The organism is Saccharopolyspora tripterygii, assembly GCF_054778355.1.
In genome coordinates this window covers 282,312-339,982 of the sequence record NZ_BAAGZP010000027.1, presented here as the reverse complement: position 1 = coordinate 339,982, position 57,671 = coordinate 282,312, and the positions used below count along the sequence as shown (strand labels likewise).

53 protein-coding genes (2 of these 53 cut by a window edge) are annotated in these 57,671 nt (G+C 66.7%); 41 read left to right on the top strand and 12 right to left on the bottom strand.

From position 1 onward, the window contains the following. The 5 genes from ACYVF3_RS21285 to ACYVF3_RS21265 all read left to right on the top strand — a co-directional run. On the top strand, positions 1-105 hold the 3' end of the coding sequence (locus tag ACYVF3_RS21285; protein WP_461155980.1) for a hydroxymethylglutaryl-CoA lyase. Its footprint begins 822 nt before the window's first position; the window shows 105 of its 927 coding nt (coding positions 823-927); the start codon falls outside the window, past its left edge; its stop codon occupies positions 103-105. 36 nt (positions 106-141) lie between these two features. Next, positions 142-900, top strand: a complete 759-nt coding sequence (locus tag ACYVF3_RS21280) for an SDR family NAD(P)-dependent oxidoreductase (RefSeq protein WP_461155979.1) — start codon at positions 142-144, stop codon at positions 898-900. Positions 901-1,027: 127 nt separating this feature from the next. Next, positions 1,028-2,212 (top strand): acetyl-CoA C-acyltransferase, encoded by a 1,185-nt coding sequence (locus ACYVF3_RS21275; protein WP_461155978.1) that lies wholly within the window; start codon positions 1,028-1,030, stop codon positions 2,210-2,212. A gap of 50 nt (positions 2,213-2,262) precedes the next feature. After that, positions 2,263-2,715 (top strand): FAS1-like dehydratase domain-containing protein, encoded by a 453-nt coding sequence (locus ACYVF3_RS21270; RefSeq protein WP_461155977.1) that lies wholly within the window; start codon positions 2,263-2,265, stop codon positions 2,713-2,715. Continuing rightward, entirely contained in the window at positions 2,712-3,143 is a 432-nt protein-coding gene (locus ACYVF3_RS21265; protein WP_461155976.1) for a MaoC family dehydratase, read from the top strand. Before ACYVF3_RS21270 ends, ACYVF3_RS21265 begins: the two co-directional genes overlap by 4 nt. On the opposite strand, the gene ACYVF3_RS21260 is transcribed toward ACYVF3_RS21265, so the two are convergent. Further along, a complete protein-coding gene (locus ACYVF3_RS21260) occupies positions 3,135-3,689 on the bottom strand; it encodes a TetR/AcrR family transcriptional regulator (protein ID WP_461155975.1) in 555 nt (184 codons plus the stop codon). The two genes, ACYVF3_RS21265 and ACYVF3_RS21260, sit on opposite strands and share 9 nt — an antisense overlap. A gap of 169 nt (positions 3,690-3,858) precedes the next feature. Between ACYVF3_RS21260 and menB the strand changes: the two genes are divergently transcribed. The 3 genes from menB to ACYVF3_RS21245 all read left to right on the top strand — a co-directional run bounded on the left by menB (position 3,859) and on the right by ACYVF3_RS21245 (position 6,674). Next, complete coding sequence (menB, locus tag ACYVF3_RS21255) at positions 3,859-4,716, top strand: 1,4-dihydroxy-2-naphthoyl-CoA synthase (protein WP_461155974.1); 858 nt, start codon at positions 3,859-3,861, stop codon at positions 4,714-4,716. A 40-nt stretch (positions 4,717-4,756) separates the two neighbouring features. Further along, positions 4,757-5,542, top strand: a complete 786-nt coding sequence (locus ACYVF3_RS21250; RefSeq protein ID WP_461155973.1) for an enoyl-CoA hydratase/isomerase family protein — start codon at positions 4,757-4,759, stop codon at positions 5,540-5,542. An 85-nt stretch (positions 5,543-5,627) separates the two neighbouring features. After that, positions 5,628-6,674, top strand: coding sequence for an LLM class flavin-dependent oxidoreductase (locus tag ACYVF3_RS21245; RefSeq protein ID WP_461155972.1), 1,047 nt, complete (start codon positions 5,628-5,630; stop codon positions 6,672-6,674). 125 nt (positions 6,675-6,799) lie between these two features. Here ACYVF3_RS21245 and ACYVF3_RS21240 read toward each other — a convergent pair whose 3' ends face one another. Together ACYVF3_RS21240 and ACYVF3_RS21235 are read right to left on the bottom strand one after the other, a co-directional pair. Continuing rightward, the gene (locus tag ACYVF3_RS21240; RefSeq protein ID WP_461155971.1) at positions 6,800-7,594 is read right to left on the bottom strand and encodes an enoyl-CoA hydratase-related protein; all 795 of its coding nucleotides are present in this window, start codon (positions 7,592-7,594) and stop codon (positions 6,800-6,802) included. 281 nt (positions 7,595-7,875) lie between these two features. Continuing rightward, positions 7,876-8,379, bottom strand: a complete 504-nt coding sequence (locus ACYVF3_RS21235) for a thioesterase family protein (RefSeq protein ID WP_461155970.1) — start codon at positions 8,377-8,379, stop codon at positions 7,876-7,878. A 186-nt stretch (positions 8,380-8,565) separates the two neighbouring features. Between ACYVF3_RS21235 and ACYVF3_RS21230 the strand changes: the two genes are divergently transcribed. The 3 genes from ACYVF3_RS21230 (at position 8,566) to ACYVF3_RS21220 (ending at position 12,614) form a co-directional block, all read left to right on the top strand. Beyond that, the gene (locus ACYVF3_RS21230; RefSeq protein WP_461155969.1) at positions 8,566-9,777 is read left to right on the top strand and encodes an NAD(P)/FAD-dependent oxidoreductase; all 1,212 of its coding nucleotides are present in this window, start codon (positions 8,566-8,568) and stop codon (positions 9,775-9,777) included. A 246-nt stretch (positions 9,778-10,023) separates the two neighbouring features. After that, the gene (locus tag ACYVF3_RS21225; protein WP_461155968.1) at positions 10,024-11,466 is read left to right on the top strand and encodes an aldehyde dehydrogenase; all 1,443 of its coding nucleotides are present in this window, start codon (positions 10,024-10,026) and stop codon (positions 11,464-11,466) included. Positions 11,467-11,510: 44 nt separating this feature from the next. Then, entirely contained in the window at positions 11,511-12,614 is a 1,104-nt protein-coding gene (locus ACYVF3_RS21220; protein ID WP_461155967.1) for an NAD(P)-dependent alcohol dehydrogenase, read from the top strand. A gap of 75 nt (positions 12,615-12,689) precedes the next feature. Here ACYVF3_RS21220 and ACYVF3_RS21215 read toward each other — a convergent pair whose 3' ends face one another. Continuing rightward, a complete protein-coding gene (locus ACYVF3_RS21215) occupies positions 12,690-13,478 on the bottom strand; it encodes a PaaX family transcriptional regulator (RefSeq protein ID WP_461155966.1) in 789 nt (262 codons plus the stop codon). A gap of 772 nt (positions 13,479-14,250) precedes the next feature. Here ACYVF3_RS21215 and ACYVF3_RS21210 point away from each other — a divergent pair. From ACYVF3_RS21210 to fdxA, 21 genes are all read left to right on the top strand, one after another. Then, a complete protein-coding gene (locus ACYVF3_RS21210; RefSeq protein ID WP_461155965.1) occupies positions 14,251-15,522 on the top strand; it encodes a cytochrome P450 in 1,272 nt (423 codons plus the stop codon). Continuing rightward, positions 15,522-15,716 (top strand): ferredoxin, encoded by a 195-nt coding sequence (locus ACYVF3_RS21205; protein WP_461155964.1) that lies wholly within the window; start codon positions 15,522-15,524, stop codon positions 15,714-15,716. The genes ACYVF3_RS21210 and ACYVF3_RS21205 overlap by 1 nt, the downstream gene beginning before the upstream one ends. A 57-nt stretch (positions 15,717-15,773) precedes the next feature. After that, a complete protein-coding gene (locus ACYVF3_RS21200) occupies positions 15,774-16,202 on the top strand; it encodes an SCP2 sterol-binding domain-containing protein (RefSeq protein ID WP_461155963.1) in 429 nt (142 codons plus the stop codon). A 116-nt stretch (positions 16,203-16,318) separates the two neighbouring features. After that, on the top strand, positions 16,319-17,170 hold the full coding sequence (locus ACYVF3_RS21195; protein ID WP_461155962.1) for an MlaE family ABC transporter permease: 852 nt from the start codon (positions 16,319-16,321) through the stop codon (positions 17,168-17,170). Positions 17,171-17,180: 10 nt separating this feature from the next. After that, a complete protein-coding gene (locus ACYVF3_RS21190) occupies positions 17,181-18,035 on the top strand; it encodes an ABC transporter permease (RefSeq protein WP_461155961.1) in 855 nt (284 codons plus the stop codon). 53 nt (positions 18,036-18,088) lie between these two features. Next, positions 18,089-18,880: an ABC transporter ATP-binding protein gene (locus ACYVF3_RS21185; RefSeq protein WP_461156024.1), complete on the top strand. Its 792-nt coding sequence runs from the start codon at positions 18,089-18,091 to the stop codon at positions 18,878-18,880. A gap of 13 nt (positions 18,881-18,893) precedes the next feature. After that, entirely contained in the window at positions 18,894-20,117 is a 1,224-nt protein-coding gene (locus ACYVF3_RS21180) for an MlaD family protein (RefSeq protein WP_461155960.1), read from the top strand. Further along, complete coding sequence (locus ACYVF3_RS21175) at positions 20,114-21,481, top strand: MlaD family protein (RefSeq protein WP_461155959.1); 1,368 nt, start codon at positions 20,114-20,116, stop codon at positions 21,479-21,481. The genes ACYVF3_RS21180 and ACYVF3_RS21175 overlap by 4 nt, the downstream gene beginning before the upstream one ends. Further along, positions 21,481-22,767 (top strand): MlaD family protein, encoded by a 1,287-nt coding sequence (locus ACYVF3_RS21170; RefSeq protein WP_461155958.1) that lies wholly within the window; start codon positions 21,481-21,483, stop codon positions 22,765-22,767. Before ACYVF3_RS21175 ends, ACYVF3_RS21170 begins: the two co-directional genes overlap by 1 nt. After that, positions 22,767-24,206, top strand: coding sequence for an MlaD family protein (locus ACYVF3_RS21165; protein WP_461155957.1), 1,440 nt, complete (start codon positions 22,767-22,769; stop codon positions 24,204-24,206). Before ACYVF3_RS21170 ends, ACYVF3_RS21165 begins: the two co-directional genes overlap by 1 nt. 9 nt (positions 24,207-24,215) lie before the next feature. Beyond that, entirely contained in the window at positions 24,216-25,523 is a 1,308-nt protein-coding gene (locus ACYVF3_RS21160) for an MlaD family protein (protein ID WP_461155956.1), read from the top strand. Then, positions 25,520-26,809 carry an MlaD family protein gene (locus tag ACYVF3_RS21155; protein WP_461155955.1) on the top strand — a complete coding sequence of 430 codons (1,290 nt, stop codon included), beginning with the start codon at positions 25,520-25,522 and terminating at the stop codon, positions 26,807-26,809. Before ACYVF3_RS21160 ends, ACYVF3_RS21155 begins: the two co-directional genes overlap by 4 nt. A gap of 445 nt (positions 26,810-27,254) precedes the next feature. Continuing rightward, positions 27,255-29,525, top strand: coding sequence for an MMPL family transporter (locus ACYVF3_RS21150; RefSeq protein WP_461155954.1), 2,271 nt, complete (start codon positions 27,255-27,257; stop codon positions 29,523-29,525). Positions 29,526-29,533: 8 nt separating this feature from the next. After that, complete coding sequence (locus ACYVF3_RS21145; RefSeq protein ID WP_461155953.1) at positions 29,534-30,613, top strand: peptidyl-prolyl cis-trans isomerase; 1,080 nt, start codon at positions 29,534-29,536, stop codon at positions 30,611-30,613. A 39-nt stretch (positions 30,614-30,652) separates the two neighbouring features. Further along, complete coding sequence (locus ACYVF3_RS21140) at positions 30,653-31,165, top strand: hypothetical protein (RefSeq protein WP_461155952.1); 513 nt, start codon at positions 30,653-30,655, stop codon at positions 31,163-31,165. A gap of 388 nt (positions 31,166-31,553) precedes the next feature. Next, positions 31,554-32,687 carry an NAD(P)-dependent alcohol dehydrogenase gene (locus ACYVF3_RS21135; RefSeq protein ID WP_461155951.1) on the top strand — a complete coding sequence of 378 codons (1,134 nt, stop codon included), beginning with the start codon at positions 31,554-31,556 and terminating at the stop codon, positions 32,685-32,687. Between the two features lie 174 nt (positions 32,688-32,861). Next, positions 32,862-35,132 carry an ATP-binding protein gene (locus tag ACYVF3_RS21130; RefSeq protein ID WP_461155950.1) on the top strand — a complete coding sequence of 757 codons (2,271 nt, stop codon included), beginning with the start codon at positions 32,862-32,864 and terminating at the stop codon, positions 35,130-35,132. Between the two features lie 486 nt (positions 35,133-35,618). Further along, positions 35,619-37,475 (top strand): 2-oxoacid:acceptor oxidoreductase subunit alpha, encoded by a 1,857-nt coding sequence (locus tag ACYVF3_RS21125; RefSeq protein ID WP_461155949.1) that lies wholly within the window; start codon positions 35,619-35,621, stop codon positions 37,473-37,475. After that, positions 37,472-38,554 carry a 2-oxoacid:ferredoxin oxidoreductase subunit beta gene (locus ACYVF3_RS21120; protein WP_461155948.1) on the top strand — a complete coding sequence of 361 codons (1,083 nt, stop codon included), beginning with the start codon at positions 37,472-37,474 and terminating at the stop codon, positions 38,552-38,554. Before ACYVF3_RS21125 ends, ACYVF3_RS21120 begins: the two co-directional genes overlap by 4 nt. Positions 38,555-38,989: 435 nt before the next feature. Then, a complete protein-coding gene (locus ACYVF3_RS21115; RefSeq protein ID WP_461155947.1) occupies positions 38,990-39,856 on the top strand; it encodes a lytic transglycosylase domain-containing protein in 867 nt (288 codons plus the stop codon). Between the two features lie 117 nt (positions 39,857-39,973). Beyond that, a complete protein-coding gene (gene fdxA / locus ACYVF3_RS21110; RefSeq protein ID WP_461155946.1) occupies positions 39,974-40,300 on the top strand; it encodes a ferredoxin in 327 nt (108 codons plus the stop codon). Positions 40,301-40,371: 71 nt separating this feature from the next. On the opposite strand, the gene ACYVF3_RS21105 is transcribed toward fdxA, so the two are convergent. Then, the gene (locus ACYVF3_RS21105) at positions 40,372-41,391 is read right to left on the bottom strand and encodes an NAD(P)H-dependent flavin oxidoreductase (RefSeq protein WP_461155945.1); all 1,020 of its coding nucleotides are present in this window, start codon (positions 41,389-41,391) and stop codon (positions 40,372-40,374) included. Positions 41,392-41,684: 293 nt separating this feature from the next. On the opposite strand from ACYVF3_RS21105, the gene ACYVF3_RS21100 reads away from it, so the two are divergent. From ACYVF3_RS21100 to ACYVF3_RS21070, 7 genes are all read left to right on the top strand, one after another. Then, positions 41,685-42,848, top strand: a complete 1,164-nt coding sequence (locus ACYVF3_RS21100; protein WP_461155944.1) for a 2-hydroxyacyl-CoA dehydratase subunit D — start codon at positions 41,685-41,687, stop codon at positions 42,846-42,848. Positions 42,849-42,885: 37 nt separating this feature from the next. Beyond that, entirely contained in the window at positions 42,886-44,220 is a 1,335-nt protein-coding gene (locus ACYVF3_RS21095) for a 2-hydroxyacyl-CoA dehydratase subunit D (protein ID WP_461155943.1), read from the top strand. A 31-nt stretch (positions 44,221-44,251) separates the two neighbouring features. After that, positions 44,252-45,175, top strand: a complete 924-nt coding sequence (locus ACYVF3_RS21090; protein WP_461155942.1) for an acyl-CoA dehydratase activase — start codon at positions 44,252-44,254, stop codon at positions 45,173-45,175. 100 nt (positions 45,176-45,275) lie between these two features. After that, positions 45,276-46,088, top strand: coding sequence for an SDR family NAD(P)-dependent oxidoreductase (locus ACYVF3_RS21085; RefSeq protein WP_461155941.1), 813 nt, complete (start codon positions 45,276-45,278; stop codon positions 46,086-46,088). Positions 46,089-46,180: 92 nt separating this feature from the next. Further along, positions 46,181-47,335 carry a phosphotransferase family protein gene (locus ACYVF3_RS21080; protein ID WP_461155940.1) on the top strand — a complete coding sequence of 385 codons (1,155 nt, stop codon included), beginning with the start codon at positions 46,181-46,183 and terminating at the stop codon, positions 47,333-47,335. Positions 47,336-47,337: 2 nt separating this feature from the next. After that, positions 47,338-47,871: a hypothetical protein gene (locus tag ACYVF3_RS21075; protein ID WP_461155939.1), complete on the top strand. Its 534-nt coding sequence runs from the start codon at positions 47,338-47,340 to the stop codon at positions 47,869-47,871. 22 nt (positions 47,872-47,893) lie between these two features. Beyond that, positions 47,894-49,027 carry an epoxide hydrolase family protein gene (locus ACYVF3_RS21070; RefSeq protein ID WP_461155938.1) on the top strand — a complete coding sequence of 378 codons (1,134 nt, stop codon included), beginning with the start codon at positions 47,894-47,896 and terminating at the stop codon, positions 49,025-49,027. A 45-nt stretch (positions 49,028-49,072) separates the two neighbouring features. Here the strand turns inward: ACYVF3_RS21070 and ACYVF3_RS21065 are convergent, their stop codons facing one another. Further along, positions 49,073-49,480, bottom strand: coding sequence for an acyl-CoA thioesterase (locus tag ACYVF3_RS21065; RefSeq protein ID WP_461155937.1), 408 nt, complete (start codon positions 49,478-49,480; stop codon positions 49,073-49,075). A gap of 150 nt (positions 49,481-49,630) precedes the next feature. Between ACYVF3_RS21065 and ACYVF3_RS21060 the strand changes: the two genes are divergently transcribed. Continuing rightward, positions 49,631-51,289 carry an AMP-binding protein gene (locus ACYVF3_RS21060; RefSeq protein ID WP_461155936.1) on the top strand — a complete coding sequence of 553 codons (1,659 nt, stop codon included), beginning with the start codon at positions 49,631-49,633 and terminating at the stop codon, positions 51,287-51,289. A 13-nt stretch (positions 51,290-51,302) separates the two neighbouring features. Next, positions 51,303-52,379: a phosphotransferase family protein gene (locus ACYVF3_RS21055; RefSeq protein WP_461155935.1), complete on the top strand. Its 1,077-nt coding sequence runs from the start codon at positions 51,303-51,305 to the stop codon at positions 52,377-52,379. Positions 52,380-52,462: 83 nt separating this feature from the next. Here the strand turns inward: ACYVF3_RS21055 and ACYVF3_RS21050 are convergent, their stop codons facing one another. The 6 genes from ACYVF3_RS21050 to ACYVF3_RS21025 form a co-directional block, all read right to left on the bottom strand. Further along, entirely contained in the window at positions 52,463-53,362 is a 900-nt protein-coding gene (locus ACYVF3_RS21050; RefSeq protein ID WP_461155934.1) for an SDR family oxidoreductase, read from the bottom strand. Positions 53,363-53,382: 20 nt separating this feature from the next. Continuing rightward, on the bottom strand, positions 53,383-54,519 hold the full coding sequence (locus ACYVF3_RS21045; protein WP_461155933.1) for an acyl-CoA dehydrogenase family protein: 1,137 nt from the start codon (positions 54,517-54,519) through the stop codon (positions 53,383-53,385). A 149-nt stretch (positions 54,520-54,668) separates the two neighbouring features. After that, positions 54,669-56,123, bottom strand: a complete 1,455-nt coding sequence (locus ACYVF3_RS21040; RefSeq protein ID WP_461155932.1) for an aldehyde dehydrogenase — start codon at positions 56,121-56,123, stop codon at positions 54,669-54,671. Then, on the bottom strand, positions 56,120-57,151 hold the full coding sequence (locus ACYVF3_RS21035; RefSeq protein WP_461155931.1) for an NAD(P)-dependent alcohol dehydrogenase: 1,032 nt from the start codon (positions 57,149-57,151) through the stop codon (positions 56,120-56,122). Before ACYVF3_RS21035 ends, ACYVF3_RS21040 begins: the two co-directional genes overlap by 4 nt. A gap of 121 nt (positions 57,152-57,272) precedes the next feature. Next, positions 57,273-57,590 (bottom strand): 2Fe-2S iron-sulfur cluster-binding protein, encoded by a 318-nt coding sequence (locus tag ACYVF3_RS21030; protein WP_461155930.1) that lies wholly within the window; start codon positions 57,588-57,590, stop codon positions 57,273-57,275. Between the two features lie 12 nt (positions 57,591-57,602). After that, positions 57,603-57,671, bottom strand: the final stretch of a protein-coding gene (locus ACYVF3_RS21025; RefSeq protein ID WP_461155929.1) for an NAD(P)/FAD-dependent oxidoreductase. It continues 1,173 nt past the right edge of the window; 69 of the gene's 1,242 nt are visible here — the last part of the coding sequence; the start codon falls outside the window, past its right edge; the stop codon is at positions 57,603-57,605.

The following is a 57,671-nucleotide window of genomic DNA, read 5'->3' as shown; positions in this document are numbered from 1 at the left end:
GGCGTCATCGACGCGGCGCGCTCGGCGCAGTCGGTGCTCGGCCGCAAGCTCACCAGCCACTCCATCGTTGCGGGCCCCGTTGAGTGGGCTCACGCGAAGAACTGACTTCCCTCGACACGACGAGAAACATCGGAGAAGCACATGAGCAATCGAGTTGCCTTCGTGACCGGCGGTGCGCAGGGCATCGGCCGCGGGATTTCCGTGGCGCTGGGTGACCAGGGTTTCCGGACTGCCGTTGCCGACATCAACCTGGAGCGGGCTCGGGAGACCGCAGGCGTCATCAACGAGGGCGGTGGAAAGGCCCTCGCCGTCGAGGTCGACGTCACCGACACCGCGTCGGTGCAGGCAGGCGTGAAGACCGTGTCGGACGAGCTGGGTCCGATCGACGTCGTGGTGAACAACGCCGGCTGGGACGACTTCATGAAGTTCGTCGACACCGACGAGCAGTTCTGGAACCGCATCCTGGACCTGAACTTCAACGGCCAGCTGCGGGTCATCCAGAGCGTGCTCCCGGGCATGATCGAGCGCGGCCACGGCCGCGTGGTCAACATCGGTTCGGACGCGGGCCGGGTCGGCTCCTCGCTGGAAGCGGTCTACTCCGGTGCCAAGGGCGGCATCATCGCCTTCACCAAGACCCTGGCCCGTGAGGTCGCGACGAAGGGCATCACGGCGAACTCGGTGTGCCCCGGTCCCACGGACACGCCTGCGCTGCGCAAGTTCGCCGACAACTCCGGGCAGGACGCCGACAAGGTGCTGGGCGGCATGACCAAGGCCGTGCCCATGAAGAGGCTCGCGACGCCGGAGGACGTCGCCGCGGCAGTGGCGTTCTTCGCCTCCGACGCTGCCGGCTACATCACCGGCCAGACTCTGTCGGTCAGCGGCGGTCTCACGATGGCTTGATTTGCGCGAAGCACTGATTGCCCCTGCCCTTTCGCCGTGGTGCGCGCACCTGCGCGCCGGGCGCGGGCGGGGTCTCGGCTCGCGCCTCCGTTGGCGCCAGTACAGAACAAGCCTCTAAGGAGTTTCGATGCAGGACGCGGTGCTGGTCGCCGGATCCCGAACGCCGATCGGGCGGTTCTTGGGAGGGTTGGCCGGGTTCACGGCCGCTGATCTCGGCGCGGTCGCCATCCGCGAGGCCCTCGCGCGTGCGGGCCTGAGCGGTGGAGATGTTGACGCCGTCATCATGGGCAACGTCGTGCAGGCCGGAGCCGGGCCCAACCCGGCCCGGATCGCTGCCGTGGCCGCGGGGGTGCCGATGTCGGCCCCCGCGACGACGGTGAACAAGCTCTGCTTGTCCGGGTTGGCGACCGTGGCGCAAGCCGCGCAGCTCATCGCTCTCGGTCAGCACGAGGTCGTGGTGGCGGGTGGCATGGAATCGATGTCGAACGCGCCGCACCTCCTGCGCCGGGTGCGCAAGGGGCTGAAGTTCGGCGCAGGTCAGGTGCTCGACGCGCTCGAAGAAGACGCGTTGACTTGCGCGTTCGACGGGATGCCGATGGGCGCCGCCACGGATCGGTACCAGATCGAGTGCGCGGTGACTCGCTCCGAGCAGGACGAGTTCGCCGCGGAGTCGCACGTCCGCGCGGCTCGCGCGACCGAGGACGGTCGGCTGGCCGAGGAGATCGTGCCGGTCACCGCGCGGGAAGGCGCGTCGCCGATCGAGAAGGACGAGGGCATCCGCGGGAGCACGACGGCTAAGCGGCTGGCCACGCTGAAGCCGGCGTTCTCCAGCGACGGCACGATCACCGCGGGTTCGTCCTCTCAGCTCTCCGACGGGGCGTGCGCGCTGGTCGTGATGAGCAAGCGGCTCGCTGAGGAGATGGGGATCGGCTGGCTGGCTGAGATCGGCGCCTACGGGAGCGTCGCAGGGCCCGACCCCTCGTTGCTCAAGCAACCCGCTGAGGCGATCAAGGATGCGGCTCGCCGCGATCGTGGCCTGGAGATCGGCGAGCTCGACCTGGTGGAGATCAACGAGGCGTTCGCCGGCGTGCCGATCGTTTCCACGCGCGAGCTCAAGGTGGATCCCGAGCGGGTCAACGTCAACGGCGGTGCGATCGCGCTGGGGCACCCCGTCGGGATGAGCGGCGCGCGCGTGCTGCTCTCGCTGACTCACGAGCTCCGTCGGCGCGGCGGCGGGACGGGTGCTGCTGCGCTCTGCGGCGGTGGAGGCCAGGGTGATGCGCTGGTGCTGCGCGTTCCGAAGGCCGCGTGACGAACTGACGGACCGGCGCGTTTCGCCGGTGGACGAGGAAGAGGTGCGCGGTGAGCGAATCGCTCGTCGGGCTGGTCGTGGACGAAGTTGAGTTCGAGGTCGAGCGTGGCAAGGTCGGCGAATTCGCGAAAGCCACGTTCGTGCGGGATTTGGTGCACACAGACCCGAACGTCACGCGAGAGTCGGGGTTCGGCAGCATGCTGGCGACACCAACCCACGTGGTTGTCGCCGGGCACCAGCGCGACCAGCGCTCGTTGGTCGAGCGGCTCGGTGTGGCGCTGGAGCGGATCGTGGTCGGCTCCGTGAAGTGGCGCTACCACCGGCCGCTGCAGGTCGGTGACGAGCTGCGCGGGAAGCGGCGCGTGGTCGGCGACGAACGGCGCGAGGGCAAGCGCGGTGGCTCGATGCGTCTGATCACGCTGGAAACCGAGTACGTAGATGTCCTCGACGCGACTGTCGTGACACAGCGGGAAACGCTGATCGAGAAGGGGGTGCCGTCATGAGACAGCCCGTGCACGCGGAGGTCGGTGATCATATTCCGGTGCGCAAGATCGGCCCCGTGACGCAGACCGACATCGTGCGCTTCGCGGGTGCGGGAGGGGATTTCAACCCACTGCACCACGATCCGGAGTTCGCGCGCAAAGCCGGTTTCACCACTCCCATCGCGATGGGGCAGATGCAGGCCGGAATCCTCGCCGGTTGGTTGACCGACTGGTGCGGAGTCGAACACCTGCGAGAGTGCGAAGTGCGCTTCCGGGCCGCCGTTCTCCCGGGGGATGTTCTCGAACTCAGCGGCGAGGTTGTGGCGATCACCGACGCCGGGGTCTACTCGGAGGCACAACTAGTCCTCGAAGCTTCGCGCGACTCCGCACCTGTCGTCACGGCCACGGCGACGATCGCAGTACGACGTGCTGGAGTCCGGTCAGCCTAGATCCATCGCAGCGATGCCCTTGCTGGCGAAGTCGACGATCAGATCGTCCAGCGAGGGCGTCGCGGCCGTCTGGGGAGGCCAGTAGGCGATGGAGAAGATCATGCCCAGGCAGGACTGGGTGAGCGCGGCGACGTGCTGGGCGCCGACGCCGGGAACGCAGCGACCGAGGACAGCCTCCCAACGCGCCACGTACTGCTTGCGGCGATGGGTGAAGTGCCGCTTCCACGGCTCGGCGAGCGAACGGTCCTCGCGCTGGTAGACGTTCACCAGCTGCCGCTTGCGCACGGCGTAGTCGACGTGGTGGCGGATCAGCCGGTCGAGGTCCTTGAACGGATCGTCGTGGACCATCGCCGTGGCGCTGACCAGCTCGTCCATGGCCTCGTTGAACAGCGCGGCGAGGATCTCGTCCTTGCTGGAGAAGTGCCGGTACAGCGTCGGGCCGCTCAGCCCCGCCCTCTTGCCGAGCTCGTCGACGCCGACGCCGTGAAAGCCCTTCTCATGGAAGGCCACGGCTGCGGCGTCCAAGATCATGCGGTCCCTGTCCACTCGGAAAAACTACCACACCGCTGTGAACGATCGTTCCACGAATCGTGGACTGTTTGGTCTGTCCGTTGTTACAGTAAGTCCAAACAGCCGATCTGTCCGGCGCCGGTTCGTCGGCGGAGTGCGATCGCAGGGTGCGATCCCGGCGCGAATGTGGAACGGAGCGCTGGCGTTGAGCAACGGTGAAGGGCTGCGGAGGGACGTCCGCTGGGAACAGGTTCGTGAGTACGAGGACATCGCCTACGAGCACGACGGCGAGGGCATCGCGAAGATCACGATCTGCCGACCGGAGGTTCGCAACGCCTTCCGCCCCGAGACGTTGGTCGAGATCTCCGATGCTCTGGTGCACGCCAGGGAAGACCCATCGGTCGGCGTGATCGTGCTGACCGGGCAAGGTGAGGATGCCTTTTGCGCCGGCGGTGACCAACGGGTTCGCGGTGACACCGGGTACCTGAGTGACTCCGGCGCGAAAGCCGCAGTCGGCCGCTTCCACGTCACGGACCTGCAGGTGCAGATCCGGAGGCTGCCCAAGCCGGTGGTGGCGATGGTCGCGGGCTACGCCGTCGGTGGTGGCCAGGTGCTGCACCTGATCTGCGATCTGACCATCGCGGCGGACAACGCCCGTTTCGGCCAGACCGGGCCGAAGGTGGGTTCGTTCGACGGGGGCTTCGGCGCCGGCCTGCTGGCGCAGCTCGTCGGTTTCAAGAAGGCCAAGGAAGTCTGGTTCCTCTGTCGCCAGTACGACGCTCAGCAAGCACTTGGCATGGGGTTGGTCAACACCGTTGTTCCGGTATCGGAACTGGAAGCGGAGACCGTCGCATGGTGCCGGGAGATGCTGGAGCTGTCGCCGTTCGCGTTGAGACTGCTCAAGGCCAGCTTTCACGCCGCTGAGGACGGGCTGTCCGGGATCCAGCAGCTGGCCCACGACACGAATCTTCTCTTCTACGCCACTGATGAGGCAAAAGAGGGTCGCGAAGCGTACCGGGAGAAGCGTTCTCCTGACTTCGCGCAGTTCCCGCGACGCCCGTGACATCCGTGGCGTCCCCAGCGAATCTGAAAGGTCTGCGCACATGTCGGAAACCGATGCGAATTCCGTGGTTTCGGAACGGGTGGGAGAAAACGTCCTGCGGGTGACCCTGCAGCGACCTCCCGCCAACGCTCTCGGCACGCCGATCATCGACGGGCTGAACGAGGTCATGGACGAAGCCGAGGCGGACGACGCGATCAAGGTCGTCGTCATTGGTTCCAGCGTCGCCGGATTCTTCGCGGCCGGCGCGGACATCAAGCACATGTCCAAGGCGGACGCCGCGGCCTTCATCGCCTACGGGGACTCGCTTCGCGGCGCCTTGGACCGACTCGCCGCAGCGAACAAGATCGCCATCGCCGCTGTCGAGGGCGTCGCGCTGGGCGGCGGCCTCGAACTGGCCATGGCCTGCTCCTTGCGGGTGGGAGGCGCCGACGCCAAGTTCGGTCTCCCCGAGGTCAAGCTCGGGCTGATCCCGGGCGCGGGAGGAACCCAGCGGTTGCCGCGGTTGGTCGGGCGCGGGCGCGCGCTGGACATCATGCTCACCGGTCGGCAGGTGGACGCTGATGAGGCGCACGCCATCGGCCTGCTCGACCGGCGCGTGGAGGCCGGACAGGCGGAGGAGGCGGCACTGCGACTGGCCGAGGATCTCTGTCGGATGTCCTTGCCTGCCCAGCAGGCCGTGATCCGAACGGTCGACGCGGCGTTCGACATGCCGCTAGGCGATGGTTTCGCCTTCGAGGTCGCGCAAGAGCAGGGTCTCTTCGAGCACGGAGAGGCACAAGAAGGCATCAGCGCCTTCCTGGCGAAGCGTCGGCCGAACTTCGCCTGAGCAAAATGTGCCTTGATAAGTTCCGGAACGATCGTTCTCGCGTGGAGTGGTCCGATGGCCACGGCCGAGGACCAGGAGGTACCCCATGTACGGATTGACGATCTTCAACGGCGGTTACGGGCCCGAGCGGTTCCGCCGTGCCACCGACATCGCCGTCGCCGCCGAGCACGCGGGCTTCGAAGCCGTGTGGAGCGGAGAGCTCTACAGCAGGTCTGCGACTGTGCCGATGGCAGCGATCGCCACGGCCACAGATCAGATTGCCATCGGGTCGAACATCGCTTACGGAGTCGGCCGCACGCCGCTGATGTGGGCGGCGGAAGCCCGTGATCTGGAGGAGTTGTCCGGCGGCAGGATCATTCTCGGCCTGGGCAACGGCACGCCGAAGATGATGGAGAACTGGCACGGCGTGGACGGCACGGCCCCGGCAGTGCGGATGGAAGAGCTGATCGAGGTGTTGCGCAAGCTCTGGCGGCTGCACGAGGGGCCGGTGCACCACGATGGCAGGTTCTACACGGTGCACGTGGTGCCGACCGCCGACGTGCCGCCTCCGTACCGCGAGCGACTGCCGATCTGGACCGCCGGGGTCAACCCGCGCATGGTGCGCGCCGCAGGCAAGGTGGCTGACGGCTTGGTGGGGCATCCGATGTTCAGCGCGAAGTACATCGATGAGCTGGTCCGCCCGGAGCTCGCGGCGGGCGTCGCCGCGGCTGAGCGCTCTCTCACGGACGTGAAGCTGATGGGCATGGTGATGTGCTCGGTGGACGAGGACGAACAACTCGCCTGCCGTCGGCTGGCCTTCGCGATCGGCCAATACGCGGCATCGCGCGTCTACGATCGGCTCTTCGCGATGCACGGCTGGTCCGACGCGCAGGAGAAGATCCGCGACGCCGCGAGGCAAGGCGACGATGAGGCGCTCATCGCCGCCGTCCCGGATGCCGCAATCGACCAGCTCGGCGTCGCCTGCACTCCGGATGACGTCCCGTCGCGGATCGCCAAGCACGCCGAGAGCTACGACCACCTGAACATCACGGTGCCGCCCTGGGGCCTTGGGCCGGACGAGGCCGAAGACGCGACCCGAGGGATCATCAGCGCCATGAGGGAAAGCCTGGCAGGCACGACCAGGCAGGCGTGATTCTCTGGGGCTGTGCGGTGAGCGCGTCTGGACTCGCCGCACAGCCCCAGTTCTCTTCTTCTGCGATACGGGTCAAGAAAGTGGCGGTGGGGACCAGGTTCCCCACCGCCACTTTCTTGAGTTCCTCAGGCGCTCCGGTACTTCCCGAAGTCGGGGGAGCGCTTCTCGTTGAAGGCGGCAATGCCTTCCTTGGCCTCGTCGGACTCGCCGAACAGGCGCAAGCTGGAGTAAGCCATCTGGCCGATGCCGACGAAGTGCTCGGTGTCGGAGTTCATCGACTGCTTGAGCACCTTCAGCGCGGTGGGGGACAGGCGCAGGATCTCATCGGCCCAGGAACGGACCTCGCTCTTCAACTCGGCCGCAGGAACGACCTTGTTGACCAGGCCCCACGCCTCCGCCTGCTCCGGGCTGTACTGCCGGCACAGGAACCAGACCTCGCGGGCGCGCTTCTCGCCGATCGCCCTGGCGAGGAATCCGGAGCCGAGGCCCGCGTCGAAGGACCCGACGCGCGGCCCGTTCTGGCCGAACTTCGCGTTGTCGGCGGCGATCGTCAGGTCGCACAGCAGGTGCAGCACGTGGCCGCCGCCGATGGCGAAACCGTTGACACCGGCGATGACTGGCTTCGGGACGTCGCGGATCACCCGGTGCAGCGCCTCGACCTCGAAGAGACCGCTCTCGGAGGGGCCGTAGTCCCCGGTCTCCATGCGCTGCTTCTGGTCACCACCGGTGCAGAAGGCCTTCTCGCCGGCTCCGGTGAGGCAGATGACTCCGACCTCGTTGTCCGCCCAGGCGTACTTGAACGCCTTGACCAGTTCATCGACGGTCTGAGCGCGGAACGAGTTGTAGCGGTCGGGCCGGTTGATGGTGATCCATGCGAGGCCGTTGTCGACTTCGTAGGAGATGTCCGTGAACGCGTTCATGAGCCTTCGACGTCCCTTCTGCTCAGGAGGGTTCTCCGGTAGGTGAGTGGGAGGCCAGGTCGGACGGGCGACCCCGGCCGAACGGCGATGCTCAGGAAGCTACTCCTGTGAACGATCGTTTTCAACGGCTTGAGTGTTCCAGGTGTTCGCCGGGGGAGTGCGTGGCGTGTCTGCATGCGTCGGGGCAACGGGTTTCTCGCACGTGGGAACGCCTCGCCGAACCGTGCGCCGCTACACCTGGAACGTGTGTTCACAACCGGCGTCGAGCCTGCACCCGGGGTTCACCGCCGCACGCCCATGGCTCCGCAGAGCGGCGCGGGCCAGTCCACCCAGGCGTAGGCGGAGACTCCCCGATCCAGGTCGGCGGCGACGTCCTCGGGAAACGGTGCTGCTCGCCGCGAGTCCAGGTCGACGTGCACCAGGACGGTCTCGAGGGTGCAGGAGAGCCTGCCGTTGGTGCGGTCCAGGAGCAGGGCGACCAGGTGCAGGGCCTTGTCGCTGCGCTCGACGGGACGCAGGTGCACCGAGAACTTCTCCCCTTCGCGGAGCTCGCGGTGGTAGCTCAGGTGGTGTTCCGCGGCGAAGACCCCCAGCCGCCGCACTTGACGGTATTCGAGGTCGATCCCCGCATCGCTGCAGATCGTGTCCGCGCCCCAGGCCAGGTAATCCAGGTAGTGCTGGATGTTCATGTGCCCGTTGAGGTCGATGTAGTCCGGCGTGACGATCCCGTCCGACACCGCGGGTAGGGCCACCACCTGGTCGAAGCCCGGTGTTGTGTCCGTCATGGGGTCCTCCTGTGGGAGTGGGGCGCCGGGGTGAACGGGAAAGCACTACGCGAATGGTGAGGTGGTGAGCGAGCGTGTAGGTGAATCGCGGTTCGACGCTGGTCGAGGGCGGACATCTCTGCTTAAACTATACAACATGTGGGACTTAGGTAACGTCTATGTATTGCATCTGCCTGGGAGGTTCTCGTGACCGCTGGGCATCTCGTCGTGGTCGGAGCCTCGTTGGCCGGACTCCGGGCCGTGGAGTCCGCCCGGAAGTCGGGGTATCAGGGACGCGTCACGCTCATCGGCGATGAGCCGCACCTTCCCTACGATCGGCCGCCGCTCTCCAAGGAGTTTTTGTCCCCCGAGGGCGTCCCGGAATCGTCGGCCTATTGGACCGAGAGTCAGTTCGCGGACGCCGGCGTGGATCTGCGCCTCGGAAGGCGGGTGTCCGCATTGGACACCGACCGACGTCGAGTGGTGGTGGGCGAGGACTCGGTCGAGTTCGACGCCCTGGTCATCGCGACCGGTGCGGCGGCGCGTTCGCTGCCCGGAGGTGAAGGGCTCCGAGGCGTGCACGTGTTGCGTACCTTGGACGATGCCCGTGCGATTCGGGCTGCATTGGATGGCGGGGCCAGGACTCTGATCGTGGGCGGTGGATTCATCGGCTCGGAGGTCGCCGCTGCTGCTCGCCTCCGCGGGCTGCCCGTCACGATGGTGGAATCCCTGCCCACGCCACTGGTGCGGGCCGTCGGTGCCGAAGTCGGTTCCACCGTTGCCAGGCTGCACGAGGACAACGGCGTGGACGTCCGGTGCGGCATCACCGTGACCGGCGTGACCGGCTCCGAGCGCGTGGAGCAGGTGGATCTCTCCGACGGCACCGTGCTCGACGTCGATCTGGTGGTGGTGGGCATCGGCGCGGTTCCCGGAACGGACTGGCTGCAGTCGTCGGGGCTCGACGTCGAGAACGGGATTTCCTGTGATGAGACGCTGAACGTCGGCGTGCCCGGCATCTACGCTGCAGGGGATGTCGCCAGGTGGCGGAGCGATCTGTTCGGCCGGTCGCTGCGAGTGGAGCACTGGACGAGCGCGGCTGAGCAAGGCGAACTGGCCGCTCGGAACGCTCTCGATCCCGCTTCGGCGTCGAGCTACGACGAGGTGCCCTACTTCTGGTCCGACTGCTACGACCGCAAGATGCAGTTCGCGGGCGTGGCCGACGGCGTCGATGAGGTCCACGTTGCCGCGGGAGACCTCGAGTCCGCCCGGTTCACGGCGTTGTACCGGAAGGAAGAGCGCATCATCGGCGCGTTCACGATGAACAACCCAGGGCACAGCGCGAAGTGCCAGCGACTGATCGGGAAGCGAGCGAGCTGGGGCGAAGCCCTCGATGTGCTGGCCCGGCGCAGGACTCGTTGATCACCTCGTTCTCGCACTTCTGACATCCACGCGTAGCGCGACAACGGCCCGTTGGTGGACTCGAACCACCAGGTCCGCACGCTAAGTACTACAGAATGAGCGACTGACGGCAGAGTGATGTTGACTAATGAGCTGGCTCTCGCTTACGTTGTCGGTGAGCGGGGTCACCGCCCGATCTGGTGCGAGCGATCCGCCTTCTGGCGCCAATTCGCGCCTGTTTCAACGGTCACGGCAAAGGAGCTGACCATGGCAGTGGTCCATGACAGTCTTTTCATCGACGGAAGTTGGGTTTCACCCGCTACCGATCGCCGAATTCAGGTGGTCAACGCGACGACCGAGGAGTCGTTGGGAAGCGTGCCGGAGGCCGCGAACGCGGACGTGGATCGCGCTGTCGATGCCGCTAGGCGCGCGTTCGACGAGTCGAGTTGGGCGAAGACGTCCCCGGCTGAGCGGGCCGACGTCCTCAACAAGTTCGCGGATGCGTTGGAGAAGCGTTCCGAGCAGGTGACCCGGACGGTCAGCCAGCAGAACGGGATGCCGCTGAGCCTGAGCGAGCAGTTCGAAGGCGGTTACGCCGTCGCCCTGCTGCGGTACTATGCGGGCCTGGCCGCCTCGACGGAGTTCGACGAGCGTCGCCCGTCGCCGCTCGGATTCGACACGATGGTGAAGCGCTCCCCGGTTGGCGTGGTGGCGGGCATCGTGCCCTGGAACTACCCGGTGGTCCTCGCCGTCACCAAGATCGCCCCGGCTCTGGCCGCGGGCTGCACGCTGGTGATCAAGCCCTCCCCGGGAACCGTGCTGGACTGCTTCGTGCTCGCGGAGGCCGCCGAGGAAGCCGGCGTTCCGGCTGGTGTCATCAACTGGGTTCCGGGCGGACGTGATCTGGGTGCCTACCTGGTGAGCCACCCCGGCGTGGACAAGGTGGCCTTCACCGGCTCGACCGCGGCCGGCCGGACGATCGGGGAGAACTGCGGTCGTCTGCTGCGCCCGGTCAGCCTGGAACTCGGTGGCAAGTCGGCCGCGGTCATCCTCGACGACGCCGACCTGGACAAGGTCACCGAAGGGCTGTACTTCGCCTCGTTGGCCAACAACGGCCAGACCTGCATGGCCTGCACCCGGATCTTGGCGCCGGCGAGCCGGTACGACGAGGTCGTCGATGCGCTGACCGGCTGGATGTCCGGGCTGAAGGTCGGCGATCCGCTGGACGCGAGCACGCAGGTCGGCCCGCTGGCCTCGTCCGAGCACCGCGAGCGCGTCGAGGGCTACATCGCCAAGGGTCGGGCGGAAGGAGCGCGCGTGGCGCTCGGTGGCGGACGTCCGTCCGGCATCGACCGAGGCTGGTTCGTCGAGCCGACGGTCTTCGCCGACGTCGACAACTCGTCGACCATCGCCCAGCAGGAGATCTTCGGCCCGGTCCTGTCGGTCATCAAGTACGACGGGGACGACGACGCGGTGAAGATCGCGAACGATTCCGACTACGGCCTCGGCGGCAGCGTCTGGTCCGCCGACCCGGAGCGCGCCATGCGACTGGCCACCGAGGTCCAGACCGGAACGATCGGTGTGAACGGCTACGTCATCGATCTCAACGCGCCCTTCGGCGGCGTGAAGGCCAGTGGTATCGGTCGGGAGTTCGGCCCGGAGGCGCTCGCCGGGTACCAGCAGCTGAAGTCCATCTACCTCCCGGGCTGAGGCGAAAGCGCCGTCGCCCACCCTTCACCTTTGAGGAGACTCTCATGCAGGTCACCGCTGCGGTCGTCCGCGAGGCCGAGAAGCCCTTCCAGATCGAGGAACTCGAGCTCGACGCTCCTCGCGATGACGAGATCCTGGTCAAGATCCACTCCGTCGGCATCTGCCACACCGACATCGGCGTGCGTAACCAGTGGCTGCCGGTGCCGCTCCCGCTCGTGCTCGGGCACGAGGGCGCCGGCGTCGTCGAAGCCGTCGGTCAGAACGTCACCAAGGTCGAGCCGGGTGACAAGGTCGTTCTCAGCTTCGGCGCCTGCCGGAACTGCACCATGTGCAGGCGCGGCGAGCCCAGCTACTGCGAGCAGTTCGTGCTGCACAACGTGGCTGGGAGCAGGCCGGACGGAACCACCGCGCTGCACGGTGCTTCCGGTGATGTGAACGGCTTCTTCTTCAGCCAGTCCTCGTTCTCCACGCACGCGATCGCGATCGAGAGCAACACCGTCAAGCTGGATCCGTCCACCGATCTGTCGACCGTCGGTCCGCTGGGCTGCGGTATCCAGACGGGTGCGGGCACGGTGCTCAACCGGTTGAAGCCACAGGCCGGCAGCAGCCTCGTGGTCTTCGGAGTCGGTGCGGTCGGCCTGGCCGCCCTGATGGCGGCCAAGGTCGCCGGATGCACCAAGATCATCGCGGTCGACCTGGTCCAGGACCGGCTCGCGCTGGCCGAGGAGCTGGGAGCCACGCACACGATCAACCCCACAGCCGTGGAGGACGTGGTGGCTGAGATCCAGGGCATCACCGGGCGGGGAGTGGACTTCTCGGTGGACACCACCGCGGTGACCTCGGTCGTTCGCCAGGCCGTCGACTGCCTGGCGCTCAAGGGAACGTGCGCGACGCTGGGCTTCGGCACCGCGGGCACAGAGGTGCAGGTCGACATGCTCCAGCTGCTGATGGCCGGACGCACCATCACCGGTGTCACCGAGGGCGATGCCCGGCCGGACGAGTTCATCCCGCAGATGATCGAGCTGAACAAGCAGGGGCGGTTCCCGTACGAGAAGCTGATCTCGACCTACGACTTCAAGGACATCAACAAGGCGTGCGAGGACGCCGAGTCGGGCAAGGCCGTCAAGCCGGTGCTCAAACTGGTCTGACCCGAAGCGGGTCCGGGAGGGTTTGGGCGGTGGTGGCTGCACAAGTCACCACCGCCTGGACGTTCCTGCGGGTGATCAGCCCGGTGAGGTCTCCTTGACCACTTCGCGCCACCGCTGCTGCGCGTCCTCGTACCAGGCCTCGCGGAGTTGGTGGAACAACACCGCAGCACGCCGCCCGATCCAGTTCGGAAGCAGCTCGGCCGGCAACTGCGGGTCCATGAAGGGGAAGCGCTGCCATTCGTTGGTCAGCTTGACGTGCGTGAACAGCAACGGATCGCCCGGCGCCGGCTGCAGTCCGCTGTAGCGGATCAGCAGTTCTTCGTACTGCGCGGTGACCTCATCCAGCTCCCACGACAGATCGACGATCTCCTGCTCGGTTTGACCTATCGCGCTGGCCTTTCCGACGAAGGCGAGGGTCGAAGGCTTCAGCTCGAGGTCGTCGATCACCTTCTGGGCGCGGGGCTGGCGGTCGACGTGAGGCGAAACCCAGACACCGGGTGTCGGGTTGCCGAAGCCCTCCCAGTCGAGGGCGGTGTAGAGAGACTTGCGGACGGAGCGCTGTGCCTCCGGGATCGTGACCAGCAGGACCAGCCAGTTGCCGTCCCAGGGCTCGGCATCGGCGTGCAGCGAGTAGACGCGCTTGGCCCCGTCGTCCATGAGGTGCTTGCCGCTCTCGGTCAGCTCCCAGCGGACTTCACGGCCTTGGCGTTCCCCGGTGATCCAGCCCGATGCCGCCGCGCGGGAGATCGCCTGTCGCGCGGTGCGCTGTTCGATCCCCATTCCGACGAGCATGTACAGCAGCGACGAGGTCCACACCGGCTGATCGTTCGGGTGCACGAGCTCGCCGAGGACAGTGATCAGCATGGAACGCGCGCTTCCCGCCGTGACCGCGGACCGCGTGGTCTGCTTGGCCGTACGCCCCTTCGCCGATACGTCTTGACTCGGTTGCGCCATCACGGGTCCTTCCGCAGTCGACCGAAGTGTCGACCTTCGGATCGTCGTATCGCCGGTGGTGGGGTGGATGCGCCCTGCCGGCGGGCTGCTCGGTGGCAGGGCCTCCGTCGCGCTTGCGATGGGTGATAAGGCCTGCGCGCCACCACTCTAGTGGGAGCGGACAAGCGGACACGCCGCGGTTCGGTGGGCGATCCGCGTCGTCGCCGGTGGCCCGGTGCGTCTCGCTGCACTCCCGGGGACGCCCCACCAGAACTACACCTGTTATGTCCAGCGAGCAAAGTCTGTCGATTGACTCGGATGTCGACGCGCCTGGCGGACGTGCCGGGGACTTGGCTTGACGGGCGGCATCGCAGCAGGTCGACCCGGTGGAGCCGCGCGCAGGAGGGGAGCCGGGAGAAGATCTCCGCACCCTCTTCGGGTGGACTATCGCGGGTGGATTCGGTTGGCGGAACATGCGACATCGACCTTGACCAGCTACACGAAGCTGTATTACATTTCCGCTTGTGTCACATGTGAGGTGTCTCTCGGGCCGCTGATCCGGCCTGCCGGCAGCGGATCCACCAGGGCTCCCGCTCAGTCATCGAATCGACCGGCGGCATTCGCGTCGCCCGCCTTCGCTGTTCGTCGGCACATCAGGTGCCGGGACGAGGTCGGACAACCACCACGGAAGAGGACGGTCATCTTGAGTGCTGAAGACGGCGTTAAGGACCAGGCGGCGGCGAAAAGCCTGGATGACAGCAAGATGGGCGAGCTGATCCGCCGGTTCAGCTTGCACAGCAAGGACACGCAGAAAAACGCGCACGAGATCTTCTCGGAAATGCGGAAGTCCTGCCCTGTCGCGCACAGCGAGGAGCACGGCGGCTTCTACGCGTTGTCCCGCTACCAGGACGTCTACGAAGCGGCGCACGAACCGGAGAAGTTCTCGTCGTTCCCGGTGACGATCCCGCCGTTCGGCAACCCGACCCCGATGATCCCGATCGAGGCGGACCCGCCGCACCACCGCAACTACCGGACGCTGGTGGGACGGCAGTTCAGTCCGAAGTCCGTGGCGAACATCGAGCCCTACATGCGCAAGATGGTCGCCAAGATCATCGATGACCTGGCCGGTTCGACCGAGGCGGACCTCGCCAAGGAGGTCGCGGTCCCGCTGCCGCTGCGCGCGATCCTGGAGCTCTACCTGGGCGTTCCGGAGAAGGACTGGGACATGCTCAAGGACCAGTTCCTCTACATGCTGCAGCCCGACCCGGAGGCGACCGACGAGGAGAACCAGGAACGCTCGATGGAAGCGGGCCTGAACTGCACGAAGTACTTCGCGGAGATGCTCGAGGACCGCCGGGTCAACGGGTACGGCACGGACCTCATCAGCGACCTGGATCAAGCCGAGGTCGACGGCGAGCGCCTCGAGGACGACGAGATCTTCGGCTTCTGCCTGGTCCTGGTGCCCGCCGGTTTCGACACGACGGCGAGCGTGCTCAGCCGGCTCCTGCTGCTGTTCGCCGAACAGCCGGACCTGCGCGCGCAGCTGGAGGCGATCGTCGACGACCCGGACAAGCTGGACCTCGCGGTCGAAGAGCTGGTGCGCTACATCCCGCCGCAGCCGGGCGTTGCGCGCAACGTCACCGAGAAGTGCACCTTCCTCGGTCAGGATCTCGACGAAGGCGACCGCCTGCTCCTGCTGTGGCCCTCGGCGAACCGCGACCCGGAGGAGTTCAGCAACCCCGACGAGATCGTGCTCGACCGCCAGCCCAACCGTCACCTCGGTTTCGGGTCGGGAATCCACCGGTGCTTGGGTGCGCACCTCGCGCGCCTGGAGCTCAAGGTGTTCCTGCAGGAGTTCCTGCGCCGGGTGCCGCGTTACCGGGTGACTCCGGGACAGGAAGCGGTCTGGCACACCGGGAACACCTGGGGCGTGAAGAAGCTGCCGGTGACGTTCGAGGCATGGAGCTCCCACTGATGCGTATCGCCATTGACTTCGACAAGTGCTCTGGCCACGCGCGGTGCGTCGCGCGTGCACCGGAATTGTTCGACGTGGACGACGACGGCAACTCCTTCGTCCTCGTGGATGAAGTGGACGAGGCGGACGTCGACGACGCCCGCAAGGCCGTGGACGTCTGCCCGGAACGGGCCATCTCGGTGCACGAGGACTGAAGACCGGACCGTCGCCGGCGGAATCGGCCGCCGAATCCAAGGTAGGGGAAGCGAATCATGGGCGTTTTCACGGACGAATCCGAGGTCTACCGGTACCTCGGCCGCATCTTCCAGGTGAGCATGGAGGACCCCGAGCTGGGGCCCAAGCTCCGCAAGGTGGGGTCGGTGCTCAAGCTGAACCAGACAGACCCCGAGTCGACGATCGTGATCGACTTCGGCGAAGGCGTCGTCCAGCTGGGACCCGACGACGAAACGAAGGTCACCCGGCCCATCGACGCCGAACTGGACATGAAAGCGGATGTGGCGCACCGATTCTGGCTCGGCAAGGTCAACGTCGCTCTGGCAATGGCCAAGGGGGACATCCGGAACCACGGCAAGGTCTCGGCCGTCATGAAGGTGGTCCCGATCACCAAGCCGCTGTTCGCGACCTACGAGAACATCCTGCGCGACGCCGGGCGTGAAGACCTGGTCAACGCGGTGAAGTAGATGAGCGGAGTGAACCGCCGCCGGTGGCAGTCGTGTCGTTGCCGCGGATCAGCACGGTCGACCAGGCGTGGTTCGTCGCGCACACGTGATGTCGCGATGACTGTGAGGGAGCACGAATGACCACTGTGGAAGAGCACGAGGGGGAGCGGCGGCGGCCGGGCGTTGGGGGCCGCGTCGTCGGTGCGGTCCCGGCGCCGGCGCGCAACGTCGTGTTGGAAGTGGGCCAGATGTGCCAGCTTCTGGGCAAGGTCATCTACAGCGCCGTCCGGTACCCGCGAGGGTACTGGAAGGAAACCATCGACGAGATGTACGCGCTGCTGAAGCTCTGCTTCTGGCCGGCGACCTTCTCCATGGCCGGCTTCGGCTTCCTCATCACGGTCATGGGCGTCGGGCTCCTGGTGCTCTTGGGTGCGGCCAACCGGATGGGCGCCTTCTGGGTGATGGCGGACATCCGCGAGATCGCCGCGTTCATGGTCGGAATGGTGGTGGCCGGCGTCATCGGCACGTCCATCACCTCCGACCTCGGCGCCCGGAAGGCCAGGGAGGAGTTGGACGCCCTCAAGGTGCTCGGGCTGGACCCGGTTCGGATGCTCGTGTTGCCGAGGGTGATCGCGACCGCGGTCATGTGCGCGATGCTCAACTTCCTGACGTCGTTCGTCGGAGTGCTGCTCGGCCTGCTGGCAGTGGGTGCGCTGGGCGACACGACAACGGGTGCCTACATCGACAGCATGTCGCACAACCTCTACGCGGCCGACGTGTGGGGCGCGGAGTTGAAGACACTGCTGACCGGGTTGCTGATCGGTGTGGTCTGCAGTTTCAAGGGACTCAACGCCGGCGGTGGGCCGGAGGGCGTGGGCCGCGCGGTCAACCAGGCGGTCGTCATCTGCTTCGCGCTGGTGTGGATCTTCAACTTCTTCTTCAACGCCATTGCACAGGGGCTGAACCCAGACCTGCTCATGCTCAGATAAGGACTATCGGATGGCCATGGATAGCGTGCAGCCGTCCCCGCGCAAGCTGTTGCGCGAGCGCGGGGCGGCGAAGCCGAAACCACCCATTGTGTTCTCCTCGACGTGTTCGACGGTCGGGAACATCGCGACGTTCAGCTTCCGGGTCTTCGCCGAAATGCCGATCACGATCGGGCTTTACTTGTCGGAGGTGATCCGGCAGGCTGCGATCCTCATTCGTTCGAGCAGCCTGGTCATCTGGTTCATGATGTTCGCCATCGGCGGGGAGACCGGCCTGCAGGGCAGCTACATCCTCAACCAGGTCGGTGCCTCCGACTACGTCGGTGTGTTCAACGCGGTCGGTGATCTCAAAGCCGATGGAACCTCGATGTGGGGCTGGATCCTGGCCGCGAAGGTGGGCTGCGGTTTCGTCGCGGAGATCGGCTCCATGCGCATCAGCGACGAGATCGACGCACTGGAAGTGATGGGCTTCCATTCTCGGGCCTACTTGGCCGGCACCAGGCTGTGGGCGATGTGGATCGCCGCACCCTTCTTGTTCGTCACCGGCATGGGATTTCAGTTCGTCGGATCGTGGGCGGTCACGCAGGTCATGCTCGACACGACCTCGCCGGGCGCCTACTCGAACATCTTCTGGTCGTTCCAGGCGCCGGTGGACCTTTTCTACGCGCTGATCTGGGCCGTGCTCTTGGCCACTCTGGTCACGCTGGTCGGCTGCTACTACGGCTACACCGCGTCCGGTGGTCCGGTCGGAGTCGGTGTCAACACGGCGAAATCGATGATGGTCAACATGATCATCGTCAGCGCCGCGGCAGCCATTCTCTACCAGTTCTTCTTCGGAACCACGATTCAGACACCGATTGCCAACTAGGTCAACGTCGTTGAGTTGAGGAGCCCCACATGGATGCCCACGACACCGAGGTCATGCCGTCGGCGGTGAGCGCCCCGGACGCCGACGGCGACGCGCACGTCGCGTCAGTGCACAACCTCTACAAGTCCTTCGGGTCCTTCCAAGTGATGAACGGACTGAGCCTGAACTTCAAACCTGGCGCGATCACCACGATCCTCGGTCCGTCAGGTACCGGTAAGAGCGTCTTGCTCAAGCACATGGTGGGGCTGCTGGAACCGGATTCCGGCAGGGTCAACGTGTTCGGCAAGGACATCTGGGGAATTCCGGAGCGGGACCGGGCTCAGCTGCGGAAGCGGTTCGGCGTGCTGTTCCAGGACGGGGCGCTGTTCGGATCCATGAACGTCTACGACAACGTGGCGTTCCCCTTGCGCAAGCACACGGACAAGTCCGAGAGCGAGATCCGCGAGATCGTCACCTACCGGCTCAAGGAGGTCGGGTTGGAGGCGGCCGAGAAGAAGGCGCCGAACGAGATCTCCGGCGGGATGAAGAAGCGCGCCGGCTTCGCCCGGGCGCTCGTGATGAACCCGGAGATCGTGCTCTTCGACGAGCCGGACTCGGGTCTGGACCCGGTTCGCACCAGCCTCCTCAACGACGTGATCTTGAAGATTCACGAAGAGGATCGCGGCACCTACGTCGTCGTCACGCACGACATCCGGACGGCGAAGAAGGTGAGTGACTACGTGGGCCTGATCTGGCAGGGCCAGGTCGTCTACTACGGACCGGCGGAAGAGGCGTTCTCGTCGAGCGATCCGTTCGTGCGGCAGTTCCTCGCCGGGGATTCGGTCGGCCCACTAGGAATGGATTGAGATGCTTCGAGCGGTGAAATGGGTCGCCGTCGCGGCTGTGGCGACCGCGGTTGTAGGTGGTACCGCGTGGGCGGTCGAGAACGACGACTATGAGCTGCAGTTGGTCATGCCCAATGCTGCCAACGTCCTCGAGGGGTCGCGTGTCGAGGTCGATGGGATGCCCTTCGGCAAGGTGACGGGACTCTCGGCACGGGACAACAGGGCGCTGGTGACGGTTTCGGTCGACGGCGATCGCGCACCGCTGCATGCTGGTAGCACAGCGCAGGTGGAGTGGCGGGGACTGCTCGGCGAGCGGGTGATCCGCCTGGTGCCCGGCCCGGACGGCAATCCGGAGATCCCCTCCGGCAGCCTGCTGGAGGCGGGTTCCGAACAGGTCGAGCTGGACCAGGTGTTGTCAGCTCTCGACGAGCCGACCCGCCAGCACCTCAACTCGACCGTCCAGCAGCTGGACCGGAACCTCAAGGACCACCCGCAGGACTTGCGCGCGACCCTCGCGTCGGCAGGGCCCGCGGTGCAGGAGCTCGGAGAGATCCTCAAGGCCGTGGGACAGGACGGTCCGGCGATCCAGAGCTTGATCCGGAACCTGAAGACGATGATGGAACCGGTGGCGGCCCGGCGCACGGAGCTGGAGCAGATCGTGCGCGATCTGAACTCCGCGACGGGTGCGATGTCGGCCGAGCAGGATGAGCTCAAGCGGGCTCTGAGCGAGTTGCCGTCGACGCTGAACTCCGCCAAGCGGACGATGGACGGCGTTCCCGCGGCCGTCGATGAGACGGCACCGCTGCTCGAGGACCTGCGGCCGGCGACCCAGCAGTTGGTCTCGGTGTCACAGAACCTGAGTCCGATGCTGGCGGACCTGCGGCCCGCCATGAACGATCTCCGGCCGACGTTGAACGCCGCCGATGATCTGCTGCAGCGGACGCCGCCTCTGCTCGACAGCGCCCACACCACCGTGCCCGGGGTGAACAACGCGCTCACCCAGCTCAACCCTGCTGTCCAGTTCCTGCGGCCTTACACGCCGGACCTCATGGGCTGGCTGAGCAACTGGTCCGCGGCGTTCGCGAACTACGACTCGCAAGGCCACTACTTCCACGGTCTGGTGCAGGTGGGAACGAACGTCGTCGACGACAACCCCGGCGCCGCAGTGGGTCTCAAGGGCGGCCCGAACTCGCGCCCCGCACCGGGCATGGCCTCGGGGCAGGCATGGGTAGACGCGAATGGGAGTTCACCGCGATGAGCATTCTGAGAAGCGCAGGACTGCGGATCGGTCTGTCGCTCGCGGCAGTGGCAGCTGTGGTCGCCACCGGTTTCACCACCGTGAGCATGAACGAGGACGACGACGTCTCGTTGACGGTCATGTTCCCCAATGCCAGTCCGCTGATCCCCGGAAACCTCGTTCGGCTCTCCGGAGTCGAGGTCGGCCAGATCGAGTCCGTCGAGCTGCAGGGCGGTCAAGCGGCGGTCAAGATGCGGCTGGATCCGTCGGTGCTGCCCCTGCACAGCGACGCGAGCGCGAAGATTCGGCCGGTGACGCTGCTCGGTGAGCGATTCGTCGACCTCAACCGCGGATCCGACAGCGCGCCCGAGATGGACGAGCCCTTGGTCATCCGCGCACAGCACACGAGTAGCGCGGTGGACCTCGACCAGGTGCTCAACTCGCTCGACGATCCCTCCAGCGCTGCTCTGGCGGCGTTGGTCACCACACTGGGGGAGGGCACCGGCGGGCAAGGCGCCAACGTCGACGAGGCGATCAAGGCCCTGGCGCCGGCGATGGAGAACACCCGTGAACTCGGCGGGGTGCTGGAGCAGCAGAACGCGGTCCTCGGCCAGCTGGTGGACCGAACCAGTCCGGTCGCCCAGGCTTTGGCCGAGCGCAACGGCGGGAACCTCGATCAGGCAGTGGAACAGGGGAAGCAGCTGTTGGCCTCGGTGGCCTCGCAGCGGCAGGCCATGAAGGACTCGCTGGCTCAGCTGCCCGGCACCCTGCAGAAGGCCAACCAGGTTCTCTCCGAGGTGTCCGGGGTCGCCGAGGCGGGCACACCCGTGCTGCGCGACGTGCGTCCGGTCACCGACGACCTGCCTCAGATCACCAGTGAGCTGAACGCCTTCGCCGATGCCGCCGATCCGGCGCTGGGCTCGCTGCCGCCGGTGCTGGACAAGGCCAAGGGTCTGCTCGACCAGGCGGCGCCGGCCGTCCGCGATCTCAAACCGGGCACCGATCAGCTTCCGGTGCTGGGGTCTTCGGCGCACCGGTTGGTCGGTGATCTGACCCCGGCGATGAGCACGGCCCTGGACTTCATCAAGTACTGGGCGATGTCCACCAACGGCCGGGATGGTCTGAGCAACTACTTCCGGGCGTTCGTGGTGACCACCCCGCAGAGCTTGCTCCAGTACCCGGGCGTCGGGGTCGGTCCGCCCGGACCGCCCACGCCTGCGCCGGTTCCGCCGTTGCCGGTTCCCGGCGTCCCGCCGCCGCTTCCGGGCCTGCCCAGCGTGCCCGGGCTCGGCAGCCTCCCCCTCGGCGGCGGTGACGGGAGCGCGACCGGACTCGACCAGTCCCAGGAGACGGCCCTGGTCGACCAACTGCTTGGAGGACGATGATGGCAGCGGTGTCGCAGTCGACGACGCGGTCGTTCATTGCAGGTCTGGGCGGTCTGGCCGTCCTGGGCGGGGTGGTGCTCTTGGGCGTCACGGCGAGCTCGGGAGTGCCAGGTGCCCCGGTGACCACGGTGCGTGCCGAGTTCGACCAGGTCGGAGCCTCGCTGAAGGTCGGCAACGACGTGCGGGAGAACAGCTCGAGGGTGGGGCGCGTAGCAGCGTTGACCTACGAGAACGGTCACGCCGTGGCGACTCTCGAACTGGATGGGCGGGTACCGGTCTACAACGACGCCAAGGCGGAGGTGTGGGACCAGTCCGCTCTGGCCAAGAAGGTCGTGGAGATCGACCGCGGACACGAGGCGACGGGCCCGCTGGGAGAGCGACCCATCGCGGCTGAGCGCACTGTGGACTCGGCCGACCTCGATCAAGTGCTGGACGTGCTCGATCCGCCGACTCGCGACGCGCTGACCAGCACGCTCCGCGAGGTCGGTGGAGGTGCGGCGGGACACGGCCAGGACGTGCACGACCTGGTCGAGCACGCGCCCGGGATCGTGAACGGGCTGGGTAACACCGCCGGAGCGCTGAGCTCGCAGGAGACCGACCTGCCGGCGTTGCTGGACCGGGCGGACCAACTCGCGGGGTCGCTGAACGGCCGTGAGCAGCAGCTCGCCGATCTCGTGCGCGAGACGGGCGACACGGCGAAGGCTCTCAATCCCGACGACGGCGCTCCGCTGCGGGACAGCATCAATGAGCTTCCCGGAACGCTGCACGAGGCCCGCGCCGGACTCGATTCCCTGGACGAGCCGCTGGGTGACATCCGATCCGCGGTGACCGACATCGGTCCGGGCGCCGAGGCGCTGGGAGCGGCGACGCCGGATCTGCGAGGCGTGCTGCGAGAGGGACCGGCACCGCTGAACGCGGTTCCGGGAGTGGCGGACAAGGCGGATCCGGCGATCACGGATCTGACCCAGACCGTGGCCGACGCGCGTCCGCTGGTGCCGTCGGTGTCCCGGGGTCTGACCGACGCCGCTCTTCCGGTGAACGTCCTGTCGAACTACAGCACCGAGGTCGTCAACTTCTTCCGGCGGATCGAGAGCATGGTTTCCACATCGGTGGCACCGGGAGTCCACGGAGCACGTGTGGGAGTCGCCGCCACCGGTTCGTCCATTGTCGACGGTGGTGTGCTCAAGGACCCGATCCAGGGCCAGGACCCGTACCCGGCGCCTGGTGAAGTCGATCGTCAGCGCACCGGCCTGTTGCCGAGCGTGATCAGCGGAGGTGGCCAGTGATGTCGTCTAAGAGGCGAAAGTCGAGGCTCGGCTCGCCGGTCGTCATCGGAGCGATCCTGCTCGCGGTGGTCATCGCGGTGCTGCTGGCCGTCTACCAGAAGGAGCGGATCAGCACAGCACTCTCCTCGGGGGAGCAGGTCCAGGCGGAATTCAGCCGTGCTTACCGGGTGATCCCGGCGAAGTCGGACGTGAAGATCGCCGGCGTCGTGGTGGGCACGGTGACCGACGTGGAGAAGGGCGACGGGGACAAGACCGTCGTGTCCATGAAGCTCTGGGGCGACACTCCCGACAAGCTCGGCAGCGCGCCCTCGGCCATCATTCGGCCGACGACGCTGCTCGGGGGCAACTACTACCTCGAGCTGCAGCCGGGTGGTGAACGCGAGAAGTTCTCCGGCGACCTGATCCCGGTGGAACGCACGAGCGTCCCCAGCGAGCTCGACAAGATCCTCGGCGCGATTCCCGGTCGTGCGCAGGAGAGCATCCAGAACACCACGCGGCTCACCGACGAGTCGCTCCGAGCCGGTGCCGGCGAGAGCCTGGGCAACCTGCTCGAGCACGCACCCTCGACGCTCAACCCCGCGGGTGAGGTGTTCTCCAGCGTTCGCGGTACGAATCCGGAGAAGGACCTGTACGGAATCGTGCCCGAGATCAACACCGTCGCGTCCGCGCTGACGGAGCAGGACGGACAGCTCGGCCGCACGATCGATTCGCTCGGCACGGTGAGCTCATCGCTCGCTCAGAAGCAGCGGCCGGTGGCGGACTCGATCGAGGCGCTGCCGGGGACGCTGTCGACCACTCGCCGGGGTCTTGATTCGCTGCATGGCAGTCTCGACCGGCTGACCGCCACCGCGGGCAACGCCCGGCCGGCGGCGCAGGAGCTCGGGCCGTTGCTGGCCAAGGCCGACCCCGTCGTGCGAGAGGCCAGGCCGCTGGTCGCTGAACTCCGGCCGTTGCTGCACGACGCGCAGCCGTTGGTCGGGCAGTTGGTTCCGACCGCGCAGAAGGCGACTTCGACGCTCAACCTCATCAACGGACCGGTGCTGGACCGGGTGAACGGGCCGATCGCGAACGCGGTGCTGTCGCCCTGGACGGGTACAGGTGCCTACGAGGGCAACGGTGGTACGGGGCACAAGCTCTACGAGGAAGTCGGCTACCTCGCGGCGCACACGGCGAACCTGTCGAAGTACGGGAACAAGAACGGCCGGATGCTCGGGCTGGGCCTCGGCGCCGGAGTTTCCACCGTCGGGGGCAAGGACCCGGGTACGGCTCAGCTCCTGCAATCGCTCGGTCTGCTGCCGGGCGGGATCCAGGTGCTGCCCCCGCCGAACAACGCAGGCGACGACTTCTCGCGGTCGCCGGCGACGTCACCGGGGAAGGACCAGTTCCTCCCCCTCCCGGGCGGGCCGACCCCCGGTGTGCCCCAGACCCAAGGGAATTAGGAGCGGACGGTGAACAAGAAGCATTCGCTCAGCCGGGTTTGGGAGCGCATCCGAACCGTACCCGGACTGGGACGCAACCTGCTCGCGCTCGCGGTGGTGATCCTCTGCGGGCTGATCAGCGCATCGATGATCTTGACCAACCAGCGGTTCATCCCGCCCTGGCAGGAGCGGTACGAAGTGGCGGCCGAGTTCGACCAGGTGCCTGCGGTGAACCCCGGGCAGCAGCCCAAGGTGCGCATCGCCGGCGTGGAAGTCGGGCAGATCACCGGTAGCGAGGTCTCCGACGGCGGTAGGGCGAAGCTGAGGTTGTCGCTGGAGCCCGGGTACCAGGTCTACCGCAACGCACGCATGGTGTTGCGCCCGACGAACCCGCTCAACGAGATGTACGTCGAGCTCAACCCCGGCGGGCCACCGGCTCAGGTGCTGCCGCCGAACGGGGTCATCCCGGCGAGCCAGACCGAGCGTCCGGTGCAGCCCGACGAGGTGCTCAACCACCTCGACGAGCGGAGCAGGGCCGCGGTGACCAACCTGCTGTCCTCGTCGGACGTTGCCCTTGCCAGCGCGCCGCAGCACCTGCCTGCCGGGTTGAACGCCACGGACGCAGCCCTCGTCCAGTACCGACCGGTGCTGGAGAACCTCCGGACGCGCAGGGAGAACATCGCCAAGCTGGTGTCCTCGTTGTCGCAGATCAGCACTGCGGTCGGTCACAACGACGGCCGGCTGACGGAGTTGATGGACGCCAGCGAGCAGACGCTGTCGGTGCTCTCGGAGCACAGCGCGGATCTCGAGGCGACGATCGGGCAACTGCCGGAAACCACCGGGCAGCTCAAGCGCGCTATGAACGGCGTCAACGGGCTGACCGATCAGCTGAACCCGACGTTGGACAACCTCAATGAGGCGTCCGGGCAGCTGCCCGAGGTGCTGCGCAAGGTCAACGGCACGGTGGACAACCTGGGCGACACGGTCCAGGCGGCGCGCCCGCTCGTGTCCGCCGCCGGCCCTGTCGTGCGCGATCTCCGCCCGATGGTCGAGGACGTGCACACCGCCTTGGGCGATCTGGAACCGGTCGCCCGCGACGCGGGACCCGATTCGGAGCTCGTCGTGTCCTACCTCAACGATCTGCAGGCGTTCATCTACAACACCAACGGAGCGTTCAGCCTCTCCGACGCCAACGGCGGGTTCATCCGGGGTCATGTGGCGGTGCCGCTGCCGGATGCGGGGGTGCTGCCGGGAACCCACGGTGGCAACACGGGCGGTGCTCCGCCCGTCACGCCTGACGAACAGGGCGGTATCACGGGCGACGGGAGCAACCCATGAGGTTTTTCCAAGGCACAGCAGGCAAGCTCGTCGTGCTCGGGACGTTCTTCGTCCTCTCGATGGTGTACATGGGATACCTGCTGGACAAGGCGGGTGTGACCAACCCGCTCGCGAACTCGCAGTCCTACACGACGTCGTTCGAGACCTCCGATGTGGACAACGCCATCCCGGTGGGAGACGTGAAGGTCGCGGGTGTCAACGTCGGCAAGATCGACAGCGTGGAGCGCGCGAACGGCAAGGCGCAGGTCGTGGTGAGCCTGGAACAGCAGGCCGCACCGCTGCACGAAGGTGCCAAGGTCCGCATCGGTGCCAAGTCCCTGGCCGGCGAGTCCTACATCGAGATCGAGGACGGCAAGGGAAAGGAGTTGCCCAGCGGCAGCCGGGTGCCGCCCGAGTCGGTTGAGCGGGGTGTGCAGCTGCGCGACGTCATCAACAGCCTCGATCCCCAGACCAGGGAGGCCCTCGGAGGTGCGATCCGCACCGCGGGTGAGGGGACCACCGGGTCGAAGGAGGACGTGGCCGGTGCCATGACCGGGCTCGGTCAGCTCGGACGGCAGGGTTACACCGCCGTGGACGCCATTTCGGCTCAGTCCAAGGACCTGACGACGCTCGCGCAGCAGACGACGACCGTTCTCGACGCGCTGGACACCGGACAGGGGCAGATCGCCTCGCTCGTCGGGAACGCCCAGAAGCTGACCTCGGCCACGAGCGGCCAGCAGGAGGACCTGTCCGCGACGGTGCGGAGCCTTCCGGGGGTGCTCTCCAGCACCCGGACGGCGACGGGCAAGCTCCACGAGCTGTCGTCGTCGGTGGCGCCGGTCGCCGCCGATCTCAAGGCCGCGACACCGCACTTGAACTCGTCGCTGGAGCAGCTCCCGCAGACGACCGCGGATCTGCGCGGTTTGCTCCCGGCCCTCAACGGGACGCTGGACCGGGCGCCGGACACGTTGGACCGGCTTCCGGTGACGGCGCAGGACGTCAGCGCCATCGTTCCTCAGGCGCGCACGGCCATGACGAACCTCAACCCGATGTTGTCCTACATCAAGCCGTACGGGCCGGAACTGGGTGCGTTCTTCGCGAACTTCGGTTCGATCTTCCAGTACACGGACGAGGCGGGGATCCACTTCTTCCGGCTCCTGCCCGACCTGGGCAACGAAGGGATCGTCAAGGGCGTACCGGTCCCGCTGCCCAACGTGCTGACCAACAGCAACCCGTACCCGGCGCCGGGGGAGAGCGTCTCTCCGGAAGGGCGGGACTTCACCAGGCTCCATCCGCAGCCCAACTGATGGTGCGGGGAGAAGGCTGATTCGAGACCGGCGGCCTCCGGTCCGGCGCGGGTGCGAGAACCCCGCCGGCCCGGAGGCCGCTTGTCGTGCGGACTCGGCGGGCTGTCTACAGGAGTGGTGCTCACTGGCTCAGTGGATGGCGCTATGCGTTGCTCGCAGGCAGCGGGAATGATGAAAACTCGCATTTCAGCGGGCCACAGGGAAATCGACGAAACCTTCTTTCGGCCGACATAACAGTCTACGAAGATGGGGACTGAGTATCGTCTAGCGTTGTGTTTAACGGCTGCGTCGAGGTACTGTGGCTCGCATCACGAGCAATGGCGTACGTGGAAGGGGCGGGGCTGGAGCAATGTGGCGGTTGAAGGCGCTCCCGGCGCGGATCCAAAGACTCCTCGGAGGAACCCCACGCACAGCCGACGAGCCCGAGAGCGGTGGACGCCACGGCATGGCGCGAAAGCTCCTGGTTTCCTTGGCGATCCTCGGGATCGCGGGCGGATCCGTCTTCGGCTTGCTGAACCTTCGGGTGGAAACCACCGTGGAATCGTTCCTGCCCGGAGGCGATCCCAGCGTCAGTCGGCTCGAGGAGCACGCCGAGCACTTCGGCGGGAACCCCGTCGTCGTCTTGCTCGAGTCCGAAGAGCCCGGACACCTGCTGCTCGGTGACGAGCAGCTCGGGAAACTGATGAAGCTCGAGGGGTCGCTGTCCAGAGTGCCGGACGTGGCCACCGTCTACGGCCCCGGCACCGTCATGAACCAGCTCGCGATCTCGTCGCAGAACCTGCTCGCCAGCCTCAGCGGTACGCGTGATGGACTGCGCGCTCGTGCCGAAGCCGAGGCCCGCAACAGGAACGAGTCCGAGTCAGCGGTCAGCGCAGCGGGGGATGCCGCCACCGCCGATTTCGACCGCCGCTACGGAGCATTGCTCGTCCGCGGGATGCCCGGTGGACTTCCCACCACGAAGAACCCGAACTTCGTCAAGAACGTCATCTTCGACGAGACCGGGAAACCCCGAGCACGCTGGCATTTCGTGGTTCCGAAGGAGAACGCCGTGGCCGTGCTTGTCCGGCCGCGCGAAGGGATGGACGAGGCGGCGACCCAGCGGCTGGTCACCGGTGTCCAGGACGCGGTCGGGAGTGCGGGCCTGGCGACCAGCAAGGTGACCGTCACCGGAGTCCCGGCCATCACCTCCGCGCTGACCGCGGAGGCGACGGCTGAGATTCCGCTGCTGGCGGGTCTTGCCGCGCTCGTGATCCTGCTGCGGTTCCTGATGGCCTCGCCCGGATCCAGTCTGCTCCGCAAGCTGTGGCCGCTGTTGGCCGCGGTGATCGGCAGCGCGCTGACGTTGGCCGGCTTCGGTCTCGTCGGGATTCCCATCTCCTTCGGCGCGGCGGCCCTGCTGCCGCTGCTCATGGGCATCGGCAGCTCGTTCTCGCTCTACCTGGTCGCGTCCGCGAACCGGCGCCGCGTTCTGGTCGTGTCGGCCGCGAGCGCGGTGGCGTTCGGTTCGCTGGCCGTCTCCCCGCTGCCGTTCGTCCGCCAGCTCGGACTGGCGCTGGGAGTGGGCGTTCTGCTGACGGTCGCGGTCACCTTGTTCCTCGGCGACAAGTTCGGCCTGGAGCAGAAGAGCGAGGAGCCGGCGAGAGCGGTTCGCAGGCCGCTGCGACCAGGTGTGCGCTGGAGCGCGCTCGGCTGTCTGGCCGCTGTCGCAGTCCTGGGCTGGGGGTCGTTGGCCACGCTCGACGTCCGGGCGAATCCCGAGGACGTCGCTCTGGGGCTACCGGAGCTCGAACACGCCCGTTACGCCGAGCAGACGCTGGGGTCTTCCGGTGAGGTCAGCATCGTGCTGCGCGGGGAGGACGCGCGAAGCCCGCAGGTGCTGGACTGGATGTTCAAGGCGCAAGACGCGACCGTATCCCGCTACGGCGACCAGATCCGGCCGATCCTCACCGCGCCCGACCTGTTGAAGTTCCTGGGGGATCACCCGAGCCCGGAACAGGTCTCCTCGGGTTTGCAGTTGCTGCCGCCGTACCTGACCAGCGCGGTGTTCAGCCCCGATGGGAAACAAGCGGTGATGACCTTCGGGTTGAAGTTCCAGGATCTGGAGAAGCAGACCGCGCTGCTCACCGAGATGCGCGCCGCGCTACCGCCTCCGCCGGATGCGACTCAGGTCGACGTCGTCGGTCTGCCGGTGTCCGCGGCCCGTGCCTACGAGCTGATCTCGCAGCATCGCTACATCGACAACCTGGTGGGGATCGGAGCGGCCGGCCTGGTGCTGTTCTTCGGCTTGCGGAGCAGGCGGGACGCGTTGCGCGCGATGGCCGCTGCGGCGCTGGCTACTGGGTGGACGATCGCGGGATTGTGGTTGGTGGGCGAATCGCTGAGTCCGCTGACGATCGCCCTCGGCTCCTTGGCCACCGTCACCGCTTGCGAATTCACCGTTCTGCTGTCCGACGAACACAGGCATCGCGGGATGGCGCTCAAGCGCGTGGTCGGGTGGGCGTGCGCCACGTCCGTGGTCGGCTACCTCGCCCTCGTTCCCTCGAAGATCGTCCTGCTTCGCGACTTCGGGATCACCCTGGCCGTCGCGGTGCTGCTGTCCTACCTGGCCGCCCTCGCGGTCGTGCGGTTGAGCCCGTCGCCGCAGCACGAGAAGGCGGCGGGGACCGACGACGAAGTCCGTGGTGCCGACACCGAGCTCTCGGAGGTTGTTTCATGAAGGTCCGCGTGCCCACGTTCCGAACCCGTGGCGGCCTCGACCGCTTGATCGGATGTCTAGGTCGCCCTTCGGCGTTCGGGCTCAAGGGCTATCGATTCGGTATCGTCATCGCGATCCTCGTGGTGGTCGCCGGTGGATCCAGCACGAAGGCCGTCATGCACGCGGCCGAGTCCTTGCCGGACGACGCGGTTTTCCGCGCCCAGGGCGTCGTGGTCTCCGAGCAGCAGCTCAAGCAGCGCGTGAGCCTGATGGAGTTCGTCTACGGCCTGCAGCAGCCGAAGGAGCCGGAGAAGCAGGACGAGTTCAAGCGTTCGGTGGCCAAGGCGATGGCGGTCAGCAACGTGGTGGATCACGCCGCCCGTGAGCACGGCATCGTCATCGCCGACAAGGCCGCGAGGGATCAGCTCGAGAAGATGATTAAGGAAACCGGCTACGCCGACCGCCAGACCTTCATCCAGGAACTCGGCGCTCGTGGCATTTCCGAGCAGAACGTCATCGACGAGATCAAGCGCCAGCAGGGGAACGCGCGGTTGTTCGGCAAGGTGACGGAGCCGGTCAAGCCGGTGACCGACGCCGACGCGCAGCGTTTCTTCGGCGAGAACCGAGCGCAGATGGTCACCCCCGAGCAGCGCGACATCGCCAACGTCGTCGTGCCGGACGAGGCCACGGCGCAGCAGGTGCTGCAACAGGCGAATGCCGGCGGGGATTTCTCCGCTCTCGCGAAGCAGTACTCCATCGACGGCAGTACCAAGGACAAGGGCGGCTCGCTGGGAGTCGTGCAGTCCAACCAGCTCGACCCGGGCTACGGGAAGGCCGCCTTCGGCGCTCCGGCCGGTTCGGCGTTCGGGCCGGTGCAAACACCGCAGGGCTGGAACGTCGGCCGTGTCGGTGAGGTGCGCGCCTCCGTGCCGGTTTCCTTCGAAGAGGTCAAGGACGCCATCAAGGGCAAGCTGGACAACGACGCGAAGCTCGCGGCCTGGGACGGGTTCCTCGCTCAGCGGATCAAGGATGCGGACGTCACCTACGCGCCCGCGTACCAGCCGGCGAACCCGGATGCCTCACCTGTTCAAGCCGGGCAGGGCAAGTAACCAGCGGTAGGGCCGTACGGCTCGTCACAAGGAGGAACCATGCTAGCTATCGTGCTGGCCGTGCTGTCGGGTGTCTGCCTCGTCGCCGGATGGTCGCTGGAGGCGATCGTCCTCGTGTACGCAGCCCTCGGGCTGTCGGCGCTGGGCCTGTTGCTGGTGTTGTCCGCGACGTTGCGCGGACGGCGGTCCGCGACCGCGAACTCGCCTGAGACCGGGGAATCGTCCGACACCGCGAACTCGCCCGACGCCGAGGAATCGTCCACCGCGGGCGAGGTTCTGGATGACGCCGCGGACGACGCTGCAGAACCGGCCTCGGCGAGTGAGCTCACTCGCGAGGTGTTCGTCGAACGAACGAGTGGTGATCGCTTGGACTCGGACGCCACCGTGCACGTTCTGCAGCGCCGCAAGCGCTTCCACACGGAGGACTGCCGCTTGGTCAGAGACAAGCAGGCCCAGGAGTTGACGCTGGTGGAGGCGCGTGAGGAGAACTTCACCCCCTGCTCGGTGTGCATCGAGGTAGGAGCGGCGGCGTTGCTGTCCGAACAGCGGTAACCCCGGCCACCCCGCACGCTCTCGGGCGTCGCGCCGCTGATGGCGTTGCGGTACCAGGACGCTGGATGCGGCGCTCCCGAGCGCCCCTTCGCTTGATCGGTGAAGAGAATTCGGTCCGGAAATGACACCCGATTACGGAACGTCGAGGGGGAAAAGCACGTAGTTATACCCGTGACCTCCACCATAGTGATCCGGTTAACGTTGTGTTTCCAGAGCGCGAGACCACGGCAAAGGGGCTGGTCATGAGGCTGGAGCACTGCTCATCGCACTCCGATGAGTGGCGCCCCGGGACGGGCCCACGGCATGCCCTGGTCGGTTCGCAGCGCTCGAGGCGAGTGGGGTGAATGCCTGCTTCGCGCTGGAGAACTCCGAGGAGGCCGGAATGCGTGTGACCGCTGCAGTCGCGAGGGACGAGGGCCAACCGTTCATTCTTGAGGAGCTCGAGCTCGACCAGCCACGAGCCGACGAGGTGCTCGTGGAAGTGCACGCCGTCGGACTCTGCCGCACCGATGTCGCGCTGCGCGACCAGTGGCTTCCGGTGCAACTGCCCGCGGTGCTGGGACATGAGGGGGCAGGCGTGGTCCGCCGCGTCGGCTCCGCCGTCACCAAAGTCCGGGCCGGCGACAAGGTGGTCATGACGTTCGCGTCGTGCGGGGAGTGCCGGTTCTGCGTGGGCGGCCATCCCGCCTACTGCCTGGAGTTGCTCGATCGCAACATCAGCGGAGGCAGGCTCGACGGCAGCAACGCTCTGCACTGCGACGGTGAGATGCACGGGTTCTTCATGAGCCAGTCCTCGTTCGCCACCCATGCGATCGCCACGGAGCGCAACGTCGTGAAGGTCGGCGACGACACCGACCTGGACCTCGCCGGTCCCCTCGGCTGCGGCATCCAGGCCGGCGCGGGCGCCGTGATCAACAGGTTACGGCCGGAAGCCGGTTCCACCATCGCGGTGTTCGGGGTCGGGTCCGTCGGCATGGCGGCGGTGATGGCAGCACATCTGGTCGGCTGCAGCAAGGTCATCGCGGTCGACACGCAGCCGGACAGGCTGGCGCTCGCCCGCGAGCTCGGCGCGACCCACCTCATCGAGGCCGGCCGGGTCAACCCGGTCAGCGCCATTCAGACGCTCACCGACGGTGGAGTCGCGTACACCGTGGAGACCACGGCGGAACCCGATGTGCTGCGGCAAGCGGTGTACAGCCTCGCCACGCTCGGCACCTGCGCGATCCTGGGTCTTGGGCCCGCCGGTGCGGAGCTGTCCATCGACATGACGAACCTCCTGCTGCCCGGGCGAACCGTGACCGGGGTGACCTGGGGGGACAGCCGTCCGGACGAGTTCCTTCCACAGCTGCTCGAACTCCACCGGCAGGGGCGCTTTCCCATCGACCGGCTCATCGACACGTACTCGATGATGGACATCAACAAGGCTGTCGAGGACATGGAAGTGGGCAAGTGCCTCAAAGCCGTCCTCAAGCCATGCCCGCTGCCCGTTCGGGATGACGACACCAGCTTCCGTACCCGCTGACCCTTCTCGGGATTCATTCGCGTTTCGGTGTCGGCCATTCGGTCGCAGGTCGTCCGGTGAATGGTGGCATCCGGCCTAGGCCGTGCTACTAGACTGACCTTGCTCTGCGCAGCGAAGCGTCGGGAGAGGGGGCATGTCGGGGTGTGCGCTCAGGTCAAAGCTCTTGGCGACGGGTTGACGAGCTTCGTCGGTCGGCGGCGCGAGCTGGCCGAGGTCACGCGTGTGGTGGGCGAATCGCGCCTGGTGACCCTCACCGGTGTCGGGGGCGTGGGCAAGACACGGTTGGCGCTGCGTGCGGCCGAGCGCTTGCGCGGGGAGTTCCCGGACGGTGTCTGGCTCGTCGAGCTCGCGAAGGTCACCGAACCGGCTTTGCTGGCGAACGTCGTGGCGGAATCCTTGGGCGTGCGGGACCAGACGACGCGCTCTCGCGAGGCGGTGCTGCTGGAGTACCTCGAAGGTCGTCGACTGCTGCTGATCATGGACAACTGCGAGCACCTGCTGAGCTCGTGCGCGACCTTGATCGCGAAGCTGTGTCGCGCGGACAACCAGCTCGTGGTCCTGGCCACGAGCCGAGAAGCACTCGGCATCCTCGGCGAATGCACCTGGCCCGTCCCTCCGCTGTCGATGCCGGACCTCGCGAACGTGGCGCCGTCGCGAGGGGGGTACGTCTACGGTCACGAGGCGCTGGACCTGTTCGAAGAACGTGCGCGCACGGTGCTTCCGGGCTTCTGCCTCGACACGACGACCAAGCCAACGGCTTCGCAACTGTGCCAAGGGCTCGACGGTCTTCCACTGGCGATCGAGCTCGCTGCGGTCCGGTTGAGATCGATGTCGATCGAGCAGATCCACGAGCGGCTCCGGGACAGGTACCGGCTCTTGAGCTCGGGCAACCGCGGCGGTCCCGCGCGTCATCAGACGCTCCGCGCCGCGGTCGACTGGAGCTACGACCTCTGCACGGAGCAGGAGCGGGCGCTGTGGATGAGACTCGCGATCTTCGCCGGGGGGTTTGACCTGGAGGCTGCGGAGTCGGTGTGCGCCTTCGGATCCATGGCCGCCGATGACGTGGTGGAGCTTCTGACGAGTCTGGTCGACAAGTCGATCGTGCTCCGGGAAGGCACTGGTACCAAGGTCCGCTACAGGATGCTCGAGACGATTCGCGCCTACGGCAAGGAGAAGCTCGGCGCCGCGGGGCTCGAGCTCGCGTTCGCGCGTCGGTATCGTGATCACTACCTGAGCTTGGCCGACACCTTCGACGACAGCTGGTTCGGTGCTGACCAGTTCCGCTGGTGGGACAGGATCCAAGCGGAGCAGGCGAACCTGTGGGCGGTGCTGGACTTCTGCCTGACGACTCCTGGAGAGGAGGCTGCCGGCCTTCACCTGGTCGGGGCCCTGTGCTTCTACTGGAATGCGTGTGGCCACCTTCAGGACGGCAGGTACTGGATCGGACGCGCATTGCGCGCGGTTGACACCGAGAACTCGGCGCGCGCGAAGGCCTTGTGGGTCAACGGGTACATCGCCATGACCCAAGGCGACAACGCGGCTGCCTTGCGCAGCTTCGATGAGTGCGTCACGTTGGCCGAGGCGCTGGGCGACGAGCAAGCGCGTTCCTTCGCCTTCCAGTTCCGCGGCTCGTCCGAGCAGTTCACCGGCAACCTCGAACGAGCCGAACCCTTGTTGATGGAGTCCGTGGAGGCTCATCGCAGCGCGGGTCGGGTCAACTCGTTGACGGTGCTGGGTGTGGCCCAGCTCGCCTTCGTGTCCTGCCTCCTCGGTGAGACCGAACGAGCCATCGCGCTGTGCGAGGAGTGCCGGCTCACCAGCGAAGCGCACGGGGAGAGGTGGGCGTACTCGTGGGCGATGTGGGTCTTGGGCCTCTCGCGGTGGACGAGGGGCGAGCACGCCGAAGCGGCCAGTGCCCTGAAGGCGTCGCTGGAAGTGAAGGACGCGCTCAACGACAGGCTGGGCATGTCGGCGTGCGTCGAGCTGTTGGCGTGGATCGCGGTTGAGGAAGGGTGTGCGGAACGAGCTTCCCGGTTGTTCGGAATCGGCCGCGCGTCTTGGGCCGAGGTGGGCGATCCGCTCTTCGGCTCGCAGGCGTTGGTCGACACCCACGACCGCTATGAAGAACGGGCTCGCACAGCGCTGGGGGAGCGGGCGTTCGAAGAGGGCGCACGGCGTGGCGAGCAGCTCGAGACCGCTGATGGAATGCTGTTCGCCAGGGCGGATCAGGACGAAGAGGCCGGCCCCCACCTCGCGCAGCTGACCCGACGCGAGCGCGAAGTCGCGCGCCTGGTGGCGGCAGGTCTGACGAACAAGGAGATCGCGGCTCGGCTGGTGATCTCCCAGCGCACCGTCGAGGGGCACGTGGAGAACGTGCTCGGCAAGATGGGCGTCAAGTCCAGAACCCAGGTGGCGATCTGGTTCACCGCCAGGGCGGCGGAGTAGGGGTACAGGCCGCGGTGGCGGCACCCGTGCCGCCGCGTGAACCGGAGCCCGAGATCTCCCTCGGCTTCCCGGGTGGGAACTGAACACTCACGCGTTCCCAGTTCCTCCGCGTGTAGCGGGATTCGTCTCGTGGGATCGCACGTTCTTGAGGAGGTACCGGCCTGCTCGGGCTTCGACCTCGATCAGCTTAACTTTCTATGGCGGGCAGCATGTTTCGTTGTTGACGCCATCGTCCTTGCGGTGCCGAACCGCCTTTCGGAGCTCCGTCCGGCTTCGGATTCGGACGAAGACTGACTACAGGACTTGAGTCTGAGTTGATTCAACTGTAGTATTTATGGCGTCGGCACTGGTGGATCTGGGCGCGGGTCCAAGTCGGCGAGCGCGGGTGTTCGCTCGATGTGCGGAGCCTGCCGGCGTCGGGAAGATGCCCGACGCCGGCAGGGAAGTTCTTGGACCAGGTGATCGGGGTCCGCTAGGAGGTTTCGCGTGAGCACTCAGGTCGAACAGCTGAGCCGAGTGGTGATCAGGTTCGCCGGCGACTCCGGCGATGGGATGCAGCTCACCGGCGATCGGTTCACCTCCGAGACCGCGGTGTTTGGCAACGACTTCGCGACGTTGCCGAACTTCCCAGCCGAGATCCGAGCTCCGCACGGAACGTTGCCCGGGGTGTCGTCGTTCCAGCTGCACTTCGCCGACACCGACATCGCGACACCCGGCGACCGGCCGGACGTCCTGGTCGCGATGAACCCAGCCGCGTTGAAGGCCAACATCGGCGACCTCCCGGCCGGTGCGACGTTGATCGTCAACACCGACGAGTTCACCAAGCGGAACCTGACCAAGGTCGGCTATGAATCCGATCCTCTCGAGGACGAGTCCCTCGAATCGTTCGCCGTTCACAAGGTGGCGATGGGCACTCTGACCCGTGGTGCGCTGGAGGACTCCGGTCTGCCGAAGAAGGAAGCCGAGCGCTCGAAGAACATGTTCGCGCTGGGTCTCCTGTCCTGGATGTACAACCGGCCGGGGGACGGGACGGAACGGTTCCTGCGCGAGAAGTTCGCGAAGAAACCGGACATCGCCGAGGCCAACGTGCAGGCATTCCGCGCGGGGTGGAACTTCGGTGAGACCACTGAGGCGTTCGCGGTGAGCTACGAGGTCGCCCCAGCGCGACTCGCCCCGGGTACGTACCGCCAGATCACCGGCAACGCGGCGCTCGCGTACGGGATCATCTCGGCGGCGCATTGCTCCGCACTTCCGGTGCTGCTCGGCACCTATCCCATCACCCCGGCTTCGGACATCCTGCACGAGCTGGCCAAGCACAAGAACTTCGGGACCACCACGGTTCAGGCCGAAGACGAGATCGCGGGCATCGGTGCCGCGCTCGGGCACGCTTTCGGCGGCGGCCTCGGCATCACCTCGACGTCCGGGCCCGGGCTCGCGCTGAAGTCGGAGATGATCGGGCTGGCCGTCATGACGGAGCTTCCGCTCGTCGTGCTCGACATCCAGCGAGGCGGACCGTCCACGGGTCTGCCCACCAAGACCGAGCAAGCGGACCTGCTTCAGTCGATGTACGGCAGGAACGGGGAGTCTCCCGTTCCTGTGGTGGCGCCGGCCTCCCCATCGGATTGCTTCGCCAGCGTGCTCGAGGCCTCGCGCATCGCGCTGACGTACCGAACTCCGGTGGTGCTGCTGTCGGATGGTTCCATCGCGAACGGTTCCGAGCCGTGGTTGATCCCGAACGTTGCTGATCTGCCCGAGATTCGGGTCGATTTCGCCACGGAGCCCAACGCCACGGACGGCTCCGGCGAGTTCTGGCCGTACCTGCGCGACCCGGAGACCTTGGCGAGGCCGTGGGCGGTGCCGGGCACCCCCGACCTGCAGCACCGGATCGGCGGGTTGGAGAAGGAAGACGTCAAGGGCGGGATCTCCTACGATCCGGACAACCACGACAGGATGGTTCGCCTGCGCCAGGCCAAGGTGGACGGTATCGAAGTTCCGGACGTCGTGGTGGACGACCCGGGCCGGCAGGCCAGGGTCCTGGTCCTGGGATGGGGATCGACCTACGGGCCGATCAGCGCCGCGGTGCGACGAGTCCGCAAGCAAGGGCACGCCGTGGCGCAGGCTCACCTGCGGAACCTGAACCCGTTCCCCGACAACCTCGAATCGGTGCTACACGAGTACGAGCGAGTGCTGATTCCGGAGATGAATCTCGGCCAGCTGGCCACTCTGATCCGAGCGAAGTTCGTGGTCGAGTGCGCCACCTACACGAAGGTCGCCGGACTGCCGTTCAAGGCTGAAGAACTTCAGGGCGTCCTCTGCGACTTTCTCGAGGGAGTGCGAGCATGACGACGGACCTGGGACTGCCGCTTCTCAGCGGGCAGCACGGGGTTCCGCAGGGCGCGGAACCGCAGAAGGCCAAGGACTACAAGTCCGACCAGGAGGTGCGGTGGTGCCCGGGTTGTGGCGACTACGTCGTGCTCAACGCCGTGCAGTCGTTCTTGCCGACTCTGGGGATCAAACGGGAGAACATCGCGTTCATCTCGGGAATCGGGTGCTCATCGCGGTTTCCGTACTACCTCAACACCTACGGGATGCACTCCATCCACGGCCGGGCGCCCTCGATCGCGACCGGACTGGCTGTCTCGCGCCCGGACCTCTCGGTGTGGGTAGTGACCGGAGACGGCGATGCGTTGTCCATCGGGGGTAACCACCTGATCCACGCGTTGCGTCGCAACGTGAACATGACGATCCTGCTGTTCAACAACCAGATCTACGGTTTGACCAAGGGGCAGTACTCGCCGACCTCCGAGCAGGGCAAGGTCACCAAATCCACGCCCCTGGGTTCGGTGGACGGCCCGTTCAACCCCGTGTCGCTGGCGCTGGGCGCCGAGGCCGGATTCGTGGCCCGGGTGATCGATTCCGATCGGAAGCAGCTCACCGAAGTGCTGCAGGCGGCGGCCGACCACCGGGGCACGTCGCTCGTCGAGATCTACCAGAACTGCCCCATTTTCAACGACGGCGCCTTCGACGTGTTCACCGACAAGGACGAGGCGCAGCATCGCGTCATCCCGCTCCGGCACGGTGAACCCGTGCGTTTCGGCCCCGGCGCCGATGACGGAGAAGGGGAGTACGGGGTGGTGCGGGATCCCGCCACCGGTGGGCTCCTCATCCGGAGCGTCTCGGAGGTGGGCTCCGAGGCTCTGCTGGTGCACGACGCGAACGCCACCGACCCGACGCAGGCCTTCGGTCTGTCCCGGCTCACCGGCCACGGGCTCGCGCACGCGGTGACCGGCATCTTCCGCCAGGTCCAGCGTCCCGCGTACGACGACCTCGTGCGCGAGCAGGTTCGCGCGGCAGCCGACGCGAAACCCGCCGATCTGCAATCGCTCTTGAACGGAAATGACACCTGGACGGTTTCCGCTTGATGCCTGGCTGAGGGCCGCGTGCTCGCGAGCGGCAAGCCTAAGCATCCGAAGGACGTCCCGAGACGAAGCCGGAAACGTCGATTCCGCCGACGTTTCGCGGCCATGCGTTCGCGCCCGTACGGACCCGCGAACGCAACCCACTGCCGTCGCACCAAGACCGGACAACGGAGGTCTGTGATCATGGTTCGCAACCGGGGACGACAACGAGGGCGCACCCGCCATCGCGGGGCTCAGCGTCGCATGTGGTGCTACCAGGCGGCTGCCCTCGCCGGATTGCTGGCGTTGAGCGCCGCTGACCAGACCTCATGGGTCGGAGTGACGGACGTCGAAGCCAGCGGTTCGAACGCCGAGCGTCCCGCGCCGCCGAATCCGGTGGCACCACCACCCCCGCCGGCGGGCCCTCTCGCGGCGGCTGAGGCGGGGGAGGTCCAGCCGATGAGGCCGACCGCGGGGCCGACAGCGCCGAAGCACGGAATCCCGGCAACGGTCCTGGACTCCTACCTGCGCGCGGTCGATTCCCAGCAGCGCGAGAACCCGGGTTGCCGGATCACCTGGTCGCTGCTGGCGGGCATCGGCAAGGTCGAGTCCGGGCATGCCCGGGGCGGCGATGTCACCGAGGACGGGGACTTGATCCACCCGATCTACGGTCCTTCTCTGAACGGGACGAACGGCACGGCATCGATCCAAGGGGACGGGGGTTGGGCGCGGGCGGCCGGATCCATGCAGTTCATCCCCTCCTCGTGGGACCGATGGGGCGCCGACGGCAACCACGACGGTGAGACGGACCCGCAGAACGTCTACGACGCTTCGCTCGCCGCTTCTCGCTACCTGTGCTCGGGGAGTCGTGACCTGTCGACTCCGGACGACCTTCGGTCGGCGATCTTCAGCTACAACCACTCCGCCGACTACGTGAACTTGGTGCTCCGCTGGATGTCGGCCTACGAGACCGGCGGTGGTGGCGTCCCCGACCAGCACGCCTCGTCCGGCCTGTTGCAGCTGGCCTCCTACGACAGCGGAACTGACGCAGACGGCGGATCCTCGTCGTCGGACCCCGCTCCACCTCCCCCGCCACCGGCGGCGGAGCAGCCGCAGGACCCCGAGCCGCCGCAGAACGACGACGGCGGACAACCCGCGCCTGCTCCGCCGCCAGCCCCTGAGCCCGAGCCGGAGGTGCCGGTGCTGACCCCGGTCCGGGAATTGCTCCCACCAGCGGTCGACGAGCACCTCGCCCCGGTCGTCGATCCCGTCGAGCAGGTCGTCGGCGCGGTCCCGCTGCCGAACATCCTCGGTGCCGGTCGCTGACCTGACAGCCACGTTCCCGCCGGTACCGGCCGGGCGAGGCCCCACGACTCCTCCCACCACGAGGGGCCTCGCCCGAAGGACGTCGGCGGACGCCGAGCAAGGAGAGGAACCGTATCCGTGACCTACGTGATCGCTGAACCGTGCGTGGACGTGCTCGACAGGACCTGTATCGAGGAGTGCCCTGTCGACTGCATCTACGAGGGCGGGCGGATGCTCTACATCCACCCCGACGAATGCGTTGACTGCGGTGCTTGCGAGCCGGTCTGCCCGGTCGAGGCCATCTACTACGACGAGGACGTTCCGGACGAGTGGGTCGCCTACACCAAGGCGAACGCCGACTTCGTCGAGAGGGCTGGGTTGTCCGGTGGCGGCAAGAAGGTCGGCAAGACCGACTTCGACGTCGAGCCGATCACCGACCTCCCGGAACGGGTGGGTGAGCACTGACCCGCGGGGAGGGACGCACAGAGGCCCCGGTCGCGCGCCACAGGCGGGCGACCGGGGCCTCTGCGGCTCGGTCAGCGGCGAGCGGCAAGCCGGTCGAGCACCTCGGCGGCCTGCGCTGCCATGTCCGGAACGAACTCGGCGACGTTGATGATCTCGCCGATCGCGCCGGCGACCTGGCCCGCGAGGACGAGCCCGTCCTCGACGTCGCCCTCGGTCTGCGCACGTTGCATGGATTCGATCTTCCAGCGCAGCAGCTCGGCTGGGTCGGTGTTGTCGTCGTGATCCTCGACCAGGCGCAGGGACGCGCGGTTCCGCAGCCCGCGGCATGGTCCGTAGACCCCGGTGAAGGCGACGTCATCGCCTTCTCGAGCGCTGAGCAGCGCTTGCGCGTAGGACGGGTGCCAGTCGGAATTCTCCTCCGACGCGATGAACCTGGTCCCCATGGCGACTGCCTCGGCACCCATGCACAGCGCGGCGGCCAGGGTCCGGCCGTCCTTCGCGCCGCCCGAGAGCACGACGGGCACGTCGACGACCTCGGTCACCGAAGGGACGAGGACGTAGGTGTGCACGCCCTTGCTCGGCGCGTGGCCGCCCATCTCGAAGCCCGCCGCGATGACGACGTCGACACCGGCCTCCTGGGCCTTCAGCGCTTGTGCGGTGGAGCCGACCTTGTGCTGGTGGATCATGCCCGCGTCCTTGATCGGGCCGACGTACTTGCCGGGGAAACCGGCGGACGTGGTCAGGACGGTCAGTCGCTTGGCGACTTCGTCGTCCGCCGCCCGGGCTTCGAACACGGTGTTGATGTAGGCGTCGGTGAAGGACAGGACGTCACCTTCACCGTCCACGCCGACCGGGATGTTGACCGCGAAGGGCTTGTCGGTCAGCGAGGCGCATTCCTCGATGTGCTCGCGGAAGGTCCGCGAGCCTTCCGCGAGGTCGCGCGGGAATCCGGGCATGCTCACCGTCCCGAGGCCGCCGGCGTTGCTGACAGCCGCGGCGAGCTTCGGAGTCTTGAACGGCCCCAGGCCCTCCTGGACGATCGGGTGTTCGATTCCGGTCAGTCGCGTGTACCGGTTGCTGATCGGCGCCATGGTTCGTCGGCTCCTCGAATGTCCGTGAGCGGTCTTGCGGGTGGCGCGCCTGTGACGGTCGCCCGAGCATTCAATGTACAACTCAGGGCATTGAGGGTCTACAGATGTATCAGATCTGTCGGCCCGGCAGTGGCGTCCGGAGGTGAGGCGATCGAAAGATCTGATACATTTTTGGGCGCTCAGTGTTGCGAAGTGTCCACGATTGGGGATACACATGGAGGAGACCGCTCAAAGGGGCTCAGTCCCACAGCAGGTCTCCGCGACTCGGGGAGACCTGAGAAGGCAGGTGAAACGTGTCGGAGGCACTCGCGGCCGCTCTGGCCCCGCTCGCTGAAGTCGCCGAAGATCCGGACGCCTACGTGGTGCGGTGGAAGCAACGCACCGGCGGCAAGGCGGTCGGGGTGTTCCCGATGAACTTCCCGGCCGAGATCGCGCACGCCGCTGGGACGCTCCCGGTCCTGATCCAGGAGAGCCGTGAGCCCGACAGCATCGGACGCAACCTGCTGGCCGAGTTCTACTGCGGTTACACCCGCAACATCGCTGACTCCGCCGCCAAGGGGAAGCTCGACATCTACGACGGCTTCTTCAACGCCGACCACTGCATCCAACTGCTCGGTGCGGTGGATGTCATCAGGTCGGAGTCGCCGGAGAAGCCGATGTTCTACGGGCACTTGCCGACATCGCTGACCGACGAGTGGACGCCGGCCGAGGCGCGGAAGAAGATGCAGGAGTTCCTCGACGAGATCGCCGAGTTCGCAGGAGGGCCGATCACGCCGGAGGCGCTAGCGGCCAGCATCGCTGTGTTCAACGAAAACCGCAGGCTGCTGCGCGAACTGTTCGCTGCAAGGCGTGCGGGGGATGCGTGCTTCACCTCGGAGCAGATGCAGATCCTGGTGAAGTCCAGCATGGTGATGGACAAGGCCGAGCACACCGCCGCGCTGAAGGAAGTGGTCGCTGCGGCCGCGGTTGCGCCACGGGACGACAGCGTCCGGCTGTACCTGTCCGGGCACCTCTGCCATGCGCCAAAACCCGAACTGCTGCGCACGATCGAGGAATGCGGAGCGATCGTCGTCGACGACGACCTCTTCACGGGTGCACGCTACATCTCGACCGACGTCGCCGAGGACCTCGACCCGCTCGAGGCGATCTGTCGCTGGTACCTGCAGCGCGACGTCTCGATGCCGTGCCCGACCAGGGTCAAGCACGAGGTCGACTGGGAAGACCAGCTCGTGCGGTCGGTGCGGGAGAGCGGTGCGCAGGGCGTGATCGTGCTGATGGTCAAGTTCTGCGAACCGCACATGCTCTACTACCCAGAACTGCGGAAGAACTTGGAAGCGCAAGAGATTCCGCACCTGCTCATGGAAACAGAGCACGAAGGGCTTCCCGCGGAGTCCGTTCGGACACGCGTGGAAGCACTGTTGGAACGCATCCGGCGTACCCAGCTCGTCAGCCCCTGACCCACGATTCGCAGCTCTCAACTCAGGAAGTGATCTCGTGAGCACAGCAGTCATGGAAAAAGCCAATCGTCTCAGCGTCACCAAGACCGGCGGCACGATGGTCTCCGACTACTGGGACCGCGTCTTCACAGCACGGGAGCGCGGCGAGAAGGTGGTCTGGTACAACGGATCCGCGCTCAACCCGATTTTCCAGGCGGCCGGCCTGGTCTGGTGCCACGGCGAAGCGTTCTCCGCCAGGCTCGCAGCTCAGCACCTCGAAGAACCTGCTCAGCAGGCGGGGCAGGAGTACGGCTACGTGGGGGAGCTGTGCTCGTACGCCCGAACGCACCTGGGTTGCGCGGTGCTCACGCAAAAGAACCGCCAGGGCGAGGACACCGGCATCGTCGGTATTCCTGAGCAGCAGGAGCTCGCGAGCCGGCTGCCCGCTCCGGACTTCTTCGTCAACGCCTACGCGGGCTGCAGCACCGGACAGCAGTGGGACGACATCACCTATCGCGTGTTCGGCAAGGAAGTCCCGATCTTCAACGTCTCGCTGCCCTTCCTGTGGGGAAACAAGCCCGACGCCGGCTACCTGGTCGGCGAGGAGTGGGAGAGCGCCACCAAGTACGTGTCGGACCAGCTGCACGAGCTCGTCTCGTTCCTGGAAATCATGACGGGCAAGCCGTTCGACTGGGACGCGCTGCGGCAGAACATGGCTTACATCAAGCGCGCCTCCGAACTTCGGCGGGCTGCCATGGCTATGTGCAAGCTGGCGCCGACGCCGGCGACGTTCTGGGACTGGATCTCTTGCATCGCCCACATCAACTTCCTGCCCGCCAGCCAGGAGCTGGTGGATTACTTCGGTGCGATCAAGGACGAGATCGAGCGGCGGGTGGCCAACGGAGTGCGGGGCGTGCGCGATGAGCGCTACCGGGTGTACTTCGACGGCATCATGAACTGGAACAAGCTGGGTTGGCTGTCCAGGAAGTTCGCCGAGCACGACGTCGCCGTGGTGGCCGGGCGCTACACGCACCAGGCGTTCTGGCAGGAGCCCCACCTGATCGACCCAGAGGACCCGATCAGGGGCATGGCCCAGCACTACCTGCTGTGCCCGACCAACCACGGAACCAAGACGATCCAGAATCTGATCGTCTCCGAGTGCGAGAACTACAACGTCGACGGCCTGGTGTTCCACTCCACGCGCACCTGCCGGGCGTTTACCAACCCGCAGAAGCTCGTCGCCAAGGCCGCCCAGCGAGACCTCGGAATCCCCTCGATGTTCTTCGAGGGAGATGTCGCCGACGCCTCCTTCTACAAGGACGACGTGCTGGAAAGCCGGCTGGTGGCGATGTTGGAGGGAATCGACGTGCGCCGGAGCCAGGCTGCTGGCTGACCTCGCTCTAGGACGTAGGAATGAGGCGACGATGGCAGATCACTTCATGGGTGTCGACCTGGGCTCGACGACCGCCAAGACCGTGATCATCGACGAAGCGGGCGAGATCGTCGCCTCCGAGGTCGTCCAGATGGGGGCCGTGAGCCGCGCGGGGCTGAACCGCTCGCTGGAAGCGGCTCTGCGTTCGGCATCGTTGGAGGAATCCGACATCGCCCAGACCATCGCGACCGGCTACGGCCGTCGTCTGGTCCCCGGAGCAGGACGCACCTTCACCGAGATCACCTGTCACGCACGCGGTGTCGCCGCCATGTGCCCCGGAACGAGGCTCGTGATCGACATCGGTGGGCAGGACAGCAAGACGATCCTCGTCGATGACTGGGGCATCGCGGAGAACTTCGCCATGAACGACCGCTGCGCCAGCGGGACGGGCCGGTTCTTCGAGGTGCTCGCCCGATCGATCGAGTGCGACATCGATGAACTCCCGGATCTAGCGCTGCGCGGGGAGAAGGACCTGGAGGTCAGCAGCATGTGCGCGACCTTCGCGGAGACCGAGCTGATCTCGCTGCTGGCGGCGGGGGAGCGGCGTGAGGACATCGCCGCCTCCGTGCATCGGGCGGTGTCGGCTCGCACACTCGGTCTGGTCGCATTGGTCGGCAAGCGAGCTCCGGTCGTGATGACCGGCGGAGTGGCGAGAAACGCGGCGGCTGTGCACTTCCTGGAAGAGGTGTTGCGAACGCCGGTCGCAGTACCGGAATCACCGCAGATCACCGGTGCGTACGGGGCAGCGCTGCTGGCCCGTGAACGGGGTCGAGACGCTACTGCCTCCAGCGCGGAGGAAGTCGAGCGAGCCGGCGACCTGACCCAGGAGACGTCCCGAACGTGCTCGACCTGCAACGTGCCCGACGAGGCCGTCGATGCAGGGAATCACCCGGTGATTCCGCTGCGTCCCGTCTGATCGCGCCCTTCGCGACAGCGGGCAAGACGCCGCGCACCCAGAACTCACACTCGCCGGACCCTTCCTGGACAGGGGGTTCGAAGAACGAAAGGAACGAGACATGACCGACCGGACGGATGGCCCGCCGCGGGCTGCCGACGGCTACGACTTCTCGGGCACCGCCGTGCTCATCGCCGGTGGAACCTCCGGGGTGGGCCTGGCGACCGCGACAGCCTTCGCCCAGGCCGGTTGTCGGCGTCTGACCGTGCTCGGCCGCAACGAGGAACGTGGCAAGCGCGCGGTCGAACACGTGCAGAGCGTCGTGCAGGGCGCCGAGGTCGAGTTCCTGCCGACCGACGCCAACGATCCCGCCGCCGCGGAAGGGGCCGCTTCGGAGGCGCGTCGGCGGATGGGATCGATCGACGTGCTGGTCAACTCGACGGTGGCGACGTATTCGCCAACGCTGCTCCGGAACACCCCCATCGAGCAGGTCGCGCAGGTGGTCACCGAGCAGTCGGTGGGGCCGCTGCTGATGAGCCGCGCGGTTCTTCCGCACATGTCGGAGCAGAAGTCGGGCTCGATCATCAACATCGCCTCGGACGCGGCAAAGGTTCCGACCCCGGGGGAGACCTGCATCGGTGCCGCCATGGCGGCGATCGTCACGTTCTCCCAGACGCTGGCGCTGGAGGCCAAGCGGGATGGCGTGCGGGTCAACGTGATCACGCCGTCGCTCATCTCGAACACCGGCTCGTACGACCGGGCGATGAACCAGGAGTTCAGCAAGAAGATCTTCGACCGCATCATCTCCCAGGCCCACCTCGGTCTCACCGAACCGGGGGACCTGGCCAACCTCGCACTGTTCCTGGCCTCCCCGATGTCTCGACTCATCACCGGCCAGGTCGTCAGCGTCAACGGCGGAATCTCCGTGGCCTGAGAACGCGACTCGTACCTCCACCGCGCACATCGGTGGAGGCGCTGAGCGGTGCGGCGAACGCGCCAGTGACAGCCCGACAGAGAGGTCGGACTATGACCACGCAAGCGAAGCCACACACCGCCGACCACCCGGTCGAGCGAAACCTGGCCCGCCGCTTCGACGAGAAGCTGCGGCGCCGTTCCGGCGGAGTCCACCGCGAACCGCAGTCCCTCGCTCAGACCCGGGAGCGCCTGGAGCGCTTCCTGTCCGCGCGGGTGGACGGCCCGTTCGAGGTCGAGGACTTCTCCCGGCTCTCCGGCGGGGGCGCCAACGAGTCCTACAGCTTCCGCCTCGTGCGCGCCGGGCAGGACGACGAGCTGGTGCTCCGGGTGAAGGCTCCGGTGGGCATCTGCATCACCGAGGTGGAACGGGAGTTCCAGCTCTTGCGCGCGACGCACGGCGTGATCCCCGTGCCCGAGCCCCACTGGGTCACCACCGACCCCGATGACTTCGGCGAACCGGCCTTGATCGCCGGAAAGGTTCCCGGAGTGCCATCGCCGACGCAGAACGTCCCGCACGCGACCGGGCTCGGCACCGCCTACGGACCGGACCTGCGGCGACTGCTCGCACCGCAGTTCGTGGAGCACCTGGCCAGGTTGCACGCCCATGACTGGTCCGACGACCACCTCAGCGGATTCGACCTGCCTCGCCGGAACACCACCGACGCGATCGACTGGCGGCTGGCCATGTGGAACCGGGCTTGGGACGAGGACGCGCTCGAACCGCATCCCACCGTGCTGCTGGCCCGCCAGTGGCTGGCCGAGAACCGGCCCGTCGTCGACCACGTGTCGTTGCTGCACGGTGACTACCGCAACGGCAACTTCCTGTTCGAGGAGACGTCCGGGGAGATCACCGCGATCCTGGACTGGGAGCTCGGGTACCTCGGCGACCGGCATTCGGACCTGGCCTACGCCATGCTCCCCGGCTGGGGGCATCCGGACGAAGGCGGCCACTACCTCAACTCGGGGCTCGTGCACACCGACGCCTTCATCGCCGACTACGAGCGGATCTCAGGTCTCCCGGTGGACCGGGAGCGGCTGGACTACTACCTGGTCCTGAACTTGTACTGGGCCGTGGTGTCGCTGATCGGCACCGGCCCGTGCACGGCTGCGGCCCGGATGACCGAGCTCGACGTGATGTACAACTTCATCTCCGGTCTCGGCGGCTACTTCATCGGCGAGCTCAACCGGATCCTGGCGAAGGGTTGATCATGATTCCCACCGTCACCCAGCAATTGAGGTCGATGCGTCGCCGCTTCTGCGACACGATCCTCCCGGCACTTCCCCCTGACGCGGAATTCGCCCAGGAGCAGGCGAACTTGATGTTGGCCACCTTCGACTGGTTGCTCGACACCCACGAGCACGAGTACCGCTACCAGGTCGTCGAGAACGACGAATACCGGAGGTTGCTCGCTGAACTGGTCGGACTCGCCGGCGACGCCCTCGGCGAACAGGCACGCGAGGAAGCCGGTGCTTGTCTGGCGGAACCCGGCCCCGATCCGGGTGAGGCTAGCGTTCCGCTCGCCGACATCGCCGACCAGAACCGCCGGCTCAAAGAGCACGCGATGGGTCTGGCGGCAGCGGCCCTGGCCGATTCCGGGTCCGGTGAAACTCGCGCTCGGATCGCGAGAACAGCGCTTTCGCAGGGAGACCGCGAACTCGCCTATTACCGGAGCACCGGATTTCCCCGCAGCGCGGGCGAACTCCGGTCCGCGCTCAACCCCGTTCAGCACGACGGACCCTGACAATCCACGGAAGGGAAGCAGCGTGAGTGATCAACCAACGAGGTTCGAACTGCACGTCGCTCAGAGCGAGCTCGACGGGCTCCGCGCTCGGCTGGAGCGCGTGCGCTGGCCGGATGAGCAGCCGGTGCAGGACTGGTCGCAGGGGATCCCGTTGTCCTACGTCCAGGAGTTGTGCGCCTACTGGGTCGATGGGTACGACTGGCGGCGGTGCGAGGAAAAGCTCAACGCGGCCAACCAGTTCAGGACCGAGATCGACGGCCTGGACGTTCACTTCCTGCACGCCCGGTCGCAGCACGAGGACGCGCTCCCGATCATCCTCACGCACGGCTGGCCGGGTTCGGTCCGGGAGTTTCTCGACCTCGTCGAGCCGCTCACCAACCCGCCGGATCCTGCGGACGCCTTCCACGTCGTCTGCCCGTCGCTGCCCGGGTTCGGCTTCAGCGGAGTGCCCCGGACGACCGGGTGGGGCGTGAAGCGGATCGCCGATGCCTGGTCGGAACTCATGCGCAGGCTCGGATACACGCGCTACGGGGCGCACGGCGGTGACTGGGGTTCGGTCGTCTCCGGGCGGCTCGCCGCGATCGCCCCGGATCGGGTCGTCGGTGTTCATCTGCCGATCCCGTTCGTCGACCTCGGCGCCGAGCCGGATCCGCCCGAGTCGATGAACGACTTCGAGAAGCAGGGAGCGGCTGTCGGGGCGGAGTACGCGGTGAGCGGCACCGGCTACTTCGTGGAGCAGATGACCAAGCCCCAAACGCTCGGCTACGGCCTCGCCGACTCACCGGTCGGGCAGCTCGCCTGGATCGTGGAGAAGTTCCACGGCTGGACCGACTGCGACGGGCACCCGGAGAACGCGGTCAGCCGAGATGTGCTGCTGGACAACGTGATGCTCTACTGGCTGTCGAACACCGGGACCTCGGCGGCTCGCATTTATTGGGAAAGCCTCGCCGACCTGCCCCAGGACAAGATCACCGTGCCGTCGGGCTGCTCGATCTTCCCGAAGGAGATGATCCGGGTCCCGCGTGCGCGGGCGGAAAACCGGTTGACCGACATCCGCTACTGGAACGAACTGCCGGCGGGTGGTCACTTCGCTTCGCTGGAGCAGCCGGAGATCTTCGTGGATGAGCTGCGCAAGTTCTTCCGGCTCGTCCGCTAGGAGACCGGTTCCGATCGGTGCGGTTCATGTCGGAGGCCGTCATGATCAAGTCTTCGTGGCATAGCTCGCGAGCGCGGTCGCGACGGTCTCCGGCAACGGGCGCGATGTGCCGTCGCGGGTGGTGACGTTGACGTAGACGATGCTGATCGTGGCGAGGTCGGTCTCGTCGCGGGTGACCGAATGCCGGAGTGTGAAGCTGCTGCGGCCGATGTGAGCGCACTCGACCTCGAAGCCGATCACGTCGTCGAAGAACGCCGGTGCGTGGAACTCGAGCTGGGCGCTCACCACGGACGGGTCGGCGCCGGCGGCGTTGAGCTCGGGGTAGGACCAGCCGAGGTGCCGAAAGAACTCGGTCATGGCGACGTCGGCGATCTCGAGGTAGCGGCTGTTGAACAGGTACGACTGGGCGTCCGTCTCGTGGTATCGCACCCGGTGAACGTGCGTGAAGGGCATGCGTCGGAGGTTAGCTCCCTGCTTGCCGCACCAATCGACGGCGAGGGCGTCCGCTCGGCAAAGCGTTGCTTTTTGGTTGGACCTTAAATACTATAGAACCAGTCTGCTGGTCCGGCAGCGCGCTCCGCTCGAGATCAAGGAAGATCGCCGATGACGTTCGCGACGGTGAGAGACCGCTACTCGCAGGAAGAAATCGAGCGCTTCTACGCCGACGGCAGTTGGCGTCGCGAAACGCTGTTCGACATGCTCGAGGTCCAAGTGGCGCAGCGCCCGGGCAAGGTCTTCATCACTGACGACACGCGCTCGCTGACGTTCTCCGAGCTCCGCGACACGGCGCTGCGGCTGGCCGTCGGCATGTACCGCGAGGGAATCCGGCCCGGTGACCGGGTGTGCGTGCAGGTGCCGAACTGGGTCGAGTTCGCGCAGATCGCGGTGGCGCTGTCCAGGCTCGGCGCGATCCTCGTTCCGATCATGCCGATCTACCGGATGGACGAGGTCTCCTACATCGCGAGCAACAGCGGTGCGCGGATGGTCTTCACCTGCGCGACGTTCAAGAACTTCGACTACGTCGAGATGTACCGCAAGGTGCGGGTGGAATCGCCGGATCTTGAGCGGATCGTCGTGCTGCGCGGGGGGCCGGAGAAGGACACCACCCCTTACGACTCGCTGTTCGCCGACGTCGATGAGAACGATGTGTTCGACGAGATCGGCCCTGGCGTCGGGCCGGACGACCATTTCATGATCGTTTACAGTTCGGGTACGACCTCGCGCCCGAAGGGGTGCCTGCACACGGTCAACACGATGGCTGGCGGGGCCCGTCAGCTCGCGCAGGTCTTTGCCTACAGCGATCAGGACGTGCAGTTCGGCCCCTCGCCGATCACACACACGACCGGCCTGGTCACCAGCGTCCTGCTCCCGCTCATCCACGGAGCCGGCTCGCACCTCATGGAGTCCTGGGAACCACACGCGGGACTCGAGCACGTCCGGAGGTGGGGCTGCACCACGACTGTGAGCGCAACGACTTTCTTGCAGATGCTGATGGAGGCCTACGATCCTGCCCAGCACGATGCGAGCAGCCTGCGGCTTTGGGTCGCGGCGGGCGCACCGATCCCGGGTGCGTTCGTTGAGAAGGCGCGCGAGCTGCTGCCCGATTGCCGGATCTTGAGCCTGTACGGGCGGTCCGAGAACCTGACTACCACCACGTGCACGATTGACGATGATCCGAGCCGGGCAGCCACGTCCGACGGCCGCCCGCTTCCAGGAAGCTCCGTGAAGATCGTCGACGAGCTGGGCGAAGAGTTGCCGCGCGGGCAGGACGGTGACATCGCATACCGCGGGCCATCGCACATGCTGGAGTACATCGGCAGACCGGAGGAGACCGCGGAGCTGTTCACCCCCGATGGCTACTCGCGCTCGGGTGACCTCGGTGTGATGGATGAGGACGGCTACGTACGGGTTACCGGCCGGCTCAAAGACATCGTCATCCGCGGCGGAATGAACATCAGCGTCCGCCAGGTGGAAGACCTTCTGGCGGCGCACCGCGCAGTTGATGCCGTCGCAGTGGTCGGCATGCCGGACCAGCGGCTCGGCGAGCGGATCTGCTGCTACCTGGTGTTGCACCCAGGACACGAGCGGGTGACTCTTGAGGAGCTCAAGGACTACCTGCTGGGGCAGGGGCTGGCCATCCAGAAGATGCCCGAGCGGCTCGAAGTCGTCGATGAACTCCCGATGACAGCTACTGGCAAGATCCAGAAGCACCTGCTTCGAGCTGACATCGTGGCGAAGATTGAGAAATCCGAACCAGCGTGAACGGCGTGGGCCGGTGGATTTCGAATCCAGTGTCGGTGCAGCAGTTTGTCGGCATCTGATTGAGAGTGAAACAGTGAGCTGGGACTTCAGCGAAAAGCAGCGCGCCGGCCTGGCGCGGTTTCTCGAGGATCACGGAATATGCTCCGGCCCGGTTTGCACCCGTCCCATCGGGGATGGTCATTCGAACCTGACGTTCCTGGTCGACGACGGGCAGCACAAGGTCGTCGTGCGACGACCGCCTCCGCCGCCAACCCCGCCGGGCGCCCACGACATGCTGCGCGAGGCGAGGCTGATCGGTGCGCTGGCCGACACGGACGTGCCGGTCGCTGACGTGCTGGCGGTGAGCCAGGCCGACGAGGTGCTCGATGTCCCGTTCTACGTGATGAGCTACGTCGAAGGCCCGGTCATCACCGACCGGACCCCGCCCGCGCTGGCCACCCCGTCCGGCCGGCGGGGGATCGGCGAATCCCTGGTGGACACGCTGGTGGCCCTGCACGCCGTGGACTGGCGGGCCTGCGGGCTGGCGGACGTGGGCAAGCCCGAGGGATTCAACGCGCGGCACTTCCGGCGGATGGGCAGACTCATCTCCGATGAGGACGGAAACCCACCTGCGGAGTTCGCCGAGCTTGATGCGTGGCTCGCGGCCCACGTGCCGCCGGAATCGGGTGCGTCGATCGTGCACAATGACTACCGGCTCGGCAACGTCATCATCGGCCCCGAACCGCCTGGCAGGCTGCTGGCGGTCCTCGACTGGGAACTGGCCACGATCGGCGACCCACTTTTCGACGTCGGATACTTCCTGGCTTCGTGGCCGGTCGAAGGCCGACAGCTGACCCCGACCGAAGAGCTCGGCGTGGCCGCGTTCGAGGACGGGTACCCGACCCGCTCGGAACTGGCCGAGCGGTACGCCTCGGAGACCGGGCGCGATCTGTCGGGCCTGGACTGGTACACGGCGCTGGCGCTGTGGAAGTTGGCAGTGCTGTACGAATACGGTCGACGTCGCGCGGTTGAAGGCGTGGGCGACGAGTATTACGCCGACGCGTCGCTGGTGAAGTCCTTTCTCGACGCCGCGTCCCGGGCAGCCTTCTGACAGGTGCGGGCGCTGGTGAGCCGCCCGTAGAGGCGAAAGAGTCCCGGGACGGCCAATGTGGCTGTTCCGGGACTTCTCGCTGTTCACACCGAGCGTTGCTGTTTCGCGGCAGTGCTGGCGGCCTGGCTGCGCTCCTTGATCTCCTGCCAGTCCTGATCGGACAGCGAAGTCAGCCCGGCGAACGTGCCCGGCCCGGCGAGCCGCTGTCCGCCGTCCATCGCGATTGTTTCCCCGGTGAGGTAGTCGCAGGCGTCTGAGAACAGGAAGATCGTCAGGTTTGCCAGCTCTTCGACCGTACCGGGCCTGCCCATCGGGACCTGGTCGGCCTGCGTGGCGCCGGTCGCGCTCTTGTCGGTCGGGTTGAGCATCTCCCAGGCGTAGTCGGTGGGGATCGGCCCGGGTGCCAGCGCGTTGAGCCGGATGCCGTAACGAGCCCACTCAACCGCCAGCGACATGGTCATGGCGTGGACTGCGGCTTTCGCCATCGCCGACGGGACGACGAACGCGGATCCGGACCACACCCACGTCGTCAGGTTCGACAGCACGGTGCCGGGAAGTCCTTGCTCGATCCACCGGCGCCCGGCGGCGTGGGTCGTGTTGAACGAGCCGTTCATTACCGTGGAGCTGATCGCCTCGAAGCCCCGCGGGCTCAATGACTTGGTGGGGGCGATGAAGTTCGCCGCGGCGTTGTTGAGCACGCCGGTCAAGGGGCCGTGCTGCTCCCAGATGTCGGTCATCGCGGCATCCACCGAATCAGGCTGGCGCACATCTACGGTTTGGAAGTGCACAGAGCCCTGGCCACCCGCCTCGGCCGCCGCCTCGGTGAGCACCGCCTCGCGCCGGCCCCACAGGTGCACCTGCGCCCCGTGGTCGGCGAGGTGCCGCGCGACGCCCCGCCCGAGCCCGGTTCCGCCGCCGGTGATCAGGATGCGTTTGTCCGCCAGCAGGTCCGGCGCGAACACCGATTTCTTCGTCTTCGACATGATCGCCCTTCGCGACTTGTTCAGAGCTCGAAGCTCTTGCTGATGATCTCGCGCTGGATCTCGTTCGTACCGCCGTAGATCGGCGGCGCAAGTGCCTTGCGCACCTGTCCTTCCATGCCGTACTCGCGGGCGTATCCGTAACCGCCCATCAACTGCATGGCTTCCAGCGCCGCGTGTTTGGCCACCTCGGTGCACTTAAGCTTGGCCATTGCACCTTCGCGGGCGAGCTGCTGCTCTTCGCCGGCGTCTATGCCCGCGGCGATCTCGTAGACGAACGAGCGGCAGAAGGCGATCTCCGTCGCGAGGTCGGCAACGCGGTGTCGTACCGCCTGAAAGCTGCCGATCGTGCGTCCGAACTGCTCGCGCTGCTTGACGTAGGCGACCAGGTCGTCGAGCGAGCGTTGGGCGGCGCCGACTGCCATCGCAGCGATGATCAGGCGTTCCACCGAAAGTCCGCGCAGGAGGTGCCACCACGCCCGCCCAACCTCGCCGACGACGTTGGCCGCGGGAACGCGGACGTCGGTGAAGAAGAGGTCGTTGACGGTGTGCGCTTCCATCGTCTCGATGGGGCGGATCTCCAGACCCGGCACGTCGGTCGGCACGACCAGGAGGGTCAGCCCTTCGTGCTTGGCGCGCCCGGTGCCGGTGCGGGCTAGCAGGAGCAGGTGATCAGCCACGTGCGCGGCCGAGGTCCACGTCTTCTGCCCGTTGATGATGAAGCAGTCCCCGTCGGCGACTGCGCCGATGCGGGCCGAGCCGAGATCGGACCCGGCTTCCGGCTCCGACAGCGCGATCGCCTCGAGTCTTCCCCGGCAGATGCCGCCGAGGATTTCCTTCTTCTGCGCCTCGGTGCCGTAGCGCAGGTAGGTCTGCGCCGCGGTCAGACCCGTCGAGTACGCGGTGATGGGTGCGAGCCCGCGCGATGTCTGTTCGAGGAACAGGCACTCCTCGAGCATGCCCGCCCCTGCACCCCCGTACGCCTCCGGAATCGACACCCCGAGCCAGCCGAGCTCGGCGAGCTTCGCTAGCAACCCGGGACTGTTGGCGAGCTTGCCGCCGTGGGTGAGGGCGTCCCGCTGTTGGAGCGTCTTGCACTCGCTGTCGCAGAGATCTCGCACGGCGGCGGCGAACCGCCGTTGCTCCTCGGTGAAACGCATCGTGCCTCCGTGAGCGACCGTTACCAGCGTTGCAGTGCGAAACGGAGTAGGAACCGCTGCCCTTTAGCGCCATATTTCCTTCTGAATCTAGGATCGTGAACGATCGTTTTCAAGAGGCTGGGAGGTTCGGGCGTGTTTCGATCGGACGGTTACGCCTGCCCCGCGTCGAGGTAGATCGTCTTGAGCATCTGGTAAGCGTGCAGGCCTTCCGGCCCGAGCTCGCGGCCAAGACCACTGGTCTTGATGCCACCGAACGGCGCGGTCGGATCATTGGTGTAGGCGTTGATGCCGACCGAGCCGGACGCGACGCGGCGAGCTACCGCCTCACCCCGTTGGGAATCGGAGGTCCACACCGTGCCTCCCAGTCCGTAGTCACTGGCGTTGGCGATCGCGACTGCTTCGTCCTCGTCGGAATAGGGGATCACCGAGAGCACCGGACCGAAGATCTCTTCCCTCGCGATGGTGTGCTCGTTGTCCACATCGGCGAACACCGTGGGCTCGACGAACCAACCGCGATCGAGGCCGGAAGGCCTGGCCCCGCCTGCCGTCAGTCGCGCGCCTTCGTCGATGCCCTTTGCGATGTAGGACTCGACGCGGTCGCGCTGCCGAGCTGAGACCAGCGGTCCGACCTGGGTGTCGTCCTCAAGCGGGTCTGCGATGTTCAGCGAGCGCGCGAGGTCGGTGATCGTGTCCACGACTTCGCCGTAGCGGGATCGCGGTGCGAGCACCCTGGTGCCCAGCCAGCAGATCTGACCGTTGTTGAGCAGGGTGGCGGCGAAGAAGTTCTCGATCGTGGCGGTGAGGTCGGCATCATCGAGCACGACGGCGGCTGATTTTCCGCCGAGCTCGAGGGTCACGGGCCTCAGCAGCTTCCCGCATGTTTCCGCGATCGCGCGTCCGGCGGCGGTCGATCCGGTGAACGACACCTTGTCCACGCTCGGATGTTCCACCAGGTGAGCGCCGAGTTCACGACCACCGGGCAGCACGTTCAGCACGCCGTCCGGGAGGCCCGCTTCGTGCGCTGCCTCGGCCATCAGCATCGCATCGAGCACGGCTTCCGGTGCGGGCTTGAGCACCACCGTGCACCCTGCGGCCAGTGCTGGAGCGAGTTTGAGGAAGGTGATGGCCTGCGGCACGTTCCACGGCACGATCGCGGCCACGACGCCCAGTGGCTCGCGGATGACGCGGGAGTTGCCGCCGAGCATTCCCGCCCGTGTCTCTTCCTGCGGTGAGTCGGTGACGAGGCCCGCGAAGTAGCGCAGCAGGACGGGCGGGAACCCGCCTTCGAACTGCCGGGCCAGGGTGATCGGCATGCCGTTCTGGACGGTGACTCGCCGCGCTGTCTCGTCCGAGCGCTTCTCCAGCGCCACCGCGAAACGTTCCAGAACTTCGGCGCGCTGCGCGGGATCCCAGCTCGACCAGCCAGTCGGATCGTCGAAGGCCTCTCGGGCGGCGGCGACCGCGTGATCGACATCGGCGACCGAAGCCTCCGGGACGCTGCCGAGCAGTTCTTCGGTGGTGGCCGAGCGCACGTCGATCCGATCATCGGTCGCGGGCGCCGACCAGGTTCCGGCGATGAAAAGCCGGTCGTAGTCGATGGTCATGCTGGCTCCTCGCCTCGCTCGTGCACGAGCACGATCTTCACGGCCGCGCCTTGGTGCTGGGCTGCTACGGCTTCGTTGATCTGGGAGAACGGCATCGTTTTGATCAGCTTGTCGAACGGGAAGCGTCCCTCGCGGTGCAGTTCGAGCAGCTCCGGGATGAACACGTCCGGATCGCTGTCGCCTTCGACGATTCCCATCACGCGCAGGCCGAGGACCTGCGCCTGGATCAGTGGAAGCGCCATTGCCGACTCCGGATCGGACGGCACGCCGATGATGCCGAGCTTGGACCGGTGACCGAGTGACTGCAACGCCTGGTCGAGTACCTCGGCGATGCCTGTGGTGTCGATCGCGTAGTCGGCTCCGTCGGGGAAGACAGCCCGGACCTGTTCTGCCAGCGGCCCCGCGCCGGGATCGATCACGTGCGTCGCGCCCAGCGCCAGGGCGAGGTCGCGGCGGTCCGCGTGCGGCTCGACGACGATGATCCGCTGCAGCTCCCGCACGACGCCGGCGAGCACGGCCGACAGCCCCACGGAGCCGCCGCCGAGCACCAGCAGCGTCCTGCCTGGAAGGCAGTCCATCGAGTTCAGCACCGCGCCTGCGCCGGTTTGAACGCCGCACCCGAGCGGGCCGAGCAGTTCGACCGGGGCATCGTCGGCCACCTTGACCACGTTGCGCTCGTGCGCGATGGCATGGGTGGCGAACGAGGACTGGCCGAAGAATTCCGATCCCAGGGCCGTACCTTGCTGATGCAGAGTGGTGGTGCCGTCCGGCCGCGCGCCACCGAAGTTGTGCGACATGAAGTCGTGGCAGTAGGCGGGTTCACTGTTCGAACATTCCCGGCAATGGCCGCAGCTGTTGAAGCTGAGCACCACCTTGTCACCGTCCGCGACCTTGGTGACGCCCGTGCCGATGGCAGTGACGATGCCGCTGCCTTCGTGGCCCAGCACGCCGGGCAGCGGGAAGGGCAGGTGGCCGTCCTTGGCGGCCAGATCGGTGTGGCAGAGGCCGACACCGGCGATCTCGATCACGATCTCATCGGATCCGGGTTCGGCGAGTGTGGCGGGCTGGAGGCTGAACCCGCCGCCTACCTCTGTGGCTATCGCAGCGGTGATGTCCATGCGAAATCCTTTGTCCGTGGGGAATGATGGCTCAGCCGTTGGTGTCCGGGACGGTGACGCGCACGTTGGGGCTGTCGTGGGTGAGGATCAACTGGCACGACAGCCGTGAATTCGGTTGAGCCCCTTCGGCGAACTCGAGCAGCTCACGTTCTTCGTCGGAGGGCGCGTCGAAGCTGGGCGCGCCATCTTCGAGGAACACGTGGCAGGTGGCGCACGAGCAGCTTCCGCCGCATTCGGCGACGATTCCGGGCAGGTTGTTGCGCACTGAACCGTCCATCACGCTCTGTCCACAGGGGACGTCGACTTCGTGCACGGATCCGTCGGAGAGCTCGTAGGTGACTGTAGGCATGGTGGATCTCCATTAGGCGATGACGGCGTCGCGCAGCGGGACTGTCTCGTCGGCCAGCTTGACCGGATCGACCCATGCCTC

Coding starts and splice junctions, on each gene's coding strand:
- ACYVF3_RS21280 (WP_461155979.1), top strand. CDS start 142: ATGAGCAATCGAGTTGCCTTCGTGACCGGCGGTGCGCAGGGCATCGGC.
- ACYVF3_RS21275 (WP_461155978.1), top strand. CDS start 1,028: ATGCAGGACGCGGTGCTGGTCGCCGGATCCCGAACGCCGATCGGGCGG.
- ACYVF3_RS21265 (WP_461155976.1), top strand. CDS start 2,712: ATGAGACAGCCCGTGCACGCGGAGGTCGGTGATCATATTCCGGTGCGC.
- ACYVF3_RS21250 (WP_461155973.1), top strand. CDS start 4,757: ATGTCGGAAACCGATGCGAATTCCGTGGTTTCGGAACGGGTGGGAGAA.
- ACYVF3_RS21245 (WP_461155972.1), top strand. CDS start 5,628: ATGTACGGATTGACGATCTTCAACGGCGGTTACGGGCCCGAGCGGTTC.
- ACYVF3_RS21240 (WP_461155971.1), bottom strand. CDS start 7,594: ATGAACGCGTTCACGGACATCTCCTACGAAGTCGACAACGGCCTCGCA.
- ACYVF3_RS21235 (WP_461155970.1), bottom strand. CDS start 8,379: ATGACGGACACAACACCGGGCTTCGACCAGGTGGTGGCCCTACCCGCG.
- ACYVF3_RS21225 (WP_461155968.1), top strand. CDS start 10,024: ATGGCAGTGGTCCATGACAGTCTTTTCATCGACGGAAGTTGGGTTTCA.
- ACYVF3_RS21220 (WP_461155967.1), top strand. CDS start 11,511: ATGCAGGTCACCGCTGCGGTCGTCCGCGAGGCCGAGAAGCCCTTCCAG.
- ACYVF3_RS21215 (WP_461155966.1), bottom strand. CDS start 13,478: ATGCTGATCACTGTCCTCGGCGAGCTCGTGCACCCGAACGATCAGCCG.
- ACYVF3_RS21205 (WP_461155964.1), top strand. CDS start 15,522: ATGCGTATCGCCATTGACTTCGACAAGTGCTCTGGCCACGCGCGGTGC.
- ACYVF3_RS21200 (WP_461155963.1), top strand. CDS start 15,774: ATGGGCGTTTTCACGGACGAATCCGAGGTCTACCGGTACCTCGGCCGC.
- ACYVF3_RS21195 (WP_461155962.1), top strand. CDS start 16,319: ATGACCACTGTGGAAGAGCACGAGGGGGAGCGGCGGCGGCCGGGCGTT.
- ACYVF3_RS21190 (WP_461155961.1), top strand. CDS start 17,181: ATGGCCATGGATAGCGTGCAGCCGTCCCCGCGCAAGCTGTTGCGCGAG.
- ACYVF3_RS21185 (WP_461156024.1), top strand. CDS start 18,089: ATGCCGTCGGCGGTGAGCGCCCCGGACGCCGACGGCGACGCGCACGTC.
- ACYVF3_RS21175 (WP_461155959.1), top strand. CDS start 20,114: ATGAGCATTCTGAGAAGCGCAGGACTGCGGATCGGTCTGTCGCTCGCG.
- ACYVF3_RS21170 (WP_461155958.1), top strand. CDS start 21,481: ATGGCAGCGGTGTCGCAGTCGACGACGCGGTCGTTCATTGCAGGTCTG.
- ACYVF3_RS21165 (WP_461155957.1), top strand. CDS start 22,767: ATGTCGTCTAAGAGGCGAAAGTCGAGGCTCGGCTCGCCGGTCGTCATC.
- ACYVF3_RS21155 (WP_461155955.1), top strand. CDS start 25,520: ATGAGGTTTTTCCAAGGCACAGCAGGCAAGCTCGTCGTGCTCGGGACG.
- ACYVF3_RS21150 (WP_461155954.1), top strand. CDS start 27,255: ATGGCGCGAAAGCTCCTGGTTTCCTTGGCGATCCTCGGGATCGCGGGC.
- ACYVF3_RS21140 (WP_461155952.1), top strand. CDS start 30,653: ATGCTAGCTATCGTGCTGGCCGTGCTGTCGGGTGTCTGCCTCGTCGCC.
- ACYVF3_RS21120 (WP_461155948.1), top strand. CDS start 37,472: ATGACGACGGACCTGGGACTGCCGCTTCTCAGCGGGCAGCACGGGGTT.
- ACYVF3_RS21115 (WP_461155947.1), top strand. CDS start 38,990: ATGAGGCCGACCGCGGGGCCGACAGCGCCGAAGCACGGAATCCCGGCA.
- ACYVF3_RS21105 (WP_461155945.1), bottom strand. CDS start 41,391: ATGGCGCCGATCAGCAACCGGTACACGCGACTGACCGGAATCGAACAC.
- ACYVF3_RS21090 (WP_461155942.1), top strand. CDS start 44,252: ATGGCAGATCACTTCATGGGTGTCGACCTGGGCTCGACGACCGCCAAG.
- ACYVF3_RS21085 (WP_461155941.1), top strand. CDS start 45,276: ATGACCGACCGGACGGATGGCCCGCCGCGGGCTGCCGACGGCTACGAC.
- ACYVF3_RS21080 (WP_461155940.1), top strand. CDS start 46,181: ATGACCACGCAAGCGAAGCCACACACCGCCGACCACCCGGTCGAGCGA.
- ACYVF3_RS21075 (WP_461155939.1), top strand. CDS start 47,338: ATGATTCCCACCGTCACCCAGCAATTGAGGTCGATGCGTCGCCGCTTC.
- ACYVF3_RS21065 (WP_461155937.1), bottom strand. CDS start 49,480: ATGCCCTTCACGCACGTTCACCGGGTGCGATACCACGAGACGGACGCC.
- ACYVF3_RS21060 (WP_461155936.1), top strand. CDS start 49,631: ATGACGTTCGCGACGGTGAGAGACCGCTACTCGCAGGAAGAAATCGAG.
- ACYVF3_RS21050 (WP_461155934.1), bottom strand. CDS start 53,362: ATGTCGAAGACGAAGAAATCGGTGTTCGCGCCGGACCTGCTGGCGGAC.
- ACYVF3_RS21045 (WP_461155933.1), bottom strand. CDS start 54,519: ATGCGTTTCACCGAGGAGCAACGGCGGTTCGCCGCCGCCGTGCGAGAT.
- ACYVF3_RS21040 (WP_461155932.1), bottom strand. CDS start 56,123: ATGACCATCGACTACGACCGGCTTTTCATCGCCGGAACCTGGTCGGCG.
- ACYVF3_RS21030 (WP_461155930.1), bottom strand. CDS start 57,590: ATGCCTACAGTCACCTACGAGCTCTCCGACGGATCCGTGCACGAAGTC.